The sequence below is a fragment of the Alteromonas sp. AWJ4_199 genome (assembly GCF_056159165.1).
Genome location: NZ_JBSWUR010000001.1, coordinates 2,595,221 through 2,652,891 on the forward strand (window position 1 = coordinate 2,595,221; position 57,671 = coordinate 2,652,891).

Here is a 57,671-nt window from a genome sequence, read left to right on the forward strand (position 1 = left end):
GGGCCATATTGACGGGCAAATAAGAATTGCTCTTCAAAGCGGCCGTAACCACGCTCGGTTTCGTCGTTGATGTTTACACCTTCTAGGAACACAGTTAGGTGCTCATTTACATCGTAGTTGATGCTGGCATCAACTTGACCAAATGTGTCGAACTGGGTAGCTGGGTTATCAGATGAACCTTGCGCTTGACCAATGCCAACAACATAGTCTGAACGCCATGCGTAAGTAACTTTAACAGATAGACCTTCCTTCTCGTAAAACACTTGGAAGTTAGCTGAATCACTGATACCTACTAGCGGGTTTTGCTGTTCTAGGTTGTACGGGTCGTACTCTACGTCACCGTCAACAAGCGTTGCGTTAGCGCCAAAACCAAAGCCCGTTTCACCAAACGTATGCTGAACAGCAAGCTCGATGCCTTCTACGGTTTTTGATTCATTAAGGTTACGAGGCTTCACTACGTTCCATTCAATGAGCGGGTCGTCTGAGTTAGGCTCTACTACACCTTCTTCATTCGCATAACCGGCCGACAAGAAGTAGTCGTAAATGTTGCTGTCAGTAGCTTGGATACCTTCTGCTTGAAGCGCTGAAACCGCTTCTTGCCATCTTGGTCCTAGATAGATGTCGTTCAGACCGTCGAAAGTTTCAAGTGCACCTTGCGTATCGATGTAGTTTTTAACAGACTTTCTGAATAGGCCGACTGACGCATAGCTCGCTTCGTCGTAGTACCACTCGAAAGATAAGTCTAAGTTAGTTGACTCGTAAGGCTTAAGATCGGTACTGCCTTCAGAAACCGTGCGCGAACCAATTTTAGGGCTTCCGCTAAATGAACGACCGCCTTGTAAAAAGCCGATAGGTGCGCGAGTAATTGATTTACCCCAAGAGAAACGGGCAACAATGTCGTCAGTAACATCAACTTTCACGTCGAACATAGGAAGCAGTACATCGTACTTACCTGTGAAGTCTTGCTCTTCAACACCGTCTTGGAAAACAGTGATCCACTCACCAGCTGCAACCCAGTTTACTTGAATAGGTACGCGAACTTCAGCAGTGCTAGGTACTTCTGTTTCTTCGTAGCGAAGACCAGCGTTAATTTGAACGTAGTAATCGCTAACGTCAAAGTCCCACTCGGTCTGTACGTAAATTGAGTCGGTTGTCTCTTCTACATTGCTTACTGAAGGTGCGCCGCTGAAGTACGGGTCGATAGAGTACGCGTTGCTTTCGCCCACAACGTCGGCAGTGATGAATTGAAGCTGACGCGCAATGGCTTCATCAAAGTCAAAGGTGTAATAATAGCCTGGGTTCATGCTCGCACCACCACCATCAAAAGCGTCTAGGAAGCCTGAGGTGTCGTTGCGAACGAACATGCTGTCTGGGAAAATTTCAGTGAACGATGGGCTAAAGCCAGGTCCGCCGCGTAGTCCGCTCCATGCGGTAAAGCCAGTCAAAGACTGTTCTGTGCGAGCTACACCGAAATCGATTTTGACAAGCGGGATATCCCACGCTGAGTTATACCAAGTACCGTCTAACTGCAGCTGTTCAATGTCAGAGCGTCCTGGTGAATAGATGAACTGACTGAAGTTAGAGTCAATTTCACCCGGCAAAATTTCATTAGTGCCGTTATTCCAGTTAACGAAGACCTGAGGGATTTCACCTTCACGGTAGTCATAAATTTTAGATTCTAACTGGTTTGAACCAAGAATGATCTGTCCAGCGCTACCTAACCCTTCGTCATAACCATTGTCGGTTTTGTTGTAAGAATCATGATAATCCAAACGGAAGTGCCAATCGTCATTGACCATCCAGTCTAAGTTTACACCCAGTGATCGTGCATCAACGCGGGTAGTGTTGCGGCTTGCGGTAAACGAGCCGTCATCGCCACTGATGTCTGCATAAACAGCCGTACCATTTTCATCAAGCTCGTAAGCATTGATGTTAGCACCAAAATTGTTCCAAATACCCCAACCTACACTGTTAGTGCCGGTGGTTGCGCGAGACGCTGTGTAGTCGATAGTCGCGGTAAACTCGTCAACAGGACGAAACTGGAAAGTAACCTGCCCATTTGAGCGTTCGCGCTGTACATCATTAATGCTGTAGTTCATGTCTTTCGGGAAGAAAGCCGCATTTGTAATATTAGTACGGTTATCAACAACGTCGCTTGGATCTAGCTCAGGCAGTGCATCATTCTCTTGAAGTACCCAACCTTGAATATTTGCCGACTGCTGCTGGAAATCACGCTCTTGGTGCGAAAAAGATACGCCGAAGCCGAACATGTCATCGGCGAAAGTATTTGTGTAAACACCCGCAATTTCAGGGGTTACATCGTCACCTTCTTCGTTCGACGTATCGTAAATACCTTTCACTGAAATAGTAGCGTTTTGCCCCGACTGGGCTAGCGGCTTCATGGTAATGATGTTTACCGTAGCACCTAAGCCACCACTCGGGTTTTCTGCACGAGCCGTTTTTTGAAGTTCTAGCGTGCTTACGCCTTCAGATGAAAGGTTAGCGAGGTCAAAAGAACGGGTAAAACCAGTACCAGGCATTTGACGGCCGTTTAGGGTTACCAAGTTGAACTCAGGACCAAAACCACGAACGGTAATTTGGCTACCTTCACCGTTATTTCGGCTGATGGTGACACCGGTAATGCGTTGCAGTGCTTCCGCTAGGTTTGTATCAGGAAATTTACCTAGCTCTTCAGCTGATATGGCGTCTACTACACCACTTGAGCTGCGCTTTAAATCCATTGAACGGATCATGCTGCCGCGAATACCACTAACTTGAATAACTTCTACTTCACCTTCTGCAGGTATTGCTGCTTCTGCTTCTTGAGCATATGCGGGTAGTACAAGTGAAGAGCCCATCAACAAAGCCATTGATGTGGCAAGTTGGGTCTTTTTAAAAGATGTGTTTTTCATAATTGCCCTACTAATTCTTATCAATTTCGTATGTTGCCCAAGCTCCGCTTAGGCAACATATGCTTTGCTATTGCGCTGCAATTTCAACGTTATCGACGCGGTACACTGCGCCTTCACCAGAGCCCCATGCAGGGAACATCATGATGACGTTGATTGCACTGATATCCAGACCTAAGTCGTACAGCGTTTGAAGAGGGAAGGTATAGGTTTGCCATTCGCCTTCAACCGGGTCTACACCTTCAAGGCTAGCTGAAATGGGTAGTTCTACTGCTGATGACACGTCGATAGACTCAATCTTGAATAACCAAGGCGCTGAAGCATCATTAGGCATAGCGCTTACTTTCATTTCAAATCGCACAGCACCATCAGTTAGTAGTGCTGACGCATCGTAAGAGTGACCGTCATCAGCAATGATGCCCATAACAGTTGGCGTTGCTCCAATACGGAACTCAGCTACTGTACCGTGCTCTGCATCATCAATTTCTTCTGTAGGTGTTGAGCCACCGCAGCAATCCCAAATACGCCATTGGTCTGCCGCAGTGTCTGCAAACAAGGTAATGCCAGACGCTGAAGGCGCTTCTTGACCACTGTCAGGGTGGTATATTTTTACGTTATCTAAGCGGTATACTGCACCTTCGCCAGAACCCCAAGCTGGGAACACCATGATTACGTCAATGGCGCTAACGTCTAAACCACGGGCCTGCAAATCTGAAATAGGAAAAGTGTATGTCTGCCACTCGCCTTCAACAGGAGCCTGACCTTCAACGCTATCCGCTAATGGAAGCTCTACAGCGGTTGCTGCATCGTTTGACTCAACTTTAAAGAGCCATGTTGAATCTGGATTGTTTGGAGCGCTTACTACTCTCATATCGAATTGCAGTAGTCCACCGTCCGTTAATGCTGTTGCATCAAACGGCGTATCACCACCACCAGCGGCAGAGCGAGTTATAAAGCCCATTACGGTAGGTTCAGCGCCAATGCGGAATTCCGCAGTTAAACCGTGCTCTTCATCGTCCATTTCTTCAGTTGGCGTAGAGCCACCACAGCAGTCCCACATAGGCCAATCAGGGTTTTGGCCATCTTCGAAGATAGTGAGTTCTGGGTAGGTAACACCACCTTCTTGTGAAATTTCAACGTTTGTCATGCGATAAACTGCGCCATTTCCAGTATCCCAGGCAGGAAACACCATAATGACATCAATAGCGCTGGTATCTAAGCCTGCTTCAGCAAGCGCACTTAGTGGGAATTCATAAGACTCCCACACGCCTTGTTCTGGGGTATCGCCCTCAGTATCTGCTGGGCCCACGTAACCACTCATCAACGGCAGTTCAGCCGCGGTAGAGCCTTCAGAGCTTTCAATTTTAAATAGCCAGTTTGTGGTGGCATTGTTTGGAAGCGATGCTACCTTCAGATCAAATTTAACGCTGCCGGTTTCTTCTATTGGAGATGCATCAAAAGGAGAGGCTTCACCTTCAGGGTCAGTAATAAATTGTCCACGGCTAATAAAACCCATTACAGTAGGTGCTTCGTTTATTGTAAATTCATAAACTTGGCCTTGTTCTGCATCTTCAACTAGCGCTGGTGTAGTGCCGCCACAGCAATCCCACGCTGGCCAGTTTGGGTTAGGTGTACCATCAAAAATCGTTAGATTTTGTGGAATACCGGTAGAAGGGGGCGACGGGATGGGAGCAGCGCCTTCAACCAAAGCATCGTCTACACTGTCGTAGCCGGGGCGAACCGTTTCACAACCTTTACCTGTTTCTGGGTCAGAGGCACACTCGTAAACGCGTACGTAGTCAATTTCGAACGTTTGACCGTCTACGAATGCATCTGCATCTATACCCGTCTCGTTAACGGCTTCAGGCCAATTCCCACCTACAGCAAAGTTAAGGATCATGTAAAAATCTTGATCGTAAGGGGCGTTATTCCATTGGGTTTCAAGTTCACCGGTAATTTGGTCGAAGTACTCAGTGTACCAACCGCGGTGGGAAAGACCTGTTGCATCACCATTTGCGTTATAGCGCACCTCAGAGCGACGCTGGGTGGCATACAAGTAGCCGTCCATGTACCAGCGAATTTCACCTTCCTGCCACTCTATAGCGTAGGTATGGAAGTCATCAGCTGGGTTCGCGCCATCAGGAAGAGAATATGCTTGACCAGAGCTATCATTGTTCGGCCATTCTTGACCATAGTGAAGGGTGCCGTAAATATGGTTTTCTGGGTTACCTTCTGCGTCTGCTGCTTTCAGGTTTACCGCTTCCATAATGTCGATTTCACCAGAGCGCGGCCAGCCGCCATATACTGAATCAGTAGGCATCATCCAAAATGCTGGCCAGCTACCTTGACCTTCTGGTAGCTTAGCGCGCATTTCAAAACGGCCGTATTTGAAATCGGCTTTATACTGAGTAATTAATCGGGCTGACGTATACGGTTTTGGGGCACCTTCTTCGGCAGGAAGCGCAACAATTTTCAGGCTACCGTCAGACACAAATGAATTGTCTTCACTGTCTGTGTAGCATTGGGCTTCATTGTTACCGCCACCGTCACAGTTTACTTCATGGGTCCAGTTATCATCGTTAATACTGGTTCCATCGAACTCGTCGCTCCAAACAAGCTCCCAGTCGGTAACGGGAACCGTTGCGTCAACAACGTCGATATCTGTAGAGGTTGTTGCTCCACCTCCACAGCCAAATAGGGTTGTGACTGAGATCGCGGCAGCTATCCGCGAGAGTTGAGATGCTTTTTTCGTCATTGTTTTCAGCCCTGATCAAAAGAAATTGGGTTTTTATGTTGTGGCAAATGCCACGTAAAAAGCTTGTGTAAGCGCTTACAAAATGGGTCAAATAAAAATGGCTGTTTGAAAGCGCTTACATTACATTAAGCCACTGACACGTAAAGATCAATACTGTTCTCAAAAAATTAACATTTAGTAGAATAGGTATATATCGTCAATAAATATAAAAACAATCTTAATATCAATGATTTATATTATTTTTGATATTTCTTTGAAAAAGTTTAATTTGGCGTTTCACTCGTCATTTACAAATTAAAAGGCACTGTTGTTAATAAGGTGTTTTGAGCATTTCGCTCGCAACAAATAGTGCTTCACGATAAGCTTTCTCTATAGCACAAAAAGAGTATAGCCCATGCATAATCATCATCATGTCGACACTACTTCTTCTAAAGAAGACTCCACTCGTATCGGATGGGCATTTTGGCTGAACTTTACCTTTACCATTATTGAGTTTATCGGCGGTTGGCTCACTAACAGTGTGGCTATAATGGCAGACGCTGTTCATGATCTAGGCGATTCCCTCTCAATTGGATTAGCCTGGTACTTGAGTAAACTAGGTCACAAAGCCTCCACCGAAAAGTATACCTATGGCTTCAAAAGGCTAAGTTTAATGGGAGCCATGATTAACGGTCTCATTTTAGTACTTGGTTCAATTTGGGTAATGTCTGAGGCCATCCCCCGTCTCTATAACCCAGAGATGCCTGTGACGGAAGGCATGATAGGGCTCGCGATATTGGGTATTCTGGTAAATGGCCTCGCGGCCTATAAACTTCATGGCGGCCATTCAATGAATGAGAAAGTGCTTAACTGGCACTTAATTGAAGATGCGATGGGTTGGGTGGCGGTGCTTATTGTGGCCATTGTACTTCATTTTGTAGATTGGCCCATTCTCGACCCAATATTATCGATTGGTTTTACCCTCTTTATATTAATAAACGTAGTGAGATACGTTGTGCAGACAATGTCATTGTTCTTACAAGGTGTGCCTGATGAATTTACGCGAAAGGCTATTAGCCAAGCGTTGCTGTCTATGGAGCATGTTGAAGAAGTTCATCATTTACATTTTTGGTCTTTAGATGGTGAACAACATGTACTCACCGCTCATGTCGTTATTAATTGTGCAATCGACAATGACAAGTTACGCCAGTTAAAAACACAGGTGCATGAACGTCTTTCGCCATTTGCACTTGCACATACAACCGTAGAGTTTGAACTACCAGGGGAGCCATGCCGTGATGAAAATGATCATTTGCATGCCCATTCTCATCATCATAAACACGACGAGCTAAATTAACGCGCAATATATGTAGGGACAGGAAGGCGTTAGCTAATTACGTTTCTGCTGCCTAAGCGCTTGAACAATCGCACTCAAAAAAGAGGGGCGTATATACGCCCCTTTAAACACACACGCTTTGAAGGTTTAGAATTGTGCTTTGAAGGCTACGCCATAGTAACGGTCTGCGTCGCGAGGAATTTGATAACGAAAGTTATCGCCGCTATACGTTGTTGCATAGCTTTCATCAAGTAAGTTTTTAGCAATCAAAGATACGCGGAATGCATCGTCTTTGAATGAGAAACTTACGCTTGCGTTAAGCATGCTGTAGTCAGGTAGCAATGAGTGAGGATTGAATCCTCCAACATTTCCCGGTAAGTCAGAGTACTGTTCGTCGGTGTAAATATACGAAGCGTTATAGTAAACATCGAAACCGTGCTCTGTTTCCATAAAGTATTCAGCTGAAAGTGAATATTTTAAATCAGGAGAGAATGGTACATCGTCACCTGAACGTGTATCGCATCTCGGTGGCTCATCGCCATTCACTATAGTCTCAATCGGACAATTAAACTCATCAATTTCTGCTTTTGTGTATGCAGCACCACCGATTAAAGTAAGGTTGTCGGTTGCGTTCCACATCATATCAAGCTCGATACCTTGCGTGGTAACATCCCCGGCATTAGTAAGACGGGTAATACATGCACCGTCTGAACAGTCGAAGTTATTCGCTTGGAAACCTTCAATGTCGGTGCTAAACAACGCAACGTTTAACAATAGGTCGCGACTTGCGTACTTGTAGCCTACCTCGAAAGCGTCAGATTCTTCAGCGCCAATAGGTCGACCATCGTTGACTGGATTAAAGTTATAGTAAACGTTGAAACCAGGGCCTTTGTAGCCTTGAGAGTAGGTGGCATATACCATCTGATTTTGGTCAAGATCGTATTGAAGACCAACACGGCCGGATAGATTGGTTTCATCTACCACGCCTTCGGCATCTGTATTTTCGGTAGCAGGGCGCACACCAACACCACGACGTCCATATTCATCGTTGCTGATGCGGCGATGCTTGTAAGACACTTCATCGTCGGTATAGCGAAGGCCGAAGATAAGGCGCATATCATCGCTTAAATCGTAAGTACCATCGCCATATACTGCCCAGTTATTAAACTCAGTGCTCATAAACGCTGTGGCAGAAACAATATCGTTCGCATTGCACGACACACCTAATGAATCTGCATAGGCGTCGAGGTCTGAAAGCGCGTTAGTTAGGTCGTCTCCAGACAGGTTATTCTGCGCATAGAATGTCAGTGCTTGGTCAAGTTGAAGGTTATTGTTTTGGCAACTTGCATCGCGAGTGAAGTTACGCTCTGAATCCATGTTCCAATAGAACATACCCGCCAGGAAGTTAAACGGGCCTGCTAGGTTTGAAGCAACACGGAATTCTTGAGAAAACTGACTCCATTCCTGCTCACCCACATCGTGCAGTTGGAAAGGCACGCCGAACACTGGCTGGTCGCTGTCGCCAGCAATTGAGGTAAAGTCACCTTCGCGGAATTCAGTGTTTTCCCATGAGCGCTGGGCTGTGATTGAGGTGAAAGTATAGTCGCCGACAGTTTTATCAACTTGCACAGAGAAAGCTGAGTGGTCGTCGATGGTGCGAGACTCAAAATCGTGGTCGATTTGACGCTGTTCTAAATCAATGCCGTCAGCAATAGTTGCACTGCTAGGTGCTGCTTCTGATTCTGGATTACGACCGCTTGATACGCCTTCTAAATCGGCACAACAGTCGTCATCAGCACTGTAAAATTCGCTAATAAACTTAACTTTTAAGTCGTTGGTTGGTTCGTAGAGGACTACCGCACGCGCACCTTCGCGATCATAGCCGTTTACCGTTTCGTTGTTATAAACATTATCGATGTAGCCGTCGAATTTACCTTGGAACACGGTCAGGCTAGCTGAAAGGTCGTCTGTTAAACCACCGCTCACCGTGCCTTTTAAACGATACTCGTTATCTTGGTAGAATTCGGTAGAAAGGCTACCGGTTAGTTCCTGCGAAGGGTCTTTAGTGGTAATGTTGACTACGCCGGCTGATGCATTTTTACCAAAAAGGGTGCCTTGTGGGCCGCGCAGCACTTCGATACGGTCAACGTCATATAAATCGGCAAAAGCCTGTCCTGAGCGGCCTAGTACCACACCATCTACCACTGTCGCCACACTTGGCTCGGCGGCGATACTAAATGAAATTGTGCCAATACCACGAACGGTTAGTGCAGAGTTACGGGTTGTTGTACCTTTGCGGAAACTTACTGATGGAACAAGCGCTTGAAGATTTTCAACATTGTTTGCGAAAGCCGATTCTATCTGGTCACCGCGTAATACGGATACTGCTACAGGGACGTCGCTAATACTCTGTACACGTTTCTGTGAGGTAACGACAATTTGCTCGAATGACTTGTCGTCTTTAGCTGTTTTAGTTTGTTCGGTCTCTGCATCTTGCGCATAGCCATTTGCGTGAAGCAGCAAGCCAGATGTCATAGCAAGGGTTACCGCCTTACTAATGATCGATCTTTTTGTATTCATGTTGTTCTCCAGGGTATTTCGCTTATCTCGCTCTAACTAACAATGGCCAACACTTTTTTTATATATCAACCGTTGTACGTAGACGGTGTTTGGTTTTTTATTTTTTTAGCTACACAAGGGGCATCATTTAAAATGGCGCACTATGTGATTTATCATTACCAGCCTTTATAAAAGATATCTTTCGTCTGATGTCTTATATAAGAGTGATTAAGTTAAACAATTGTTAAGTCGTTTGCAAACGTTATGTTAATTTTTTTGTGTTTTTTCTATACAGAAGCGTTTAGTTTAAGCCGGCTGGGAAGCAAGGCGCTTTAGGCCTTGCTCGTATTTTACTCGCCACCATTTAAGGCTAATGCCTATGGCAGCGAAACAGCTTGCCCACAAGCCAACTAGAGCCGGTATAAAGATGTTACTGATTCCGCCTACAAAGCCCACTGGGGAGAACATCAAATACAAGGTAGCAATAAGACCAACCAGCACAATCGCGCAGGGGATAGCGTAGCGCCATGGGGTCATATTAACTTCGGCCTTCGGCGTAAAGTGCCATGGTGTAGCCATTGGATAGAGCTTACCTATGGTTAACATAATGGTCAGTTCTATAGCGAATAAAATGGCATAAATATGAATGAAGTTAATATCGACTTCCCATACAAACTTAAGCAGTCCATAGGCAATTACGTGGAAGATAATCGCGACTTTTGCCGCCAGCGCAGGAACGCGTTTTGTAAATAAGCCAACAAGCACAATAGTGATAACGGGAATATTGTAAAAGCCGGTAAATATGCGAATGATTTGCCACAATCCTTCAGGGGCAAACATAAGCAGCGGCGCCGTGATAAAAGAGAGCACAGCAATAACAATACTGGTGATCTTGGCAACGCGAATAAGCTTTTCGTCGCTCACTTTGTCTTTTTTGAAGGGTTTGTATACGTCTAAGCAAAATAGGGTGGCAGCACTGTTAAGCAGTGAATTAAAAGAGCTAAACACCGCACCAAGCAATACTGCTAAAAAGAAACCCGACAAATACTGTGGGAGTACATCTTTAACCAAATGGGGGTAGGCGAGGTCGATGGTTTGAAGATTTTCGTCTTGATATAAGTGATAAGCAATAACGCCAGGTAGCATCATCATAAAGGGCACAAGCACTTTAAAGTAGCCAGAGAACAGCACGCCTTTTTGACCTTCAACCAAGTTTTTAGCCCCCAAGGTTCGCTGAATAACGTATTGGTTTGTACCCCAGTAAAACAGGTTAGCTAATATCATACCTGTAAAAATAGTACCGAAAGGGACAGGATCGTCAGCGCCGCCTATAGCGTTGAGCTTTTCGGTTTCTGTGGTAGCAATAGTAGATAGACCTTGGCTAAAGCTGCCGTCGCCCAAGGCCACCAAGCCAAGAACGGGAACCAATAAACCCACAATTAAAAGGCCAACTCCATTAATCGTGTCTGATACGGCTACCGCTTTTAAACCACCGAAAATGGCATAGAGAGCGCCAATCGTACCGACTATGACGATAGTAAGTACCAGTCCCATCTCATAGCTTACATTGAAAAGCCCGGGTACATCAAAAAGCCTAAGCACGGCAATAGAGCCAGAGTAAAGCACCGATGGAATGGTAACTAACGAATACCCCACCATAAACAGTACTACGGTCATTCTACGCACACTGTCGTCGAAGCGGTCTCGTAAAAACTCAGGTAGGGTGGAGAAAGCGCCCGCTAAGTAACGAGGCAGGAAAATAAGCGCCATAATAATGGTAGAGATACCTGCGGTTACTTCCCACGCCATTGCGCTAAGGTTATAGCCGAAGGCAGAGCCGTTTAAGCCAATAAGCTGCTCTGCAGAGAGGTTGGTAAGGATCATGGACCCGGCTATAAAGGTGCCGGTCAGCCCTCTTCCTGCGAGGAAGTAACCATCTTGCGTGTTAACTTCCCCTTTGGTTTTCATGTAAGAGATAGCGGCAACGATTGCCATAAATGCCATACATGACAGTAGGGTAAGGGTAATATCCATGAACTACTCCTAAGCGCTATGCTGGCCAGTGCGAAATATTCGACATATCCATATCGGTATGCTGAACATCTGGGCCCATTACAATGCGACTGCCTTTTTGAATGAATACAGCAACGTCATTAAGTGCCAATATCTCTTCTATGTATTGTTCACCCTGTACCACTTCATCGGTACCAAAGCGCACCCACTCGCCTTTAGGTAAGTAGTATTTAATTTTGCCGCCAGGCACGACACAAGGCACAACCAGCAAGTCATCACCACACATAAACTGTTGCTCAAAAGCGTGAGATAGCGGCTGGTCAGGAAAGGCTAACGCCATGGCCCGCTGAACGGGCAGCCCCGTAATAGATGCTTTTTCTGCGGTTTCTTTTAAATAAGGTATAAGCTTGTAGCGCAGCTTTAATGCGTCAAACACGGCATCTGATGCTTCATCACCATATGACCAGGGTTCACGAGGGCCAATACCATGCAATCGCATGTGGGCGCTAAATACTGATGCTTGCGCCCATCGTACATAGAGCTCTGCATCTCGGGTATCTTTGTAAAAACCGCCGATATCCGTGGCAAAAAAAGGTCCGCCTGACATACCCCAAGACAAACTGCCACGAATACTTGCCGCTAGGCCGTGCCAATCGGCTTGCGGGTCGCCGCCCCACTGTGATGGATAGCGCTGGCTTCCTGTCCAAGCAGAACGGCTAAATAAGAACGGGCCAGTTTTGCAGTAAGCCGCAGCTGCCTCATAAACGCAGCGGTTATAAAGCATACTGTAAACATTGTGCAGGCGGTTGCCTGAATCACCACTGTACGACAGCATATTGTCGTCTTCTAGCTGCTCGCCAAAGTCGGCCTTGATCATGTCTACGCCAAGGTCAAAAAGAGGTTTATGCGAGGTTTTCCAAAACTCGTAAGCTTCAGGGTGGGTAAAGTCTAAAATGCCGGAGTCTGGCAGGGGCGTAAGCACTTCCCCAAATGGGCTCAAGTCCCATTCATAGCGATACGCTTCGCCAGTGCGCTTATCCTTTATCAGCCAGCCTTTTTCTGCAGCTTTTTTATAAAGAGGGTTTTTCACTGAGATCATGGGATATTCCCATACACAGATCTTAAAACCTAAGGCTTTGAGCTCATCAATAACCGGCTGTGGGTCTTCGTAGCGCTTAGGGTCCCACTCAAAGGCAAAGCGGGTATCAGTGTCTTGCCATGCGCGACCGTCAAGGGTAATAACATCGCAAGGCATATTCTTTTCGCGCACTTCTCGGGCAACGGCAAGTAACTCGTCGGCATCTTTATAATACGCTTTAGACAGGATTACGCCTAAGCTCCATGTAGGCGGCGTTGGCGCAAAGCCAGTTAACTCGCTGTAGGTTTGAAGGCTTTTAGCTGGCGAGTCTTGATGAAACAAGAACATGTCGAGTACGCCATCTTCAACTAAACACACATACGCTCGCTGTGACCAAAGTGCGTAGCCGACTCCATGGGTGACTGGTGCTGGAGTGTGCAAAAATAAATTCCAGCCTTCAGGACTCCATGCGTAAGGTGTGTTTTTATAAGACTTTTCGGCGTTTACGCCTAAAGCGTCGTGGTTGTATGAGCGAATTAGCTGGCCGCGTTTATCAAGCTTGCCCCATTTCTCTCCAAGACCGTAAACCGCCTCATCATAACCAAGCTCCAGGCTCACTAACCATCCGCTGTCTGTTTTAGCAAAGGGCGGTAAACGATGCTGGCGCACAAAGTGGCCGTCGGTGGCGCTTTGCTGAACTAAAACGTCATCTTTATACAGCTTGAAATGAAGAGGAGCGGCAAAAATTTCTAATCGATAATCACCTGCTGCCAAGGTACTGTGAGACTTGTCACCGGAAAGTACCAATGTTTGCTTATCGGGTACTCGTGTAAGCATTTCAAAGTCATCAGTTGCATTTGCATCACTTTGAATGCGTAAGCCAAACTGACTGATACTTAGGCTCAACTCGCCATGTTGAGTGGGGACAACAAGTGTTTTATCGTCAGACAAAAAGGGCTGCTCAGTGATGTCAGCAGCTTCAATATCGTTCCAATCTGGTTCAGTTACACAAAAAGCGTTACTCATTTCTACATTACCCTTAGTGTCTTATATAAGACATAAGTTAATGAAATGTAACTTGGGTGTCAATCTGCAATTAGCAAATTATGAAGATTTAGATCGAGGTATGTTCTTTGCTGTCTTGCGCTTGTAGCTCATTAAGTTCAATTCTCTGTAATCAAAATTTGCGCTAAAAGGGTTTAAAAGCTTATGTTTTTCACAATTAGCGTGACGCCACTTAGTGCAAGCATGGTTAACGCTAGTAACCTTACCGAAGATGTTGAAACTCGCGCAGCGAGCACGCGGCCTAATCGTGTAAATACAAGAATGACTGGCACTGCGAGTAGTGCAGAAATCATAACGTCTATTGAAGGGAGTGTACCAAAAGGTACTATAGCAAGACGTATTAATGCGGTTACGCTAAATACGGCCAACAAAGTAAAGCGTATTTCATTGATTGGCCAGGCTTGTCTGTAACACTGAAAAACCACAGGCGGACCGAACGTAGAGAAAAGCCCGCCTAACATTCCTCCAAGACCGCCCGCAACAGTAAAACCAAAGGCACTACCAGACGGCTGCCCACGTTTTCTTTTAACCAGTAAAAGCCCGCAGCAGCTTAAAATAGCGAAGCCCAGCAATAGGTTTAACCAGGTTGCCATGCCTATTGATAAGTATTCTAGCAGCGTGTAGCCAACTGCCATAAAAGGGATTCCGCTAATGAGTAAGATTTTAAATGCACGCGTGTTAATCTGTTCACGATTTCTGGCAACTAGACTTACTGAGTTAAAAAGGCTTAAAAAGCTTACCATGAATGTAGTTGCGGTAAGCGGCATAATACCGAACAAGGTAAAGCTAGACACTACCATTAACCCAAAGCCAAACCCGCTTAATGTTTGCAGGAGCGTCGCAAGACCTAAAAGGGCGAACATGGGGAGTAGTGTTTCCAAGAGCATGTATGTTATTCCTACGATGTATGTGATTTAAGTCAAAAATGCGCTATAAATCTTGTGTATGATATAAAAACAATAATTAAGCGTTTAGGTTAGGGTTCATGTCTTCATCTCAGTTCGATCACAAACTCAGCGGTCCGAGTCTCGCTTTTCAGCCTCTATACCAACAGGTCGCTGAATACATTAAGCAACTTATTGTGGAGCGTCGATGGCAACCTGGTGAGATGTTGCCTAGTGAGTTTAAACTTGCAGACGAGTTCAAAGTGAGCCAAGGAACCGTTCGCAAAGCATTAACACTGCTTACTGACACAAAAATTGTAACCCGCAGACAAGGGGTGGGTACATTCGTTTCTGAACATACCGCTCAAGATGCGTTATTTCGTTTCTTTCCCCTGCAAGCTGACGGCAAGGGCGCTGATTTACCTAAAGCAGAACTCATCAGTAAAGAGCTGGTTGAACCAAGTGAAACAGTCCAAGCTGCACTTGCTTTAACGGCAAAAGACAAAACGATAAAGCTTAAACGCAGACGCATACTCGAAAACGAATTTTGTATGCTAGAAACCATATTCTTGCCTTTCAAAATGTTTCCCGAAATTCACCTGCGCGAAGATATTCCGCATACCTTGTATCACTTTTATCAAACTGATTATAACCAAACCGTGTTTAAAACCCGTGACAGCATTAAAGCCGTTCTTGCATCAAAAAGTGATGCGAAAAGCTTGGGTATTGAAAAAGGAACACCGCTACTTTTGGTCACTCGTGTCACAGAATCTATTGATGGCAAGTTAATAGAGTATCGAGAGAGTAAATGCAGAACCGACCATTATCACTATCAAGTTGAACTTGATTGACATGCTTCATTTCTAGTCGGCTCTATGCCATTTCTATCGCCCACACTGCTGACCCTTTCCTAAAAAGCGGACATAGATAAACGTCCGCTTAAAATATCCGCCACTAAATTAGGGTACAAACGTTATTCAATCCCACCATTAGAAGCCAAACTCGATCTTTTAATTTAGCTTGTTAACACTTTGTTGACATAAGAGTGCCTGTGTAATAACTTATGTCTTATACAAGACTAAAGTTTGAAGCTGAAGTTATACAAGAGCATAGTGTTAAAGTAAAACTAATTAGCTTAATGCAACAAATTCTAAGGTGAATGAAGCAATGAATAAGATACCTGAGGTAGGTTTTGGCTTTTGGAAAGTAGATACCGCCATTTGTGCTGAAACAACATACCAAGCAATTAAAGCTGGATATCGCCATCTAGACTGCGCAGCAGACTATGGTAACGAAAAAGAAGTAGGTGAAGGCATAAAGCGCGCTATTGATGAAGGTTTATGTACCAGAGAAGAGTTGTGGGTAACCTCGAAGCTCTGGAACACCTTTCACGCCCCTGAGCATGTAGAGCTAGCGCTTGAAAAAACGCTATCTGATTTACAGCTAGACTACCTGGATTTATACCTTATCCATTTCCCGATCGCGCAAAAGTTCGTGCCAATCGAAACACGGTATCCGCCAGAGTGGTTTTACGACCCTGATGCAGCTGAACCAAAGATGGAGCTTGCTCCTGTGCCGCTTCACAAAACATGGGAAGCCATGGAAGCGCTCGCAGATAGCGGTAAAGCAAAACAAATTGGTGTGTGTAATTACAACACAGGGTTGCTTAACGACCTAATGAGCTATGCGCGCATTAAGCCAGCTATGCTACAGATTGAATCTCATCCGTACCTTACCCAAGAACGTTTAATTCGTTTAGCAAAAGACTACGGTTTAAATGTTACCGCGTTCTCGCCTTTAGGTGCGCTTTCTTACTTAGAGCTTGAAATGGCTGACCAGACTGAATCAGTACTTCAGCAGGACGTAGTGAAAGCTGCTGCAAAAGCCCACGGTAAAACGCCAGCGCAAATTGTATTGCGTTGGGGTATTCAGCGCGGCAACGCGATTATTCCGAAAACGTCAAAAGTAGAACGCATGAAAGAGAACTTGGCGCTTTTCGATTTCTCATTAAGTGAAAGTGAAATGCAGGCTATTTCTGCATTAAACATGAATCGTCGATTTAACGATCCGGGTCACTTCTGCGAAGCAGCCTTTAATCGTTTCCACCCCATTTACGACTAGGAGTAAACTATGAAAAACGTCAATGACAGCTCTGCGGTAGCGTATGCACGCGTACCTACTCAGCACAACTACAACGGCGGCGTGTTCCCTGAAATAGTCGTGAACAATGAAAGCTGTTCCACTGTAGAAGAAACGGTTGCGTTTGTTAAAGCGAATCAGGCAGAACTAGAGGCAAAACTTGCTAAATCAGGTGCGCTGCTTTTTAGAGGGTTCCCTCTTGATTCAGCAGAGACCTTTGACGTTTTTTCAGCAGGCTTCGGCTATCCTAACTTTACTTATCAAGAGTCGCTGTCTAACGCGGTGCGTATTAACTATACCGAGCGTGTATTTACTGCTAACGAAGCACCTAAAGATGTAGAAATTTTTCTTCATCACGAAATGGCTCAAACCCCTATTTCTCCAAGTAAGCTTTTCTTTTTTTGTAAAACTGCAGCAGATGAGGGCGGAGCTACGCCGCTGTGTCGTTCAGACAAATTGTTTGAAGCATTGAAGGCAGAGAACCCTGAATTGGCAAGTGATTTCAAAGAGAAAGGTCTGAAGTACACCACCACCATGCCAGCGGCTGATGACGCTAACTCTGGTCAGGGCCGTAGCTGGAAAAGCACGTTAAGTGTTGAAACCGTAGAAGAGGGTGAAGCTAAGCTTAAAGAACTAGGTTACAGCTGGGAGTGGATGGAAGATGGTAGCTTAAAAGCTATTACGCCTGTACTTCCAGCAGTCATTGAGTTAGCTGACGGTTCTGAAGTGTTCTACAACCAGCTTATTGCAGCTTACATGGGCTGGAAAGGCGTTCGCGAGAACCCATCTTCAGCAATTACGTTTGGTGACGGCAGCGCTATCCCGAAAGAAGGGCTAGAGCGCATTGCTGAGCTTTCTGAAGACTTCACGTTTGATTTAGAGTGGCAAGACGGGGACGTGGCAATTGTCGATAACTATCGCGCCATGCACGGCCGTCGCCCCTACTCTGGCGATCGCAAGCGTGTAGTGCTTGTGGCATTGGTTGCTTCAGAGCGTTAATGCAATGAATGACATAGCAGTAAAATGTAAAAGCATTTGGCCTGGGCTGGGTATTGCTACCATCACGGGCATGGCGGCGTTGTTTTTAAGTGAGCACTACAATGCCCCTGCTATGTTGTTCGCTTTACTGTTAGGCATGGCGGTTTCGTTTCTATACCAAAACGATACGCCATGTGCTTGCGGTATCGACTTTACCGCAAGTACATTGCTTCGCGCAGGTGTCGTTTTACTTGGGTTAAGAATAGCCCTTGGTGACTTAGCGGTGCTAGGTTGGCAAACGGCACTCATGCTCGCTGGCGCCATTTTTACTACCATTGTTTTGGGCGTAGTCTTGGCAAAAGCGTTAGGGCTTCAAAAGCGCTTTGGTGCACTAACCGGCGGCTCCGTCGCTATTTGCGGTGCATCTGCTGCGTTAGCCATCTCTACCATACTGCCAAAGGGCGATAACCACGAGCGAGATACATTACTTACCGTTATTGGTGTAACGGCTATGTCCACTATCGCCATGGTGCTTTACCCCATAATTGCGGGTCAATTGGGTATGACTGACACTGAAGCTGGTATTTTTCTTGGCGGCACAATTCACGACGTGGCACAGGTGGTAGGGGCTGGTTACTCGGTGTCAGAAAGTGCGGGTGATATGGCGACTCTTACCAAATTGGTGCGCGTTGCCATGCTCATGCCGGTGGTACTGATTATGATGCTTGTGATAAAAAGATTCTACAAAGCCAGTACTCAAGCAGAAGGCGGTGAAGTACCTAAAATGCCTCTGTTCCTCATCGGTTTTATTGCATTAATGTTGCTCAATAGTTTTGTGGCGTTACCTGAATTTGCGATTGAAGCAGGCACGCAAGTTTCTCGTTTCTTTTTAGTTGTTTCCATTACTGCTATCGGCATGAAATCAAACTTGGGCAAGCTTGCCGAAGTGGGCGTGCTTCCCATAGTCATGATAGTGGTTGAGACCCTGTGGATTGCACTGCTTATTCTTGGCTTTCTTTACGCCATGTAAAGGCCGTTCATCATTTTGCAGCATGTTTTAAATACAAAGTCGTTTGTACTGATAAGGTGGTCTAAGTGAAAAAGCAAGGTCTTCACGAACTTTATGCCAAAGACCCTGTAAAAGCCGATGAGCAGGTCTTTCAAAGAACCAGTGATAAGCTAACCCGCCGAGGCTTTATCAAAGGTTTGAAATCACTGTCTTTGCTACTCGGTGCGGAAGTGGTGTACGGACAATTTATGCCAGCGGGTCTTATTCCCGCTGCATATGCCCAAGCTGACACACCTTTTTCAATAAAAGGTAAAGATGGGTTAACCGTACTTAATGACAGACCATTAAATGCAGAAACTCCTGCACACTTGTTAGATGACGCAGTGACACCCGCTTCGCGTTTTTTCGTGAGAAATAACGGTATTCCCCCGCAAGCACCAGATGCAAATAGCTGGACGCTAACTATTGAAGGGGAGTCTGCAGCACAGTCAAAAACCTTTACCCTTGAAGAGCTAAAAACTCAATTTAAGCATTATACCTATCAGTTAACGCTCGAGTGTGGTGGAAACGGGCGTGCCGAGTTCTCACCGGCCGCTACCGGTAACCAGTGGACAACGGGCGCGGTAGGCTGCCCACGCTGGACGGGGGTAAGGCTAAAAGATGTTTTAAAGGCCGTGGGTGTTAATGATGATGCGGTTTACATTGGTTATTACGGTGACGATCAGCACTTAAGCCGAACACCGGGCAAGGCGGCGATTTCGCGAGGCGTGCCCATTGACAAAGCGATGGAAGATGAGTCGTTAATCGCATGGGCTATGAATGATGAACCACTTCCCTTAATGAACGGCTATCCGCTGCGATTGGTATTTGGTGGCTGGCCTGCATCAACGTCAGGGAAATGGCTTAAGAAAATAGTAATTCGAGACCGCGTGCACGACGGCGCGAAAATGCTAGGAAAAGCCTATCGGGTTCCATGTAAACCTGTTGCGCCTGGCGCTGAAGTTGCCGACGAAGACATGTGTATTATTGAAGCTATGCCAGTTAAGTCGCTTATTACCTTTCCAAAGTCTGGCAGCGACCACTCTCTTAAAGAAAAGCTAACCGTTCGGGGACATGCATGGAGTGGTGAGGGCAAAATTGCCAAGGTGTTTACCTCTATCGATTTTGGCCAAACCTGGAATCTTGCTCAGCTGAACGTACCGGCAAACAGACACGCATGGCAGCAGTTTAGTACTCAGATAAACTTCCCTCAGCAGGGCTATTACGAGGTATGGGCTAAAGCACAAGATGAGCATGGAAAGTCTCAGCCTATGGTGCTACCTGGATGGAATCCAAAAGGGTATTTGAACAATGCCTGTCACCGTATCGCTGTGCGTGTGGTGTAGGTATATGAGTACGAGATTTTATGTATGTTAAGTGGGGCAATTGATATGGCTAGCATAACGGTTCGATTTATTGCCCTAGTAGGAGTCCTTCATCTACCCGTTGCAGCGGCCGATATTGAGACGAATAATACGAACAGCATGACAAGTTCATCAAAAGAGCATGTGCTGCATGACGTCGATCCCCAGTCAGGTCTTATAAAAGCAGAAGGCTTCAACTTAGTGTTAGCCCATTGCAGTGCCTGTCACTCGACTTCTCTTATTACTCAGAATGCCATGAGCCGTGAAAGGTGGCTTGAGACTATTCGCTGGATGCAAGAAACGCAGAAACTGTGGTCACTGGGTGAGGCAGAACCAACGATATTAGATTATCTATCAACGTGGTATGGCCCTAAAAAAAGCGCTCGTCGTGCGCCTCTACCACCTCATTTACTGCCAGCTAACTAAAAGCAGAGATAATAGTTTAATTTATCCCCTCAGTTTTATAATTTTCTGCCGATAATCAAACAATAACGCTACTTCAGACTAATGGCTAAGACGATATAACCTCTGTTAGTCTGAACAAAATAACTCTATAAAAATTATTGGTAACTAAACATGTTTGTATCACGCAGCAAATTCGAAGAAAAAGAAGCGCAAGTTCAGCTATTAGAAAAGCGACTTCAAGAAACGTTAGACAGGGTGTCTTTGCTTGAAGCCGAAAATGCAGAGCTGACTACCGCTTTAGAGATTGCCAAGCACGAAGAAGTTTCATCTGCCAATGCTACTGTAGTTAAATGTTTAGTAGGTTCACTGTCACAGGTTGAGGGTGTCCGTGAGACGGTTTTAGGTTCTTATGAACGAATTAATGCGGAAAGTCAGTCGATTGTTGATATAAATGATTTGTTTAGCGAATCGGCCTCTACATTAAGTAAGATTGTATCTGACATGAGCGGCCTGAATGTTCAGATGGGAAGTATGAGCGAGCGCATTTCTGGACTGTCTACGACAGCTGACAATATCAATAAGTTTGTAACCACTATTACCAGTATTTCTGATCAAACTAACTTGCTTGCGTTGAATGCAGCGATTGAAGCCGCCCGTGCTGGTGATGCTGGACGAGGCTTTAGTGTGGTAGCTGACGAGGTAAGAGCGCTGGCAACTGAGACAAATAAATCTGCAACAGAAGTATCAGAGCTTGTAAACGGCATTATCCAATCAACATCGAAAGCGGTGTCGGGTGTTAATGAACTGCGTAGTAACAATGAAGAGTTAGAAGCTGGCATTAACCAGCTGAATAATAGTTACGAGACTATGGTGCAACATTGCGACAGCATGAAGACCACCATCAGCGAAGGCGCAATGACTACGTTCATTCAAACTGTAAAGTTAGATCACGTTGTGTGGAAAGCAGGGATCTACGAAGTGCTCTGTGGCTTTAGTAACAAATCAGTCGCTGACTTTAGTGATCACGCGAGTTGTCGTTTAGGGCAATGGTATAGTGAAAATGCAACCAATCCTATCGGTCAGACGACAGCCTTTAGAGAGATTGAAGCGCCACATGCAAAAGTACATAGAAGTGGTGTTGAAGCTATCAGAGCAAAACAAGCAGGCAATAATGCAGAGGCAGATGCTAAACTGATAGAAATGGAACAGGCGAGCGAGCGTGTAATGATGCTTCTTGACCGATTAGCTAGTTAGGCTATTTTGTGCTGAAGTATTAGTATAAGGCGTGCGCATTAGCACGCGGCACGCACATTGGAGGGCTTTAAGGTGAGTGAAACATCGTATTCCACCGAAAACGAACGTATTCGTGCGCTTGAGGCCCGTGTTAATTCGCTAGAGCGACAGCTTAAACGCCAAAAAGTTGCACGCAAAAACGCTGAATCTTTCCTAGAAACCTACTCCCAAGACGCCTATCTTGCTAATCAAGCATTACGCAAAGCACTCAAAGACTCTAAACAAAGAGAGCGCGAGCTTCTTTACCTCAACCGTACGGCCTCACAACTTACACAAGCGACATCCGGGGAAAGTTACATATTTTCGGCGCTTGAATCTGCCGTAGAATTTAGCGGTGCGTTTTGTGGCAAAGCCTTTACCGTTAAAGATGGTGAACTAATTATTGGCAATGATGATAGTGTGCTGGTTCAGGGGAAAGGCTGGACAACGTCCCCCGCGTTAGCGCAATTTATCAAGCAGGAAACGCCACTAGATTTACGAGAAAGCTATTCCCATTGGTGTGTTAGTGCAGTAATACAGCCGGAAAAAGATACAGAGTCTCGCTTACTTCACTTTATGCATGAAATGTCGCGGGGGGAATATACGTGGCTAGTATTATTGACCAAAGACGATAATTTGGAAGAAGAAACGCTTTACGTATTAGATACCACGAAGCATTACCTCAATATCACGTCTCGATACCAAAATAAGAAAAGTGAACTAAATACTAGGCAAGTAGAACTGAGTAACGTGAAAAAGGACCGGGATTTCCTTGAAGAAAGATTAGTCAGTGCTGATAAAATGGCTATGCTAGGTCAGCTAGCCGCAGGTATCGCTCATGAAATTAATAACCCTATTGGTTATGTGCGAAGTAATACTGTCGTTGCAAAAGATATTTTTAACGACTATCAGCGTGCGCTTGAGGAAATAGGTAGTCTTTGTAAAAAAGCAGGTGGTGAAGTTGCCGCGCATTTTATGGCGCTTGAAAAGCGTTTTTCCCTTAAAGACAGTGCGACCGAAATTGCGGAAATGTTTGATGAGTCTCATGAAGGTATTGAGCGTATAATCGAAATTGTGAAAGCGTTAAGAAGCTTTTCTTATCCAGGCTCGGGCAAGCACTCTGAAATTAGCGCTATCGAAGCCATGAATACAGCGATTAAGCTCACCAATAATTTGCATCGTTATCGCAATACGGTGCGCTTTGAAGTACCAGAGGAAGATGCCTTCTTTAACGGTAACTCAGGGCAAATTCAGCAGGTACTTGTAAACTTCTTAACCAATGCGATATATGCCACGCCGGAAGGGAAAGGCATAACACTAAAAATACAGAAGGAGGGTGGCAGTGTCTGTCTTATCGTTGAAGATGAAGGTATGGGCATGTCAAAAGAAACGCTTAGTAAAGTGTTCACTCCGTTTTTTACTACCAAACCGCCAGGTGAGGGCACAGGGCTGGGTATGTCAATTTCCATGACCATTGTCGAGGAGCATAATGGCAGGATAGATATTGTCAGTGTTGAAGGCAGAGGCACAAAAGTGTCAGTCGTACTGCCATTATCCTAAAGTATGAATGCTTTTATAACTGTTTGATAAAATTAAAATTTCTCTAATTTTTTTCTTGAACTAGACAGCAGCTGTTTATGTTCTAGTCTTATGAGAAAGCAAAGGTTTTATGCTCTACGGATGAGTACTTTGCAAAATGGAGAAAGTATTTAATGAGAAATAACCAGCCTGTTACCCAAAAAGAGTATAAGTTTCCATCCCACCACCGCCTTATTTCATCTACCGATAAGCGTGGGGTTATCCAACACTGCAATAGTGAGTTTGTGGAAGCGAGTGGTTTTACCCGCGAAGAATTAATAGGAAAAAACCATAATTTGATTCGTCACCCCGATATGCCAGCGCCCGTGTTTAAAGAAATGTGGCGTACTTTAGAGTCTGGGCAAAGCTGGCTGGGACTAGTAAAAAACAGAAGGAAGAATGGCGATCACTACTGGGTTTCGGCATTCGTGACTCCCGTTTATGAAGGTAAAACAATTGTGGGGTACGAATCTGTTCGAGTGCCGGCGTTAAATGACGAAATAGCACGCGCATCTAGTGTTTACGCCAGAATGCAGGAAGGAAAATCTGCGGTATCACCGATGTCGCGACTGGGGCAAGGCCTCATGCACATGGCGCCAGCAATACTGTTAAGCGCCCTACTTGTTTTAGTACTCGCGTTTACCCATGGTTGGACAGCGGCAGGCATTGCGCTGCTTGGAGCTATAGTTTTAATGATTGCTCAAGAAGCCAAGACAAGAAAAGACTGGGGCGCGCTGCTTTCTCTTAGCCCAGAAAGCTACGCTAATGAAACGGTGGCACAAACCTACTTCCCAGACCCCCCTCACATAAGCCAAGCCAAACTTGCACTGGGGTGCGAACTTGCCAGAAATCGCACGGCGTTAACCCGAATTAAAGATGCATCAGCGGGGCTCGAATCGATAGCTAACACCACGCATCAACAAGCGGAAAGCACCAGTGCCGCGGTTGTTCAGCAAAACCAAGCTACTCAGCAAATAGCCTCCGCGGTTACACAAATGAGCCAAGCTATCCAAGAAGTTGCTGAGCGGGTTGAAGGTAATGCCAAAAGTGCAAAAATAGCAGCGGCCAACGTAGAAACAGGTAACCAAAAAGCAGAAGAAGCCATGCAGGCCATTGTTGCTTTACGCGAAGCTGTTGAGTCAATTTCGACAACAGTAACTGAACTCGCTCAGTCAACCAGCGATATAGGTGAAGCGGCCAACATTATATCCACCATCGCAGAGCAAACTAACCTGTTGGCGCTTAACGCTGCGATTGAAGCTGCAAGGGCTGGCGAACAAGGAAGAGGTTTTGCGGTTGTTGCTGATGAAGTTCGTACCTTAGCTTCGAAAACTCGCGAATCGACCGACAAAATCCACAACATTATTACAGAATTGGCTGAGCGTTCTGACCGCGCTGTTAGGGTATCGACGGAAGGGCTAGCTTCAGCAGAGCACGGCAGCGCTATAGTAGAAGAAACCCGAGGTGCATTGTTTGAAATTAACAATGCAGTGAAAGGTATCGCGGATGCCACGGTAGAGATGTCTTCAGCGGTAGAAGAACAAAGCACGGTGGCAGAGCATATTAACCAGCAGTTAGTAGAAGTCGCTGACGGCGCGTCTGAAACCCAGCGTTCATCTGAGGCATCGCTAGCAGCGAGCCACGATTTACGCGCTACGGTAAATCAAGTTCATGAGCTTATTTTGCGCTTCAGTACAGACAAGCGGGTAGGAGAGTAACACTCTCCTACGCGTTGGTTTTGTCTAGTTTGTATTCAGTCCAGCATGTAAGCCGCGTTTATAGGCAGCAACGGCTGGGAAAAGAGAAACTAAGTAGGTGCACCCTAATATAAGCAAAATGATAATAACGCTGCTTTGCCCAAACAGTGGACTACTCAAAAACAGTCCATAAGTGCTGCTTAACCAAGGCTTTAGTACGCTCATAAGCCCAGCCACCAAGCCTAAGCTTAGTACGGCACTCAACATAGTAAGCAGCATAGCTTCAATTTGAATTAGCAGTAGTAGAGTAAATGGTCCGGCGCCAATAGTGCGTAAAACAGCGATTTCTTGATAACGTTCACGCATAGTTGCAAGTAGCATAGTCGCTAACCCAATTAGCGCGCAAATGACGATAAGACCGGAAAGACCAAGCAATAGCGACTCTACATTTCCCATAATTTGCCAAAGCTCAGCGAGTGCCATACCCGGCAGAATAGCCATTAACGGCTCTTTTTTACTTTGATTAATTTGATACTGCAACTGCAGCGCAGTTACCCGATGTTTAAGCCCCAGCATCACCACAGATACAGACTCAGGCGTAAACGCTTCGCTATTGTAAGCAGCATGTTCATCGGTATGCTTGTCATGCTCATGCTCATGCTCATGCTCATGCTCATGCTCATGCTCATGCTCGTGCTCATGCTCGCTCACCTTGTCAGCAGATTTACGGCCTAACATTGAGGTGGGTGAATGCTTGGGCCCTGTGTGGGCCTCTTCAAGGCCCTGCAAAGTGACATAAACAGCCTTATCCACGGGGGTGCCTGTTTTATCTAAGATTCCGGAAATAGTAAAAGGGTGATCGTCATGATTATTGAATGAAACACTGCCTAAGCCGTGAGAAATAATAATTTTATCTCCTACTTTATATCCCAATGATTCGGCTATATCAGCACCAATTACCGTAGATAGTGGCTGAGTAAATGTCGCTCCATCAGATAGCTGTAGTGACTGCATGTCCCCGTATTTAAAGTGGTCGAAAAAGCTGTTGGTCGTACCTACCACCCTAAAACCTCGGTGAGTATCACCTAAAGATAGTGGAATGAGCCACGATACCTGCTTGTTAGATTGAAGCGCCGCAATACTTTTATATTCAATACCTTTAGTGGGGGTGCCTATATTAAACACTGACGACAATAGTAGATTAAGCTGACCGCTCGGTGCACCAACAATAAGGTCGACGCCGGACACTGTGCGCGTAAAGCTGGTTTTCACTTGGCTTCGAATAATGTCCACGCACAAAAGTAAACTTATGCTGATAGTAATGCTTAGAAGCGTGAGAATTGCCGTGGCTTTTCTGCGCTTTAAACTTTCAATAGCAATGGTACTTAGCATTATGTACGCTCCTGTACTTGCTCGATGCCACCGAGTGAAGACACTGCATGGTTTGTACTTGGGCTCAATTCACTCATACTACAATGACGGTCAAAGTAGCTCTCCATGGCTTTATCATGACTAACGAAAATCATGGTGCTCTCACCTGCTACATCTTTTAACAGCGACATAAAGCTATCTCGCGCGTCGCTATCTAACGCCGAAGTTGGCTCATCGACAATCAATAACTCTGGGTCATTAATGAGTGCTCGGGCTATTGCTACACGCTGCTGTTGGCCAATACTCAAGGCATCGGCTTTAGCATGCAGTACCCGTGAAGGGAGTTGTAGCTTGTCGAGTAAATGACGAAGCTTTGCGTCTGATGCTGCCTTGCTAACGTTTGTACTTGCAAAATACACCGCCGCATTAATATTCTGTGCCACAGAAAGGTAGGGAATAAGATTAAATTGTTGAAAGACGACGCCGATATTGCGCGCCCTAAACTTGTCTCGCTGGCGGTTTGATAAGGAAGAGAATGGCTGCGATAACAAAGTTATGTCACCTTGGGTGGGTGCCAACGTTCCACACAGCAAATTGAGCAATGTGCTCTTTCCGCTACCCGAAGGCCCTGAAAGAAAAACGTGTTCACCTTGCGAAACTTGCCACGCTTTAATGTCAACGATGGGAGGACTTTCTTTGGTGTACGAAAACTGTAAATTGCTAACTTCAATCGCTGTGTTGCGCCCTTTATTCACTGCGTTGTGCTCTTCAGACACTGAGCTGCGCCCTTCTGACACTGCGTTGCGCTGGGAGTGAGTGCTATTGTTTTTATTAATGGTATTCACGCTAAGCCCGACCTGTATTTACGTCTTATGTTCACATTAGCAAAAGCGACACATCTGTTCACCTAGTTAAAAACCAGAGAAAATACATTGCCGCGTTGAGGTAATGTTATCAAATAACATTTTTGCGTATAGCTATGCTATCAGATGCCATCAGCCTAAAGCGGCAATTGCTCTTATTAATTGCTCATCATAACGACGCAAAAGAGAGGTGCGCCTAAATTATCAGCCGTTAGCTTGTAGCTTTACCACTTCTGCGCTTTCATCTTCTAATACGCTTTCTGCGGTAGCGCCTTTGAAAATCTTACTGATTTTATCTTTGTTTTTAGACAGCATGATGGTGAGCTCTTCCACTACGCTATCGTCTAGCTTAATGCCCTTCGCATGAATGTAGTCAGCAAGGTTATCTGCTGCATCGAGCATTTTGTCATACTGATCGGCTTCTTTTTTGTCGGTAGTTACCAATTTTTCTACCCCTTTGTGCGTAACAACATACTGTGTGGTAATGGCCATGGTAGGTCCCCTGTTTATTAAAGACACAAAAACTGTACAGTATTTTACTGTATAAATAAACAGTATTTTGGTTAAATGTCTGAGCGTAGTGTTTGGGGAAAGGGCAAATGATTGTTCTAAAGGTGATTAATGCTTGTGCAATTAGTAACTACTGCGTATAATGCGCGCCCTTACAGCCATCCCAATTCGTTCCTTGTCTCCATACAGTCGGCTGTACTGTCGAGGCTACAACCGTAAGGAGCTATAATGCGTCATTACGAAATCGTATTTATGGTTCACCCTGATCAGAGTGAACAAGTACCTGGTATGATCGAGCGTTATACCACAATCCTAAAGCAAGACGGTGGTCAGATTCATCGTTTAGAAGATTGGGGCCGTCGTCAACTGGCTTACCCAATTGAAAAGCTGCACAAAGCCCACTACGTACTAATCAATGCTGAAGCGTCTGCAGAAGCTGTTGATGAATTGGAAAATGCTTTCCGTTTCAACGACGTGATCCTACGTAATATGGTTATGCGCACTAAGACTGCTGTGACTGAGCCTTCTCCAATGATGAAAGAAGAGCCTCGTCGTGAGCGTCGTGACGATTCTGCTCCTCGCCAAGATCGCGCGGAAAAGAAAACTGAAACCACTGAAGACAACGCTTAAGGAGATCACCCATGGCTCGTTTTTTCAGACGTCGTAAGTTCTGCCGTTTCACTGCAGAAGGTGTGACTGAGATTGATTACAAAGATATCGCTACTCTTAAGAACTACATCACTGAGAGCGGTAAAATTGTCCCTAGCCGTATTACTGGTACAAGCGCAAAATATCAGCGTCAGCTGTCTTCTGCGATCAAGCGCGCACGTTTCCTTGCGTTGCTTCCGTACACTGATTCACACAAGTAATTTGGCGAATATAAGGGTTAGCTAAGATGAATATCATCCTACTAGATAAAATCGCCAACCTTGGCGGCCTGGGCGACCAAGTGACTGTTAAGTCTGGTTACGCTCGTAACTTCCTTTTCCCACAGGGTAAAGCGGTTCCTGCAACTAAAGACAACGTTGAAAAGTTCGAAGCACGTCGTGCTGAACTTGAAGCGAAAATTGCTGAGCAACTAGCTGCTGCTAACGCACGCGGTGAGAAAATTGCTGAGCTTGCTGAAGTTACAATCGCAGCTCCTGCTGGTGACGAAGGTAAACTGTTTGGTTCTGTTGGTACTCGTGACATCGCTGATGCAATCACTGCAGCTGGCGTTGAAGTACAAAAAGCAGAAGTTAAACTACCTACTGGTACTCTTCGTGAGACTGGTGAGTATGACATCGACTTACAACTTCACTCTGACGTTATCACTTCAATCAAAGTGATCATCATTGCTGAAGCGTAATCGCTGACGTATTTGAAAAAAGCCGCTCCTAGAGCGGCTTTTTTTTGCTCTAAATTTTTGTCCGATATTTAAGAACAATACCAATCCGCATAGATGATTGCCCACCCAGAAGGCCCTGGTAAGTTTCCTAGCAAAGCGTGGGAATGCAGGAATGGCCGTTGCTTTTTAAATTCCCAGAGTGAAGCTTGCCAGACCTTCCCGAAGGGCGAGTTTAAAATATCCGTACCCTCACTTGACGTCGCGACGCCTAATTAACGATGGGTGTAAGTAAATATGTCCAGGGCCGACAAATGGCGTATTTTTGAGGTCTACTCATCTGCGATAAATAACGTTTTTTAAACGGTATTTAAACAAAATGTTAATAATCGCTGAAATTCTTAGTGTCATGGCTTTAAACTTTTTCTGTCATTCCCGCGACCTATAGTAAACCAAACAATAAAAAGCATAAGTGCCATATTATGGACATCACTAAGCAAGCAATAAAAAACGCGACTGGGGTAGGTATAGGAATAACACTGCTGGTATTTTTAGGTCTATATAGCCTGTTTAATTTACCGGTACAGCTGTTTCCTGACATTGAAAGACCGAATATTAACATCCAGACCTCGTGGCGCGCTGCGTCGCCCCAAGAAATTGAGTCGGAGATCATTGAACCTCAAGAGGAAGTGCTGCAAGGCATCCCTGGCCTTGAGTCGATGAATGCATGGGCAAACCAAGGTAATGCGTGGATTAATCTAGAGTTTGGTTTAGATACGGACATGCAGAAAACGCTCATTGAAGTGATTAGCCGCATGAATCGCGTACCGCCACTACCTCGCGATGCCTTGTCCCCTAACATAATGCTTGCTGGAAGTGGGGGAGACGCCCCCGCTTTGACCTACTTTTTTCTTCAGCGCCTTCCGGGCAATCCAAACGAAATTAATACCTATGTAACCTTTTTTACCGATGTCATTAAACCTCAGCTTGAATCTATCCCGGGCGTTGCAAGGGCGCGTATGGAAAGCGGGGTTGGCGGCGTTGAGGAGTTTCAAATTGTTTTCGACCCGTTTAAAGCGGCGCAGTTAGGCATTGACCTAACGGCAGTTGCCAACGAGTTGGGGCGTGCGAATGATATTTCAGGCGGCTTTGTCGATGTGGGCAGAAGACGCTATACCCTGCGTTTCGAAGGTCGCTACGAGCCTACGCAAATGGGTGAAATGATCCTTGAATGGCGAGGCGGCAGCCCTATCACTCTAAATGACATTGCCGAAATTAAAATCACCCGCGCTGACGGTGCAAACTACAGTGTGCAAAACGGCAATCCGGCTATATCTATTCGCGTAGACAGACAAAACAACGCCAATGTTTTAGCTACCTTAGAAGCCGTAAAAGCAAAAGTTGCACAAATAAACGAACAGGACTTGGCCCCTGAACAGTTAGTAATGGCGCAAAGCTTTGATGCCTCAGTGTTTATCTATAGAGCGGTGCAGCTAGTTACCAGCAATTTATTTATAGGCGTGCTGCTTGCCATTGCCGTGCTTTGGCTCTTTATGCGCCAGCTGCGGGCTACGCTCATTGTGGCATTGGCCATTCCTATCTCACTACTTAGCACTTTTGTGGTGCTTCAACTTACCGGTCGTTCGCTCAATATCATTTCACTGGCAGGACTCGCCTTCGCGGTAGGTATGGTGCTAGATGCCGCTATCGTCGTGCTGGAAAATATTGTAAGAACACGCAAGAGCGCCGAAGCCGAAATCGATAATAAAGACCCAAATTCACAAACGCACATGGAGGATTGTGCCCATCGAGGAACGAAAGAAGTGTTTGGTGCCCTCATGGCGTCAACGGCTACCACCGTCGCTATTTTTATTCCCGTCATGTTTTTGGAAGATGTTGAAGGGCAATTGTTTGCTGACCTCGCTCTTACCATTGCCATTGCAGTGTGTATGTCGCTAGTGGTTGCGGTAACGGTATTGCCTGTCGTTGCCGCTAGATACCTCAATGGCAACATGCCAGCTGATAGCTTACAGCGGGTATGGGCGAAGATAACCCGCGCTATTATGTCGCTATCAAGTACGCCGCTTCGCCGCCTTGTATTAGTCATAACACTCATGGGCGTGCCTATTACAGGTAGTGTTTTGCTTATGCCTTCCATGGATTATTTGCCGCCCGTAAAACGCGATGCCGTTGACGCCTTCTTGAGTTTGCCTGCGGGTGCCAGTGAAAACTTTATTAGTGAAGAAGTGATGCCAATTATCGTTGAGCGACTGCAGCCTTATATGGACGGAGAAAAGCAGCCAGCGCTGAAAAACTACTACATTATTACGTGGCCAAATGGCGGAAATTTGGGTGTGCGCGCTAAAGATCAGTCTAAGGTCAAAGTGTTAGAAGCCATTGTTCGCGATGAAATTTTAGAGGATTTGCCCGATACACAAACCTTTTCACAACAAGGCAATTTGTTCGGCGGCTTTGGAAACGGTCGGTCAATCGACATTCATCTTCAAGGTACCGACCAAGCCATGCTCGGCATCGCTGCGCAAGCAGGTTTAGATAAATTGAGAGAAGTTTTCCCTAACGCTAATGCGCGTTCGAATCCTCCTCTAGAGCAAGCCGAACCAGAGCTTCGCTTTTACCCTAATGACAGCCGAATGATGGAAGTCGGGTTAAATCGGGGCAGTATGGGGAACCTGGTACGTGCCATGGGTGATGGTATGTATGTGGGGGAGTATTTCGATGGCACCAAACGCATGAATATTATCTTCCGCTCAGCACCTTGGTTTACACCCGAAGACTTAAATAGCACGCCAGTCATGACGCCGTCAGGCGAGGTGGTGCAATTAGGCGAACTGGTAGGTATTGAAAGAGCCGTAGGACCAAGCCGTATTCAGCGCATTGATGGTCGAAGAACCCTTACGCTAAACGTAAATCCGCCAGAGGGGATGAGTTTAGAAGAAGCCATGAAAGTGATTACCTCTGAGGTTGAGCCCGCCATTATGGCCATGATGCCTACCGATGGCGCTATTAATTATGGTGGTAGCGCGGATAGCCTAAAAGGCGCTATTGCCTCGATGGCTGATAACTTTCTTTTTGCCATGGTGTTGCTATTGCTGTTAATGGCGGGGTTGTTTAAATCGTTAAAAGACAGCGTGCTGGTAGTACTTTCTATTCCGCTAGCCACGGTGGGCGGGGTGATTGCTATTCGTATCATGAACATCTTTACCTTCCAGCCCATGGACCTGTTAACCATGATTGGCTTCATTATTTTGCTAGGGCTTGTGGTGAACAATGCCATTTTACTCGTGCATCAGACTCGTATAGGAGAGCAAGAAGGGCTGACCCGTGATGACGCGGTAGAGCAAGCCATCAAACTACGTTTACGGCCTATCTTTATGAGCACGCTGACTTCAATCTTTGGCATGCTGCCCCTGCTGTTACTACCGGGTGCAGGCAGCGTTATTTACCGAGGTCTTGCGGCTGTTATTGTGGGAGGAATGACGGTGAGTACCATATTCACCTTGCTATTACTGCCTACCTTGCTGCGCATGACGGCTTCAACGTCATCTGTAAATATACTCAAACCCCTGGCCGAGCGCATAGAGAGCACTGGCGCTTCGCCGACTACCTCATCCACCGTAAAACAAAACAAATACAACGATCATGTTTAAGGAAAAGACAACCATGAAAGCTATGACTTCTACTCTCGCCCTTAGTTTGTTTACCTTATTTGCAAGCAGTGTATCGTTGAGCGCACAAGCACAGGATAGCAATCAACCACCGCCGGTGCTGGTACAAATAGATGAAGCCAGAGAGCAAGCGATTTCACAACTAACCTGGGTTCCTGGAACGGTACTAAGCGTTATCGATGCAAACCTTGCCTCTGAGGTAGACGGTCGCATCACTTGGATGGCAGATGTAGGTGATGTGGTTGAAGCAGGGGAGCCTTTAGTTAAAGTCGACGATACTCGCTTAAGCATTACCCGCAATCAAAATGCCTCAAATATTGCCAGATGGCAGTCGCAGGTTGAACTGTTTACTAAACGTCTCGCGAGGTACAAAAACCTTCAGGCCAGTCAAAACACGTCCAGAGGTGAGTTAGAGGAAGTGGAAGCTGACTTAGAGAATGCTAAGCAGGAGTTAGCGCAAGCCAAATTGGATTTAGAATTCACCGAGTATCAGATAGCACAAAGCAGTATTCGTGCTCCCTTTACGGCTTTGGTGGTTGAAAGGCTGCAGTCGCCGGGCGAATACACTGGGGTAGGGCAAACCCTGCTTCGCGTGGTAAACCCTGATAGCGTTGAAGTTCAGGTGCGCGCCCCCCTTAACGTATTACCCTATATTGCTAACGGCATGAGCGTAAGTGTTCACAATAACGTGAACCAAGTAGAAGAATCTATTCGTGCCATTGTACCGGTAGGCAACAGTACATCGCGCATGATGGAGCTACGAATTGCCATCAACCCCGGTGACTTTCCTATAGGCAGTGCAGTGCGCGTGGCCTTACCTAGCAGCGATACTCATGATGGTGTCACCATACCCCGCGACGCTTTGGTACTAAGAAAATCAGGTACTTTTATTTATCAGCTAAATGAAAATAACGAAGCTGAGCAAGTAAAGGTGACAACAGGAGTGGGCATGGGCGATAGAATTGAAGTGTTTGGTGATGTGAACCCGAAGCGTTCTGTTGTTGTGAGGGGGGCAGAGCGTTTACGTGCGGGCCAGAAAGTGCGCTACAACGATGAGCGTGAGTCTTTGACGGCGAAAAATTGAGGAAGTGTAACAATTGTAAAAGTGCTATCCATTTAGGTAAAACTTAATGAGAATGTTTCTTATTTGTAATTGTTGATTGTCAAATGGAGTTACCCTTGAAAAAGTTAGTCTTAGCTGGTGCAGTGTGCACGCTATCCAGCCCAGTAATATTCGCGCAATCCTTAGAAAACCAAAACGAAGAAGCCAAGTCTATAGAGCGAGTTGCTGTGGTAGGCGCAGCAACTAACTTAAGCATTACTGCGGAAGATATTGACCAGTTTCAGGCAAATGACTTAGCGGATATTTTTAGAGAGTCGCCGTCGGTCAGCGTTGGCGGTTCAGTGGGTGTAGCACAAAAAATCTTTATTCGCGGGCTAGAAGACGCGTACTTGAATGTAACCGTAGATGGCGCGCAGCAAACCTCAACGCTGTTTCACCACATTGGTCGCGTTACTTTAGACCCTGATCTTTTAAAGCAAATTGATGTGCAGGCTGGTGCCGGTGAAGCAACCAGCGGCCCAGGTGCTATCGGCGGTTCAATTCGCTTCAAGACCAAAGATGCACAGGATTTATTAAAAGAAGACGAACAATTTGGTGGTCGAGTAAAAGCGAGTTATTTCTCAAACGATGGTACCCGATATAGTGGTAGCCTTTATGGAAAGCTAAGCGACACTTGGGGCTTACTAGGTTATTACAGCACGGTAGATAGAGATAACTTTGAAGACGGTGACGGCAATGAAGTACTAGGTACTGCCGCAGATCAAGATCTCATGTTCCTTAAAGCCAGTGGCTACATTGCGGATAATCAATACCTTTCAATAAGTGCAGAGCAGCGCGATGAAGAGGGTGAGTTTTCGGCAAGACCTAACTGGGTAGTACTAGAAGGTGCCCCGCTTTATCCTAGTGAAGCAGAGCGTGATACCTATGTTGCGAACTATCGTTTTGACCATAGTGCGATGGTGTTTTTAGAAGCCACAGCATATCAAACTTCATCGTCATTCCGTGGCGGTCGCTTTGACTTCTTATCTGATATCGATACCTATGGGTTTGATATTAGAAATACGAGCGACGTTACTAACCATGTATTTACCTATGGTATCGATTATCGCAAAGACGAAGTTGAGAGCGGCCCTGGAATGGGCCCTGTTCAAAATGCAGAAGAAGGTAGTGTCTTAGGTATCTATGCTCAGGCTCATAGCAACATTACGCCAGAGTTGTTGTTAAGTTATGGCGTTCGTTATGACGATTTTGACTTCCAGCAAGAAATTCTTATTGATGACTATTACGGCACACCAGTTACCGATGAGCCATCTGGGCTAGACGATGATGAGCTCAGCTTTAACGTAGGTCTTGAGTATCAGCTTACCGAAGCTTGGACCCTTGGTCTTGGCTACGCAGAAGCGGCGCGCGGCAAGCAAATTGGTGATGGCTTCACCCTAGATGAGTACTTATACGATGGCAAAGACGTTCCTGTTGTTGCTAGCGACGTGGTGCCTGAAACTGTTACCAATATCGAAGCGTCAATTGAATACAGCGCCAATAATCTAAACGCGCGTCTTAGCGCTTATGAGTCTACCATTGACGATGTGCTATTTAGCGGTTATCAAGGTAACTCGGTATTTAATAATATCGGCGACCTAGAATCATCTGGCGTAGAGTTTAACCTTGCGTATCGCTGGGACTCTGTTGACCTGTACTTTGGGTTTTCAAGCGTAGACGTTGAGCTGATGCCTCGTGAAGGCCTGTACAGCGTACCGTATAACAGCATCGATATTAACGGGTACGAGTTTGTGGGCTTAGGTAATAGCCGCGGCGATACCTGGGTGCTTGGTGCAGATTATACTGTTACGGCTGACATCAGCATTGGCTTCAACATTACTATGGTTGATGATATCAATATAGATACCCTTCATCAGGCCCTAGAAAATGGCTGGACTGATTCGCTTTATTCACTTAACAAAGCAGACTACACCCTAGTGGATATTTATGGCGAATGGGAAGTAACAAATGACCTTAGTCTCAACCTTGCTGTTACTAACCTGTTTGATGAAGCCTATATCGACCATTCAAGTGTGGGTGATTACAGCGAAGTGTTCCCTAGCGTTGTTGGCCCTCAAGAGGCGGGGCGTGATATTCGTTTGTCAGTGACTTACGATTTCTAAGTAACGCCTTTAGATGAACTTTTCCACGTTTAAAAGGTGGGTCTTTTGGACCCACCTATTTGCTGGCTTATTGGCCAGCGTTGTCGTTTTTATCATGGCTTTTACTGGGGTATTGCTAACTTATGAGCGCCAGTTTAAAGAGCTAAGTGAAATGGCTTATGCGCAAACCATTGATATTGAAAAGTCGGTGATCTCGACCGACCAAGTTGTATCACTACTTCGCAAAAAGCATCCTAACGAAGCGCATATCTTCGTTCGATGGGTAAATAGAGAAGGAGCAGCCATTCCGGCGTGGGCGGGTGAGCATAGTTATCTTATTCACCCCTATACCGGAGACATATTAAGAGAGGGAGAAGGGATTGTTGAAGAAGTATTTCACTTCATCACTGACCTCCATCGATACCTCTTAATGGAAGGCGATTACAAATTAATTGGCAAAACCATAACGGCATATAGCAATCTTATTTTTATTTTTTTGCTGTTATCGGGTGTCATCATCTGGTTGCCGAAACACATATCGAAAAAGTCCTTAATGCAGCAAATGTGGTTGCGGCAAAAATACACAAACAAACAACATCGACGCCGACATTGGCATTTTGTTTTTGGTATGTGGTCAGTGCCTTTTTTACTTGTGATTGGAACGACGGCTACGCTGTTTTATTTTGAATGGGCTAACAAGGCACTGTATGGCATGTATGGTGAACAAGTACCTGCTCGTGAAAAGAAGGCAATGCCCGAAACGCTAGACGCCGACGTTGTCAGTTACCACACGTTATTTAATAAAGCGCGGCAACATGCCAATGAGCATGGCTATCAGGATTGGTACTCCATGTGGATGGAAATTGGTAAAAGTGAGGGCGTTGCACGATTTTATATTGATAAGAGTATCGGGCACCGTCAAGAGCTAGCATATTCTCTGTATTTCGACACGGGAACAGGTGACATCGCTAGGACACTGTACAAAACCGATTGGCCCAAAGGGAGTCAGGCTTGGGGTACTTCTCGGTTTCTACATACCGGAGAATACTTTGGCTTTGTAGGCCAGACTATAGCAGGATTGGTTAGCTTGCTTTGCTGTATCTTAGTTTATACCGGCACACTGCTTGGTGTGAAAAGGCTTCTCAATTTGCGAAAGCCGCATCAGAAAACTTAGGCAGGGTGATGGTGACCATCAGTCCTGTCTGCTTTGTTGCGCTTGCATCTTTATTTAGATAAGCGTTATTGATCTGCTCATCGCCTTTACTTGCGCGATTGCATGCTGATATGTCGCCGCCGACCGCGGCAATTTGGCGTTTCGCCAGTGCAAGCCCAAGACCAAAGCCAGAGCGCTTTGCGGCATGGACGTAGTTTTTGGCTGCCCGTGCCTTGTCTACCCTGAAAAAAGGTTCGAATATGGCGTCTAGCATTGATTCAGGGACGCCGGTGCCTTCGTCTTTAACCGTGATAACATAGTTATTGTTATCGCTGGTCAGCGTTAAACTCACTTTGCTTTGCTCAGGGGTATGACGCAAAGCATTACGAATAATATTCTCTAATGCCTGCCCCAAAGCAAGCTGACTGCTTTTTTCTATACTCGCACATTCCGGCGTGCTCACACATAAGGTTCTATCTGGGTATTCAAAGCGGGCATCTTCACAAATAACGTTGATAAGCTCTACAAGGTCAAAATCATCGCTATTTAATTGAGGCGATTCTGTATTTAGCCAGGCAAAGGTTAGGGTATCTTCAACAAGCTCTCTCATCGTACTTGCTTCATAGCGCAGGCGTGAAAGGGCTTGTTCACGATTAATGTCTTGCTCTACAAAGTCTATCGCCATATCAATGCGGGCAAGAGGCGTGCGAAGCTCGTGAGAAAGGTCTGCAAGCAAACTTCTTTGGTTATAAATGAGACTGCTCGTTCTTTGCGCCATTTTATCGAAGGTTTGAGCAAGTGTAGTCAGTTCATCATTTCGCTCGGGCATCGTAGCCATTGCACGGGCTTCTAAGTTACCGTTAGCAAAGTCTTTTGTTGCCCTTTCTAGCTGCTTAAGCGGTGTCATAACATGTCGATAAAGCATAAAACTCAATAGACTTAGTATGACTAAAGGTAATGCAATTTGTAATGATAGACGGGTGGCGAGTAATAACGAGCCTGGGCGCATCCGCTGTGGAAGCTGAATCAAAAAGTGCGTGTTGTTGTCTACAAAAGGCACTTCCATTACAGGGTTTTCAGAGAAATACAAATGTATTTTCCATTCAGGGCTCCGCCCAATTTGAAACCTATCAGCAAACTCATCTAACATCTTGGTATCTGCGAATGTTGTCATTTCAGAGTTAAGCACAGCAAGCCAGGTGTTCTCTTTCGCTCTTATCTCTTTTAAGAAAACGGCTAACCCTTCTTCTCCCTTTTCCAGATAGATTTTTTCGGCTTCCTTCCCGTAGGCGTAAAGGGTTTCTTGATGAGTCTTATCTAAAAAGCTCATGCTAGTTTCGGTGTGATTAGTAAGCCAAGCAATGGCCCAAAATAGCAAAACAGTGCCAACAGCGATGAATGCACATAGCCGCCAAAGCAATTTATTTTTCACGAGAAGCGATATCCTTGACCATGAACCGTGGCAAGGCGCTCAGGGGGCATACCCGTTTCAACTAACTTTTTGCGTACTCTAGAAAGGTGCATATCTAGGCTTCGGTCATATCGAGAAAAGGGTTTATTGAGCACACTGTGGTAAAGAAATGCTTTGCTCAAGGTTTCGCCCTTGTTTTCTACAAGCATCCAAAGAAGCTTAAATTGTATGGGGGTGAATTCGAGCACTTTAGCGTGATATTTAGTTACTTGTTGAATGCGATTTAGGTAAAGCACATCAACTAATATTTCTGACTTTTGCGTACCCGAACTATTCATCGCTTTGCTACGCCTTAGTATTGCGTCGATGCGAAGCATCATTTCTGTAAAATTGAAGGGCTTAGGTAAGTAGTCATCTGCGCCTTTGCGGTAGCCTTCAATTCGCTCTTGCTCGGCACCAGATGCTGTAATCATCATTACAGGTGTTTGTTTAATTTGCCTGAGTTGATGCAGCAATGAGAGACCATTTAACGACGGAAGGCGAATGTCGAGTAACACAAGATCAAAGTTTTCCTCGAGCGCAGCGTGCAATCCGGCATGACCATCGTTTTCATGGCGAGTGTCAAATCCTCGAGCCTGCAGTAGCTGAGTAATTTGTTCACTTAACGTCGCGTCATCTTCAATAATGAGTATTCGGGTTTTACACATAACGGCTTAAGAAATAAATTTTATTTTATATTAATAATAATAATTATCATTTGCAACTTCTCGGTTTTGCTCTATTCAACTTTTTATCTTGTTACAAATTTACTGTTAAGCGATTGTTTTCTTGTCTTACAATGGTGGCTATCGTGATGCTGTGTTCTAGCGCAAGCTTTTCAAAAGCGGCTTTCTTATAAGGGAGTTAATGGAATATAGATATAGCGACAGATTTAAGCCTTTATCTGCAAGAGTTGAATTACAAGGACGGAATACTAAAAATGATGAGCTGTTTAGATAAGCTAACAAAGCAGAGGACGTTTTTAGCGACTGTTGCAGCCACTGTTTTAATTTCAATTAATGTGACAGGGTGCGCAATGCCGAATAAGGTTACTCAGGTTGATAGTGACGAAGCGGTAATTAAGTACTCAGATACACCGGGCTTCGAGGATAGATTTAGCAATATTTACGGCCGTTTTAAGACTTACCCCGTCACCTGTACTGATGATTGCTACCCAGCGTCTGCAGATATCGAATGTGAAAGTGACATGCAAAATTGTCAGTTTGTTGGCAACAACCCGCCAGTGAACTTAAACACCGGCTTTACCGTTACCTGGTTAGGGCACGCAAGCTTTTTACTCAATACCGCAGGTGGCGAGCAAATACTTATCGACCCCGTGTTTGGGCAGTTTGATTGGCCCGTTAACTGGGCGTTTCGATTGGCGGAGGGGTTCAGCCGCAAAGAACCCGCTAAGGTAGATGAAGACAAACTCACACAAACCGATGCAGTGGTCTATTCCCATATTCATTACGATCATTTTAATAAGGCCGATATTGCCGAATTAGGGACAAAGCCAGAATATCTTGTTCCGTTAGGTTTCGCAGCGCATTTTCCTAATAGAGGCTATACGGTTAATGAAATGGCGTGGTACACCAGCAAAAACGTAGGCAAAACCTCTGTTCACTTCGTGCCAGCTCATCACTTCAGTAACCGAATTTGGGTGCCGTATTTATATGAGGACGACAATGCAACATTATGGGGCGGCTGGGTCTTTGAACATGAAGGTAACACCTTATTTTTTGCGGGGGATACAGGGTACTCACCTCACTTCAAAGATATTAAAGCTCGCTTTGGTGATATTGATGTTTGCCTGTTACCCATAGCGTCTTATTTCAGCGAAACCTCACCTAAATGGTATCGCAAGGTACATACAACGCCAGAAGATGCCATCGTTGCGGCCCAAGACCTAGGCTGTAAAGCCGTAGTGCCCTGGGGCTATGGAAATGCGAGCTGGATGATGGGTGACAAAACCTCACATTCTGCGCTATTTCGACTGATGAAAATGAAAAAGCAACTAGAACCCGCTATGCCTTGGGTTATTTTGAATGAAGGTGAACAGGCGTCTTTTTAATTTAAGCTACGGATAAATGGCCTATTTATTCGCAATCTTACCAGCAATCTTTTGGCATTTTCCGCGCCACTCATCATCAAGCGGTTCCAGCTTAGCTAGCTTTTCAGCCAATGCTTTGTCGGCTTTCGTGTGTGCGCACTGCATTAGGGTGTGAACATTGACTGTATCGTCTTCACGATGCAGTAGTGTCACTTCGTCGCCAACGTTAATGGTGCCGATTTTAATAACTCGGTAGTACCAGCCAGTAATGCCTCGCTCTCCAACAAATCTATCTAAGTTGGGGATGCCAAAGCGGTGAGAAATTTTATTGCAAGGCGCACGCGGTGCACTTACTTGCAACTCTACCTCGCCGAACTTCCAAATGTCTCCGATATAAACGGTGGCATCGTCCATGCCTTCAACACTGATGTTTTCGCCAATACTGCCTAGCGAGAATTCGCCTTCAGGAAAGTGTTTTCTTAATGTTAGATAGTTGGTCGGATTGAATTGATGAAGCACTTTTTCTGGCCCACCGTGAAGACGTTTGTTGGCTTGTTCGTCTTCATCGGTTCTGTCCATGTGCACGGTTAACGCATCGACGGAGGCTTTAACAATACTACTTGGTGCCCCACGAGGACCAAGCGGTTGAGGTTTTCCAGCAAACAAAGCATTAACAGTAAAGGTGGCAGACATGGCAACTCCAAAAAATTATTTTTGTGTATTTAAACCTTTCTACTATAGGGTACGACTAACCTTATAACACTAATAATGCTAATCAGCATCACAAATAACAAAGAGAAAATAATGGAGCACACACAACAACGTGTTGTACACGCCAATGTGGTGTTTGGTAACAAAGGCGAACACGAGCTTATATCTAAAGCGAAAGAGGGCGACAAACAGGCGTTTAGGTCTCTTTACGACGAACATATTGGCAGAGTCTACGCACTGTGTTATCGGCTTACTGGTGAAAAAGGCATGGCAGAGGATGCGTCTCAGGAAGTCTTTATTCAGCTGTGGAAAAAGCTTGATAATTTCGATGGGCAAAGCCAGTTTTCTACGTGGCTACATAGTGTAACGGCAAACATTACCATTTCCTACATGCGCAAACAGAAAGGCTGGGTGCAGCGCATGTTTAACTTGGAAAATAGCGGCATTAACGAAATGCCAGCGCAAGAGAACAGCACCGATGTGGATTTGGAAGCATTGATTATTCGCCTACCAGAGCGTGCCAGAATGGTTTTTGTACTTCACGCACTTGAAGGATACCGACACGAAGACATTGCCAACATGTTGAATATGGCAGTGGGCTCAAGCAAAGCGCAATTTTTCCGTGCTAAGCAATTATTGAAAGATTTTATGGGAGTCGATGATGAGTGATTTTGATGACAAGCTTGCTCAGCATGTGTCTGGGTTATCGAAGGAGAAACATCCAGAACGGGATCTATGGCGTGGAATTGAGCTAGGCATAGCGTCTCAACAGAGCGATGCTTCAAATGAAGAGAGCTCACGTTCTACGGTAACTTCAAGACAATGGATGGCTATAGCTGCCAGTGTTTGTTTGGTCACTGTCTTGTGGTTTGCTGCTCCCTTTGCGTTCAAAAGCGATGAAAGTCGAAGCAGTGGATACGCGTTAATTGACGCAATGAGCAGCCAACAGCAGCAGCAAGTTAACAGCCTGCTAGCAAGTTATGAAAGTACACCTGCGCTAACCCAAGACTGGCAGGAGCAGCTGAAAGAATTAGATGATGCCGCGGATGTTATTAAAGCGGCGTTAAAAGACGATCCAGACAACTCAGCATTAATAAAGATGCTGCATCATGTATATCAACAGCAAATTGCCTTAATTGAGCGAGTGCACGCGCCCAAGTGGCAGCAAATTTAATAAGGGCTTTAAAATGACTAAAAATATGAAAAACACAATATCGGATAAGTTAACGCACACGTTCAGCACATCGAACAGGGTTAAAGCTGTGCTAACTACGACATTATTAAGCATTGCTACTGCCGCCTTTGCGGGTGAAAAAGTTGATAAAACCATTGATACCTCATCCTCTCCTAAAGTTGATATTGAACATATCGATGGAAAGGCTGACATCCGAGTGTGGGATAAAGCTCAGGTACGGGTAACAGGAGAGCTTGGTGATCAAACCGAAGAATTTATTTTCGAAAAGCGCGGCGATGTTATTGTTATTCACGTGGAGGTAGAGCACCACTCAAAGAGTTGGTATCAGAAGAGTCGAGATGGTGACGACCTGATAATTTACGTGCCATCGGCAAGCGACCTTCATTACACCGCAGTTAACGCGGATGTGAAAGCTAAAGGAATAACAAAAGCGGTAGATGTAGAAGTTGTTAACGGCAATGTCACGCTGGAAAACATTGGTGAGCGCGTAGAGGTTGAATCTGTGAATGGCGATATCTTATTAAAGAACGTCAGAGGCCGTTTAGAAGCCGGCACGGTTAACGGCGATATAGAAGCAACGCACGAAGGTACCACGCCTGTGAGTTTTACAGCGGTAAATGGAAAGCTTGATATAGCATCGAGCAGCCCTGACTTATCTGTTGAAACTGTGAATGGACGTATTGATCTATCGTTGCAAAATATTGATAGCCTGCAGATAAATACCGTTAACGGCCGTACTTTCGCTAAATTGGGGCTGAATTCGAATGGCAGTATTAAAGCCAATTCGGTTGGTGGTGCGATGGAATTTGTTTTCCAAGATGATGTGTCAGCCCAGTTTGATATTGAGACACACGCAGGTGGAAATATTGTGAATAATATTAGCGATGAAAAAGCCCAAAAACCGAAGTATGGCCCGGGTAGCTGGCTACGCTTTATCCACAACGGTGGCGCTGCAAATGTAGATATCTCTACGGTACACGGTCGGGTTGAAATAGACCAAAACTGAATAAGCTATAGGCAACCCAATTGAAACTTTAGGTTGAAAAAATGAATTTAGTCCACATTTATTAATCATCAATGAAGTGATTGTTGAAAAGCTGCGAGTAAACGCAGCTTTTTTCTTTGGTCGCTGAATGTTGGTATTTGGGCGTTTAGTGAGAACCATAAAAAAGGTTTAAGGCTCTATAGTCAAGTGACTTCAAGTGAATTTTATATAGGGCTTCTACGTTACACTACTTATTTTTAATGAATTTTATATGTGGAGAGTCAATTGAGTATTATTGGACACGTCAAAAGGTTTTGGCGGTTTCATAGCCTAGTTATTGGTGCGTTTGGGATATGTGCGCTAACCTTAGGTTGTGCTGTTCAAGAGCCCGCTTATTATGAAGGGACTTGGGTTGTTACTAAGGCTTATAATGTGGGCATAACTGCTCACTCAACAGCTGAATCAGAGCAGTTTCTCGGGCGCTCTGTAACCTATGAAAAAGAGAAGGCGAAACTTGACCAAGCCTTTTGCGAGTCGCCTGTGTATACATCTGAAGAGATGAGTGGAAGTGACTTTCACGCTACTTTTGGGACATCACCTTCTTCATTAGACTTTAGTGATGACAAGATCACCCAAGTTAATTTGGATTGTTCAGATAGCGAGGCAATCATTGGGTCGACACTGATTTTTCAGGAAAATATCAATACTTACACCTTGGTAGATGGTACGTTTTTGAAGCTAGAAAAAGCGCTATAGCCTAAGCGGTCTTTTTAGGCTCTCGTAATAAAAGACCTGCTTCCTTTGTTGTGACATGTGCGTTAAAAGCGCATAATATCCAACTGGTTTTTGTGCATCAGAATAGGCTTTACTTGTGGCGTCTGCGTCTAACAACGATAAAAATGTTGATAAATTGAAGGTTCCCCCTCATAGCATTGAGGCCGAGCAGTCTGTTTTAGGCAGCATGCTTATCGACCCTGAAAGTTGGGATAAGGTCGCGGAACTCGTTACCGATAACGACTTTTATAATCGTTCACATCAAATAATCTTCCGTGCTATCACGCGATTGCTCAATAGCAGTCAGCCGATAGATCTTATTACCGTATCCGAAGAGCTTGAGAAGCACGATGAACTCGAAGATGCGGGTGGTTTTGCTTATCTCGGCGAGTTAGCAAAAAATACCCCGAGTTCTGCAAATGTCGTCTCTTATGCGCAAATTATCAGCGAACGCGCTATAACACGGGAGCTAATCGGTGTAGCCCATGAAATTGCTGAAGTAGGCTACAACCCTGAAGGCCGAGACAGTGCAGACATTCTTGATCTTGCGGAAAGTAAAGTATTCGAAATCGCCGAGCGAAGAACTGGTGAAAACGAGGGGCCTCGTGATGTCGAATCTATTCTAGGTAAGACCATCGACCGTCTAGAAGAGCTGGTAAAAACTAATAAAGAAGTAACGGGTGTTACAACGGGCTTTACCGATCTAGATAAAATGACCAGTGGTATGCAGCCTTCTGATCTTATCATTGTGGCGGCGCGTCCATCGATGGGTAAAACTACCTTTGCCATGAACTTGATTGAAAACGCCATGATGGCAGAAGAAAAGCCAGTGCTAGTCTTCAGTCTAGAGATGCCTTCTGAACAAATCATGATGCGTATGTTGGCATCGTTAAGTCGCGTAGACCAAACTAAAATCCGTACTGCACAGCTAGATGATGAGGACTGGGCACGTATATCCAACACCATGGCTATGCTCAAAGACAAAGACAGCTTATTTGTTGATGACTCTTCCGGTCTAACACCAATGGACGTGCGAAGCCGAGCCCGTAAGCTTGCACGGGAGCGCGGCGGGATTAGCCTTATCATGGTGGATTACCTTCAGCTAATGCGAGTACCGTCGCTAAGCGATAACCGTACATTAGAAATTGCCGAAATATCACGGTCATTAAAAGCGCTGGCTAAAGAACTTGAAGTACCTGTAGTTGCACTGTCGCAGCTTAACCGTACGCTTGAGCAACGTGCCGATAAACGCCCCGTTAACTCTGACCTTCGTGAGTCTGGTTCAATCGAGCAGGATGCCGACCTTATTATGTTTATTTATCGTGATGAGGTTTATCACGAAAACAGTGAATATAAAGGCATTGCAGAGATCATTATTGGTAAACAACGTAACGGTCCAATCGGTACCTGCCGACTTACCTTCCAGGGCCAGTTTTCTCGTTTTGATAACTACGCAGGCCCAGCCATCGCAGATGAGTACTAACGCCCTATCTTTGGTCGAGTTAATTGTCTAAGTAATTTCCAAGCTGTGGTTGAATAGCGTGCTGCATTCGTTTCTGCAAAACGCTATTTAGGACGGGTCGATAGATACAAAAAAGGCGCCTTTCGGCGCCTTCTTCAATTCATATAATATGAATTACTTTTCTTCAGCTACTTTCACTGTGTCTTTAACTGTCACTGAAATGCGACGGTTAACACGGTGTGCTTCAGCATTATTGCCTTCGTCTAGAAGCTGAGTTTCGCCGTAACCGATAGTCTCTAGGCGAGAGCTGTCGATACCGTACATGTCTACCATTACTTCTTTGAAGTTAGCAGCACGACGCTTAGAAAGGTCCATGTTGTACGCTTCAGAACCTGGTGCAGAAGTATGGCCTTCTACTACCGCAGTTGTTGAAGGATACTGCTTCATGAACTCAGCAAATTCAGAGATTTCTGGATCTTTAGGCATTTTAACAACAGCACTTTCGTTGTCGAATAGAACGCGTAGCGTAATTTCTACCGTCTCTTCGTCAAACACTGTACAGCCTTTAGCGTCAACTTTAACGCCTGCTGGAGTATCAGGGCACATGTCTTTGCTGTCTACAACGCCGTCATTGTCGGCATCTTTAAGTGCACAACCAGTAGCATCTACTTTAGTGCCAGCTGGAGTGTTAGGACACTGATCAACGCTGTTTAGAACGCCGTCGTTGTCGTTATCAACGCTGCAACCAGTCGCATCAACGCGAACGCCAGCTGGAGTCATTGGGCACTGGTCTTTACCATCTACAACACCGTCGTTGTCGCTGTCTTTAGGAGCAGCAGGTGTAGATTTGCCAAATGGTACAGCGATACCTAGCTTAATGCTGTAATCGTTGTAGTCTTCACCAAAGTCGTGGTATGCCGCGATTTCAGTAACAAGCTTAACGCTTTCATGAAGGTCCCAGTGTTTACCGATACCGATGTTACCTAGCGTAGTTGACTCACCCACAGCTTGGCGCTTAACACCACCAAACACGAACCATGCATCGTTAGGCATGAAATAAAGTGCGTCAACACCAACCATCTCGCCGCTGTCGTCACCGCCGCCAGCATAATCAAGGTCTAGCGCTGTAAATTCAACACGAGCAGCCCAGCTTTGAGTGAAACGGAAACCGTATTCAAAAGATACACCACGGCCGTCGTCGTATAACTCGCCTTCAGTAAGGTCTAGCGGGCGTGAGTCATCAGTGTTGTAGTACATGCCAGAAAGGCCGAACCAGTTTTTATACTCTGGCTCAGAAGAGTCTTGAGCAAATGCACTAGTAGATGAAAGTACAGCAAGAGATAGCGCTGCCATTTTAAAGTGTTGTTTCATAGTCACATCCTGTTTAACGTTGAGTGATTATCGATTTTTGATAATTTTGTGTTGTGCTTAGCAAATAATGCCAGCACAAATTGTGCCATTTATAATATGGGTTAGGCTGCTATCCCTTGTAATGTGGCAATAATTGTTCGTCTTCCACCATGATCTCGGTGTTCACCGAGCATGATACCCTGCCACGTACCAAGTGCAAGTTTGCCTTGTTGGACAGGAATGGTAAGTTGACAGCCTAGTATACTCGATTTTAAGTGAGCAGGCATATCATCTTTACCTTCATAAGTATGCCTGAAAAAAGAAAGTTCTTCTTTTACACTATGGTTGAAGAAAGCTTCCATATCGTGCCTCACCGTAGGGTCGGCATTTTCGTTTATCGTTAAGCTTGCGCTGGTATGTTGAAGCCATAGGTGTAGCAGCCCAACTTCAACATGGCGAATATTCGGTAGCGCAGATTCCACTTGGTCGGTTATTAGGTGAAATCCTCTGGGGTAACTGTCGAGTGTAATTTTTTCAGAGTGCCAGAAATTATTTGTCAAAACAGATTTCCAAATGCGCTAATCCCTCATCACACATAAAGGGGAGAATAATTTTAGCGCCATCAACCTGATGGCTGATAGTGTGTTGCTTTCCCGACACAACGATAGGTGTCGCCATTCCAAACTCGAACCCGCGTTCTGCAAGATCTCGTTTTGCGTTTCCGCAAATCATATTGGTAACTTCACCAACCATATCACCCACTTCAGCATCGAGTTTTTCAGGGCGCTCTCCAACCATTCGCTCCATAATTGTAAGGGCAAGTGATTCATCAAACGTGATAGACATAGAACCGCGAACATCTGGACCTACCATGCCTATCAAACCAGAAACGTCACCTTTCGCGATATCACTCTGTTTGCGTTTGGGCTTGCCCGGTGTCAACTTTGTTTGTGCCATCGTTTCTAGCACGTTTAGCAGGCCGGCAATAAAAGGGTTCACAAAATCAGCATTCATGTACACTCTCCTGGTCAGTGTGCTCTTCGGTTTGTTGGCAGTCGGCACATAATCCATGGGCCTCGATCGTTTGTTTTGAGACTTTAAAGCCGTGCTGTTTGGCCTGATTATCGAGAGTATCTTGAAGACCTTCAGATTGAATTTCAGCAACATCTCCACAGCTGTCACAAATTAAGAACTGAACGGGGTGGTTACATCCGAAATGGTAACAAGCTACGAACGCATTGGTAGACTCTAAGCGATGAATGAAACCAAAATCGAGAAGAAAATCTAAAGCGCGATACACGGTGGCAGGTTTTGCACTGGACTCCGTTTCTTTTAATGAGTCGAGTAGTTCATAAGCACCCATGGGGCCGTGCTTTGATACAAGAATCTCGTACACCTTTTCTCTAAGCGGTGTAAATCTAGCGCCGCGCTGTTCACAATACGCGCGTGCCTTATGGATAAGTGTGGTTTTGTTCATTGATGATAACCGTAAACTCGACTTTCATTGTTATATTAAAGCGCTACTTCTGGATCACGTTTGTTTGTGTGAACGTGAGCAATTAACTCATCTTCCAAGGCAAAACGCTCTTCTAATGTTTCTCCAAGCTTGGCTAAGGCAGAATCAAAGCCTGCAGCCTGCTCTGGCGTCACTGCTTGCGCAAACGTATCATTGAATTCCAGTGCGGCGTCAGTGGTTTTTGTCAATTCAGGGTAAAGCTTGTCCCGCAGTGCCGAACCCTCACTGTCACCCTCAACTAAAATATCGAAAACTTCGAAGTGACCAGCAGAGAGATAATCGAGTAAAGCACCACAAAAGTTTGCGATTTCATCGGCATCGGGTAAACACTCGCTCTGACTGTTAATGCCGGCAAGTTCACAGTACGAGACTAGTAAAGCTTGTCTGTCTAAAAGCCAACGGTCTATGACCTGACTTTTGCCACCCCATTTAGATTTTACGCTTTCCAACTGTTGCAACATTGTATGTGCTACCCGTTTAGCGACAATAAGTTTCAGTATAACACCGTGCACTAGCGACACAAATTTTGCACGAAAAAGTTTGCAGTAAAAACATGGTGCTAAGGCAGACTAACACGCAGTGGACGGGTTATTTGTCTTGAATTTACAAATTTTGGTCAGAATGTACAGTAACCTTTATCAGCCCTAGTGTATTATGAAGTACAGAAGCGTAGGAGTAACATGAGATGATGATAAAGTTAGATGAAGGGAAGTTGTCCTCCCAGCAGGCGATGTGGGTGGTTTTTAGTCGTGGAAAAGTTCTAGTACAAGAATCATCTGAGTCTATTCCCGTTGCTTATCTGAGTGAAATTCCTTTCCTAGCGTCATATGTTAACGAAATACATCAACTCCCGCCGTTAAACGAAACAGCACACAGAGAATTACCTGTCTTTGTTGTAGATTTAGGCGCTGAACACATAGATGAACCCGGTTGGGAAAAAGTATCGCTTAGACAACTTTTGTTTGCAGAATACGACATTGCTTTTTCTGTTATTGGTAGAGCTTGGCAATACATTCACTTTTTACGAACACACCAGTTTTGTGGCCAGTGCGGTGCGAAAACCGAGCGTGTAGATTGGGAGATGGCTATGCAGTGTTACCGCTGTCAGCATCGCACCTATCCAAGGGTGTCCCCATGTATTATCGTTTCTATTCACAACAATGAAAAAATACTATTAGCAAAAGGGGTTCGCCACAAGGAGTCTAATATGTATTCGACCCTTGCCGGCTTTGTTGAAAGCGGGGAGAGTTTAGAGCAAGCCGTCCATCGAGAAGTATTTGAAGAGGTTGGTGTAAAAGTTAAAAACTTGCGTTACTACAACAGCCAGCCTTGGCCGTTTCCTCACTCACTTATGGTAGGTTTTATTGCTGAGTATGATGGCGGAGAAATTCGTTGCCAAGAAAACGAGATAGATGACGCACAGTGGTTCGAAGTGGATGCACTGCCGACTATTCCGCCTAAAGTGTCTATCGCTGGGCAGCTAATCGAGAAAACAGTGTCTCTCATCGGAGACAAATAAAAAACCCTGCCGAAGCAGGGTTTCAATACATTTAGCACGGTCCCATAAAGGGCTTCTTTTATTTAACGGTTATAGTAATAGCAAACACTCACTTTAAGTGCAAGTTACTTTTTAAACAATGTGCAAGGAATGTTCGTCTTTAATTATCGACACTACGTCGATTTGTCATTAAAACATCGACTTTTTAATTCAGGTTTTAGCACACCTTGTTCAGAATGCTGGTATACTTCGCGGTTCAAATATAGACAGTTATTTAGGTGAGTTATATGTCGCAAAATTTCCCCAGTGTTGATAAGCCCGCGTTGAAGAATGATCGTTACTTACGTGCATTACTTAAGCAGCCGGTTGATATGACACCTGTATGGATGATGCGACAAGCAGGACGTTACCTTCCAGAGTATAAAGCGACCCGTGCAGTAGCAGGCGACTTTATGTCGTTATGCAAAAATGCAGAGCTTGCCTGTGAAGTAACGCTGCAGCCTTTACGCCGCTTTCCTCTCGATGCCGCTATTCTTTTCTCTGATATTTTGACTATCCCAGATGCAATGGGGCTTGGTCTTTACTTTGAAACAGGAGAAGGTCCTCGTTTTAAAAATCCGATTACATGCAAAGCGGATGTAGATAAAATTGGCCTGCCGGATCCAGAAGGTGAGCTGCAGTATGTAATGAATGCTGTTCGCACCATTCGCCGAGAGCTAAAAGGTGAAGTACCATTAATTGGCTTTTCTGGAAGCCCTTGGACACTAGCTACCTATATGATCGAAGGTGGTTCAAGTAAGGCCTTTACCAAAATTAAAAAAATGGCATTCGCGGAGCCAGCCACGCTGCACGCATTGTTAGCCAAATTAGCCGACTCTGTAACTGAGTACCTCAATGCTCAAATCGCAGCGGGCGCGCAGTCAGTCATGGTATTCGATACTTGGGGCGGTGTATTGTCTCCTCGTGACTATAAAGAGTTTTCACTTCAATACATGGAGCGCATTGTTAGTGGGCTGACCCGTGAAAATGAAGGTCGTAAAGTGCCTGTTACCTTGTTCACGAAAAACGGTGGTATGTGGCTTGAGTCGATTGCGGCAACAGGTTGTGACGCAGTAGGTTTAGATTGGACTATCGATATTAAAGAAGCCCGTGCACGTATTGGCGATAAAGTAGCGCTTCAAGGCAACATGGACCCTTCTATGTTATACGCTCAGCCGCAAAGAATTGAGCAAGAAGTGGCGTCTATTTTAGAAGGCTACGGCGAAGGAAGCGGTCACGTATTTAATTTAGGCCACGGAATTCATTTAGACGTACCACCTGAAAACGCCGGCGTGTTTGTTAACGCGGTGCACGACCTTAGTAAGCAATATCACAAGTAAGCGACTTCAATAAAGGAAGTGGAATGAAAACGTGGCTTGTGTTGTTGCTGATAGCGTTTGCATTGGTAGCGGGGTATAAATTCTCTGGCTATCAACACCAACTCAGTGAATCCAATGCAGAGAAAGAGCGACTAACCAGTGTGTTAGCGCGCTCTCGCGCCACGGAAACCAGTGAACTTAAAGTCATTAAGCCTGCCGCAAAGCTAGCAAAAAGCGAAACGCCGCGCACTGATATAGACGATAATGAACTAGTCAGCATGCAAGCCGCTGAAAGCGCTCATTCAATACTCCCCGACCCGTTTTATAAGAAAACAGAAGGTTCACTAAATACCTTTTTCGCTTTACCTTCCAACAAAGAACGCTTCATGTTGGAGTCGGTAAAGTGTGGGAATGGGCTATGTGAAATAACAGGTGAGTACGATGGTTCTGAAACTGAGCTATCTTTGGTGATTGCAGCCTTAGAGAAAGAACCATGGTGGCAGTTTGGTTCGCCGACCATTACTACAAAGGAAGTGCAGCGCGGTCTGAGCCTAAATGTGTCTTTTGTTGCCTCATATTTGCCAAGCGCTAAAGTACAAAATGGTACAAGTGCCCGAGTACAAAATAAAAATAGTGCTCAGCCCGACTCGAATAATCAGATTGGAGCGGCCCGCATAGCATCAGCAGGATAACGTTAAAATTTAGGTTTAATGCTGCTTTTATAAGTAAATCTTATGCGTCTCGGGGTAAACCTTTTTCAACAATGCGTATCAGCCGAGCTTGTTGTCTGCTGTCACCACTCGCAGTTTGTTGTTTGTCTTGCTGTTGCGCGATAGCCCAATCAATGTGCCTGTCTACCTGGTCACTCACGCATCCCCGCCTTTCTTTTAAGAGCTGAATAGAGTCTTCGTTAAAGGGCGCATTGCCCAAGGCTACGGCAATGTTGCGCTGCCACTTTTCAAATCCGATACGCCTGATAGGTGAGCCTTCGGTATTGCGCAAAAAGGTTTCTTCAGACCAACAAAACAAATCATTAAGGCTTTGACCGTGCAGTACTTGTCTAGGGTGAAAGTCTTCTTCACTAGTGATATCGGCGAAACGATTCCAAGGGCAGACTAACTGGCAGTCGTCACAGCCATAAATACGATTACCCATCATTGGCCGTAATTCTTCGGGTATGTCTTTATCCGATTCAATGGTGAGGTAGGAAATACAGCGGCGAGCGTCTACTTTATATGGCGCTACAATCGCGTTTGTTGGGCAGATGGTTAAGCACGCTGTGCAGCTTCCGCAACCTTCTTCAACAGGTGTATCTACCGGCAGCGGTAAATTAATAAAAAGTTCACCTAGGAAGAACCAAGAGCCGGCGTCTCTATTAAGTGTAAGGCTATGCTTACCAGTCCAGCCAATACCCGCTTTTTCGGCAATGGCGTGTTCCAGCACAGGTGCCGAGTCGACAAACGGGCGATATTGGGTATGCGCAAGGGAGGCGGTAATTTTTTCGCCTAGTTGCTTTAAGCGCTTACGTAAAACTTTGTGATAGTCACGACCCAATGCATAGCGGCTGATGTATCCTATTTCTGGCTTTTTTAAATGCTTGGCAAACGAGGCGTCAGGAGGTAAGTAGTTCATGCGAACGCTGATAACCCGCAATGTCCCCGGGACCAACTCATCAGGCCGGGCACGCTTCATCCCATGACTTTCCATAAAGGCCATGTCACCGTGATACCCATTGTCTAACCATTCCTGTAGGTGTGCCTCGTGCTGATGCAGATCAATATCGCTGATGCCAACCTGCTGAAAGCCTAGCGCTGTACCCCAAGCCTTGATATTGTTGGTTAATTCAACAAGGTCGATAGAACTAAATTCGGACATGTGCTCATGCTAGATACTCAATTAACGTCAAGTTTATCATACAAATTATTTCGGGCCGATCAGGTTAGGGAAAATGAGGGACAAGCCGCCGCGGATTCGGGCTGCGATATGTTCACGTTAATGCAACGAGCTGGTGATGTGGTATTTAAGCAGTGTCTTGAGCTTATGCCAAACTCAGACGTTTACTTAGTGCTGGTGGGCCAAGGTAACAATGCGGGTGACGGCTACATTGCAGCAATAAACGCAAAACTTGCGGGTAAACAAGTGCATTTATGTGCGGTTGAGCCTGAACGTACGCTGGAAGGTGATGCTGGCAAAGCACAGCAGCGCTGGCTTGATTCAGGAGGCAGTATCAATGGGTTTGACGCTGCGCTCCTCGAGAAGTCTGACGTAGTGATTGATGCGCTTCTTGGTACAGGTATTAATAGCTATATTCGCAATGAGTTTGCAGACATCATTGATGCGGTGAATACGTCATCAACACCGGTAGTAAGCGTTGATGTGCCGTCAGGGCTTGATGCAAATACAGGACAGAGCCTGGGGCGATGTGTTCAGGCTGATATCACCGTTACTTTTGTGGGCATTAAGCCGGGGCTTGTTACTGGTGCGGGTAAACAATCGTGCGGTAAGTTAGTGTATGCGGACTTGGGTATCGGCAAAGCGTTCCAAGCATTAGCTAAAGCGAGCGCGACCATGCTAAATATCGACCACTTTAAAGGTATGGGGCCACGGGAGATTAACAGTCATAAAGGGACTTACGGTCGACTATTGTGCATTGGCGGTAACCGCGGAACAGCAGGTGCCATTCGACTCGCCAGTGAAGCCGCACTTCGAAGCGGTGCGGGCATGGTACGCGTGTATACCCATGAGTCGTCGGTCGTTCAGGTCAGTGCAGGCAGACCTGAACTTATGGTCACCGACTTTAATTTGGAAGATGCATTAGCTTGGGCAACCTGTGTGGTTATTGGACCGGGTCTTGGGCAAGATGAATGGGCAGAAAGCGCATTTGAAACCACCATGAAGCACTGTCAAAGCCAAAATAAGCCTGTGGTCATTGATGCTGACGCGCTGAATCTGTTGTGTCAGCAGTCAACCGCGTACACCTTGTCTGACAGTATTTTAACCCCTCACGCAGGCGAGGCTGCGCGTTTACTCGGTGTTTCTATTGATGATGTAGAAAGCGACCGTTTTAACTACGCAAGGCAGTGCTCACAGCGATACCATGCGGTCTGTGTACTAAAAGGGGCGGGCACGCTTATCGACAATGAAAAGAAAACCTGGGTTTGCCGTCACGGTAATCCAGGTATGGCTACCGCAGGAAGCGGTGATGTATTAAGCGGAATATTGGGCGCGTTGCTCGCGCAAGGTGTAGAAACAGACATTGCAGCAAAATATGGTGTGGTACTTCATGCAAAGGCCGGTGATGATATTGCCCAACTGTATGGTCAACGTGGTATGATAGCGAGCGATTTGTTCGACGCAGTACGTGCGCTTATCAACCACTAAATAGGTTGGTTTTGTCTTAAACGGGCAGGCATCTACTGTGTTTCTTTGTATTACTGTGGAATATTGTTGATGTCTTACCCGCATACCTCTTTTTTTGCTAATGAAGTAGATGATACTGCGCAGCTTGCCAGAGATTTAGCGCAGGCCGTTTCGAGTCAACTCCCTACCGATGCTGTTATTTATTTAAACGGCGACTTAGGTGCAGGGAAAACGACATTTAGCCGATATTTCATTCAATCTTTAGGTCATTCAGGTAGCGTTAAAAGTCCAACCTATACATTGGTTGAACCTTATGAGTTGGACGGCGTCAATATCTATCACTTCGACCTGTATCGCTTAGCCGACCCAGAAGAGTTAGAGTTCATGGGAATTCGCGATTACTTTGGTTCGGGCGCTATCGCGCTTATTGAATGGTCGGAAAAAGGGGGCGAATACTTGGCATCCCCAGACTTAGTGATTAGTATAAATATTACGCCATCGGGTAGGCAGTTTAATTTGGAAGCAAAAAGTGCCCACGGTGCGAAATTGCTTCAGCAATGCAAGCGCGTTTAGCGCAAATGCGAAATGAAAGAAAAACTGAATAAATAGCCGCTCCGGAGTTGACGAGAGCAGCATAACAATAACAGAAAGGCTAATTATGGTGCGCAGTATAGTTTCGGTATTATTATTGTGTTTCGTCGTGCAATTCGCACACGGCGCGCAAAATAACATCGACGGGGTTAGGATATGGCCGTCGCCGGACAATACGCGCGTTGTTTTCGATATGAAATCAGCGCCAGAGTTCACCTATTTTATGCTTAAAAATCCTGTTCGCTTGGTTATCGACATCAAGAATACCAGCGATTCTGCAAAGCTTTCAGGCGTAAAGAATAGCGGTGATTTGATCAAAAAACTGCGCTATTCAACCCCTCAAAGTAAGTCATCGGCTAGGATAGTTGTTGAACTTAACAGAGATACAAAGCCCTCATTGTTTGCCGTAACGCCTAATGGCTCTCTAGGTCACAGGCTTGTGGTTGACCTACCTGATAGTGCGCCTAAAACATCTACTACAATGTCGGCATCGACATCAACGGGATCAGTGGTGATTGACGATACAAGTAGCGCCCGTGATAGAGATATTATCGTTGCCATTGATGCCGGACACGGAGGACACGACCCAGGCTCGGTTGGGCCTGCAGGGACGTATGAAAAGCACATCACGCTGAGCATAGCCAAAAAGCTTGAAAGCAAAATCAATCGAGAACCCGGTATGCGTGCCATAATGACACGCGGCGGTGACTATTATATTTCTCCCAATCGTCGTCCTGAAATTGCCAGAGAGAAAAAAGCCGACTTACTTATCTCTATTCACGCCGATGCGTTTAGTCAGCCACAGCCGCGAGGTGGCTCGGTATGGGTGCTCTCAACACGCAGGGCCGACACTGAACTAGGTCGCTGGTTAGAAAAATCAGAGCGTCATTCTGAGCTGTTAGGCGGTGCCGCTGAAGTGATCAATGATAAGTCCAGCGAACGATACCTTACTGAAACCATACTGGGCTTATCTATGGATCACAGCATGGCGACCAGCCATGATTTAGGTAATAAAGTGGTAGAAGAGTTGAAGCAAGTGACCAGCCTCCATAAAAGAAAGCCACAAGCTGCTAGTTTTGCTGTGTTAACCGCGCCAGACATCCCGTCAATATTAGTTGAAGTTGGTTTTATATCGAATCCGCAAGAAGAGAAAAACCTAAATTGGTCGAAATATCGCGAGCGCTTGGCAAATGCAATGTTCAAGGCAACCAAGCGCTACTTCAAGCAAATACCGCCTGATGGTACACTGTGGGCTCAAGAAAAAGCGAACAACAGGACGCACAAAGTCAGAAGCGGTGAATCGCTTTCACTATTGGCGCAGCGCTATAATGTGAAAGTGAGCAGCATTAAAGCTGCTAACGATCTTTCGAGTGATGTTGTTCGCGTTGGACAGGTATTAAATATTCCGAGAACATAAACCATGGTTTGGATTTACCGGATATTGCCAGTGCCTCCATGCGCTTACATATAACCTCATTACGAATTCATATAGTGAATACTATACATTGAATATCATAGGGTAGCCCTTTGCCTATACAGCTTTTATCTCCCCAACTCGCTAACCAAATTGCCGCTGGTGAAGTGGTTGAGCGCCCCGCGTCTGTGGTTAAAGAGTTATTAGAAAACAGCCTTGATGCTGGTGCCACTAAAATAGAAATCGATATCGAAAAAGGTGGTCATAAACGCATTCGAATAAAAGACAATGGGTCAGGCATTGTCAAAAGCGAACTACAGCTGGCATTGAGTCGCCATGCAACCAGCAAAATCACCACTCTGGATGACTTGGAACAAATTCTATCCCTAGGCTTTCGTGGCGAAGCGCTGGCAAGTATTAGCTCGGTAAGCCGATTAACACTGACATCGCGCACTGAATCTCAAGGTGAGGCGTGGCAGGCCTACTGTGAGGGTAGGGAAATGGCGGTAAATATCCAGCCAGCGGCTCACCCTGTTGGCACCACAATTGACGTGGCAGATCTGTTTTACAACACGCCAGCAAGACGTAAGTTTTTACGCACTGAAAAAACCGAATTTCAGCATATTGAAGAAATTATAAAACGCATAGCACTGAGCTATCCCAAGGTTTCATTTGTTTTAAAACACAACGATAAAGTAGCAAAGCGCTTTATCGCCGACAAGGAAGGCAGTTTAGCCACCCGAATTGGCGCTGTGGTTGGACAAAAGTTTGTTCAAAACGCCGTACA

Annotated in this window: 48 protein-coding genes (2 of these 48 running past the window's edge); 30 read left to right on the forward strand and 18 right to left on the reverse strand. The window is 45.4% G+C overall.

The genetic code is table 11. From position 1 onward, the window contains the following. Positions 1–2,912 carry the 5' portion of a TonB-dependent receptor gene (locus tag ACXAER_RS11400; protein ID WP_474829320.1) on the reverse strand. It extends 34 nt beyond the left edge of the window, so 2,912 of the gene's 2,946 nt are visible here — the first part of the coding sequence; the start codon lies at positions 2,910–2,912; its stop codon lies beyond the left edge, outside the window. Positions 2,913–2,979: 67 nt separating this feature from the next. Next, positions 2,980–5,664, reverse strand: coding sequence for a family 16 glycosylhydrolase (locus tag ACXAER_RS11405; protein WP_474829322.1), 2,685 nt, complete (start codon positions 5,662–5,664; stop codon positions 2,980–2,982). Between the two features lie 394 nt (positions 5,665–6,058). Here ACXAER_RS11405 and ACXAER_RS11410 point away from each other — a divergent pair, with 394 nt between their 5' ends. Next, complete coding sequence (locus ACXAER_RS11410) at positions 6,059–7,000, forward strand: cation diffusion facilitator family transporter (RefSeq protein WP_474829324.1); 942 nt, start codon at positions 6,059–6,061, stop codon at positions 6,998–7,000. A gap of 126 nt (positions 7,001–7,126) precedes the next feature. Here ACXAER_RS11410 and ACXAER_RS11415 read toward each other — a convergent pair whose 3' ends face one another. From ACXAER_RS11415 to ACXAER_RS11430, 4 genes are all read right to left on the reverse strand, one after another. Further along, positions 7,127–9,559, reverse strand: coding sequence for a TonB-dependent receptor (locus tag ACXAER_RS11415; protein WP_474829326.1), 2,433 nt, complete (start codon positions 9,557–9,559; stop codon positions 7,127–7,129). A gap of 285 nt (positions 9,560–9,844) precedes the next feature. Then, the gene (locus ACXAER_RS11420; RefSeq protein WP_474829328.1) at positions 9,845–11,572 is read right to left on the reverse strand and encodes a solute:sodium symporter family transporter; all 1,728 of its coding nucleotides are present in this window, start codon (positions 11,570–11,572) and stop codon (positions 9,845–9,847) included. 16 nt (positions 11,573–11,588) lie between these two features. Next, positions 11,589–13,655, reverse strand: a complete 2,067-nt coding sequence (locus ACXAER_RS11425) for a glycoside hydrolase family 31 protein (protein WP_474829330.1) — start codon at positions 13,653–13,655, stop codon at positions 11,589–11,591. A gap of 173 nt (positions 13,656–13,828) precedes the next feature. Then, positions 13,829–14,581: a TSUP family transporter gene (locus tag ACXAER_RS11430; protein WP_474829332.1), complete on the reverse strand. Its 753-nt coding sequence runs from the start codon at positions 14,579–14,581 to the stop codon at positions 13,829–13,831. Between the two features lie 98 nt (positions 14,582–14,679). On the opposite strand from ACXAER_RS11430, the gene ACXAER_RS11435 reads away from it, so the two are divergent. The 9 genes from ACXAER_RS11435 (at position 14,680) to ACXAER_RS11475 (ending at position 25,080) form a co-directional block, all read left to right on the forward strand. Further along, positions 14,680–15,429 carry a GntR family transcriptional regulator gene (locus ACXAER_RS11435; protein WP_474829334.1) on the forward strand — a complete coding sequence of 250 codons (750 nt, stop codon included), beginning with the start codon at positions 14,680–14,682 and terminating at the stop codon, positions 15,427–15,429. A 316-nt stretch (positions 15,430–15,745) separates the two neighbouring features. Then, positions 15,746–16,699, forward strand: coding sequence for an aldo/keto reductase (locus ACXAER_RS11440; protein ID WP_081366557.1), 954 nt, complete (start codon positions 15,746–15,748; stop codon positions 16,697–16,699). Positions 16,700–16,708: 9 nt separating this feature from the next. Then, positions 16,709–17,716, forward strand: coding sequence for a TauD/TfdA family dioxygenase (locus tag ACXAER_RS11445; protein ID WP_474829337.1), 1,008 nt, complete (start codon positions 16,709–16,711; stop codon positions 17,714–17,716). Positions 17,717–17,720: 4 nt separating this feature from the next. Beyond that, on the forward strand, positions 17,721–18,725 hold the full coding sequence (locus ACXAER_RS11450) for a YeiH family protein (RefSeq protein ID WP_474829339.1): 1,005 nt from the start codon (positions 17,721–17,723) through the stop codon (positions 18,723–18,725). Positions 18,726–18,790: 65 nt separating this feature from the next. After that, entirely contained in the window at positions 18,791–20,089 is a 1,299-nt protein-coding gene (locus ACXAER_RS11455) for a sulfite oxidase (RefSeq protein WP_474829341.1), read from the forward strand. A 45-nt stretch (positions 20,090–20,134) separates the two neighbouring features. Beyond that, entirely contained in the window at positions 20,135–20,533 is a 399-nt protein-coding gene (locus tag ACXAER_RS11460) for a hypothetical protein (protein ID WP_474829343.1), read from the forward strand. A 150-nt stretch (positions 20,534–20,683) separates the two neighbouring features. Further along, entirely contained in the window at positions 20,684–21,766 is a 1,083-nt protein-coding gene (locus ACXAER_RS11465; protein WP_474829345.1) for a methyl-accepting chemotaxis protein, read from the forward strand. A gap of 72 nt (positions 21,767–21,838) precedes the next feature. After that, the gene (locus tag ACXAER_RS11470; RefSeq protein ID WP_474829347.1) at positions 21,839–23,344 is read left to right on the forward strand and encodes a sensor histidine kinase; all 1,506 of its coding nucleotides are present in this window, start codon (positions 21,839–21,841) and stop codon (positions 23,342–23,344) included. A 152-nt stretch (positions 23,345–23,496) separates the two neighbouring features. Beyond that, entirely contained in the window at positions 23,497–25,080 is a 1,584-nt protein-coding gene (locus tag ACXAER_RS11475) for a methyl-accepting chemotaxis protein (protein WP_474829348.1), read from the forward strand. A 24-nt stretch (positions 25,081–25,104) separates the two neighbouring features. Here the strand turns inward: ACXAER_RS11475 and ACXAER_RS11480 are convergent, their stop codons facing one another. The 3 genes from ACXAER_RS11480 to ACXAER_RS11490 form a co-directional block, all read right to left on the reverse strand. Further along, positions 25,105–26,451, reverse strand: coding sequence for an ABC transporter permease (locus ACXAER_RS11480; protein WP_474829350.1), 1,347 nt, complete (start codon positions 26,449–26,451; stop codon positions 25,105–25,107). Then, positions 26,451–27,275: an ABC transporter ATP-binding protein gene (locus ACXAER_RS11485; RefSeq protein ID WP_474829352.1), complete on the reverse strand. Its 825-nt coding sequence runs from the start codon at positions 27,273–27,275 to the stop codon at positions 26,451–26,453. Before ACXAER_RS11485 ends, ACXAER_RS11480 begins: the two co-directional genes overlap by 1 nt. 222 nt (positions 27,276–27,497) lie before the next feature. Continuing rightward, positions 27,498–27,785 carry a YebG family protein gene (locus ACXAER_RS11490; RefSeq protein ID WP_014951121.1) on the reverse strand — a complete coding sequence of 96 codons (288 nt, stop codon included), beginning with the start codon at positions 27,783–27,785 and terminating at the stop codon, positions 27,498–27,500. Between the two features lie 246 nt (positions 27,786–28,031). On the opposite strand from ACXAER_RS11490, the gene rpsF reads away from it, so the two are divergent. The 7 genes from rpsF (at position 28,032) to ACXAER_RS11525 (ending at position 37,191) form a co-directional block, all read left to right on the forward strand. Then, positions 28,032–28,433: a 30S ribosomal protein S6 gene (gene rpsF / locus ACXAER_RS11495; protein WP_014951120.1), complete on the forward strand. Its 402-nt coding sequence runs from the start codon at positions 28,032–28,034 to the stop codon at positions 28,431–28,433. 11 nt (positions 28,434–28,444) lie between these two features. Then, entirely contained in the window at positions 28,445–28,672 is a 228-nt protein-coding gene (gene rpsR, locus ACXAER_RS11500; RefSeq protein WP_012519954.1) for a 30S ribosomal protein S18, read from the forward strand. A gap of 26 nt (positions 28,673–28,698) precedes the next feature. Continuing rightward, the gene (gene rplI / locus ACXAER_RS11505) at positions 28,699–29,151 is read left to right on the forward strand and encodes a 50S ribosomal protein L9 (protein ID WP_202262762.1); all 453 of its coding nucleotides are present in this window, start codon (positions 28,699–28,701) and stop codon (positions 29,149–29,151) included. Positions 29,152–29,609: 458 nt separating this feature from the next. Further along, a complete protein-coding gene (locus tag ACXAER_RS11510) occupies positions 29,610–32,795 on the forward strand; it encodes an efflux RND transporter permease subunit (protein WP_474829355.1) in 3,186 nt (1,061 codons plus the stop codon). A 13-nt stretch (positions 32,796–32,808) separates the two neighbouring features. After that, positions 32,809–33,897: an efflux RND transporter periplasmic adaptor subunit gene (locus ACXAER_RS11515; RefSeq protein WP_474829357.1), complete on the forward strand. Its 1,089-nt coding sequence runs from the start codon at positions 32,809–32,811 to the stop codon at positions 33,895–33,897. Between the two features lie 95 nt (positions 33,898–33,992). Continuing rightward, positions 33,993–36,038: a TonB-dependent receptor gene (locus ACXAER_RS11520; protein ID WP_474829359.1), complete on the forward strand. Its 2,046-nt coding sequence runs from the start codon at positions 33,993–33,995 to the stop codon at positions 36,036–36,038. Between the two features lie 13 nt (positions 36,039–36,051). After that, positions 36,052–37,191: a PepSY-associated TM helix domain-containing protein gene (locus ACXAER_RS11525; protein WP_474829361.1), complete on the forward strand. Its 1,140-nt coding sequence runs from the start codon at positions 36,052–36,054 to the stop codon at positions 37,189–37,191. On the opposite strand, the gene ACXAER_RS11530 is transcribed toward ACXAER_RS11525, so the two are convergent. Further along, positions 37,160–38,602: a sensor histidine kinase gene (locus tag ACXAER_RS11530; RefSeq protein ID WP_474829363.1), complete on the reverse strand. Its 1,443-nt coding sequence runs from the start codon at positions 38,600–38,602 to the stop codon at positions 37,160–37,162. The two genes, ACXAER_RS11525 and ACXAER_RS11530, sit on opposite strands and share 32 nt — an antisense overlap. Then, positions 38,599–39,288, reverse strand: a complete 690-nt coding sequence (locus tag ACXAER_RS11535; RefSeq protein ID WP_474829365.1) for a response regulator transcription factor — start codon at positions 39,286–39,288, stop codon at positions 38,599–38,601. The genes ACXAER_RS11530 and ACXAER_RS11535 overlap by 4 nt, the downstream gene beginning before the upstream one ends. 272 nt (positions 39,289–39,560) lie before the next feature. Between ACXAER_RS11535 and ACXAER_RS11540 the strand changes: the two genes are divergently transcribed. Next, the gene (locus ACXAER_RS11540; protein ID WP_474829367.1) at positions 39,561–40,691 is read left to right on the forward strand and encodes an MBL fold metallo-hydrolase; all 1,131 of its coding nucleotides are present in this window, start codon (positions 39,561–39,563) and stop codon (positions 40,689–40,691) included. Between the two features lie 21 nt (positions 40,692–40,712). On the opposite strand, the gene ACXAER_RS11545 is transcribed toward ACXAER_RS11540, so the two are convergent. Next, positions 40,713–41,363, reverse strand: a complete 651-nt coding sequence (locus ACXAER_RS11545; protein WP_474829369.1) for an MOSC domain-containing protein — start codon at positions 41,361–41,363, stop codon at positions 40,713–40,715. A gap of 111 nt (positions 41,364–41,474) precedes the next feature. Here ACXAER_RS11545 and ACXAER_RS11550 point away from each other — a divergent pair, with 111 nt between their 5' ends. The 5 genes from ACXAER_RS11550 to dnaB all read left to right on the forward strand — a co-directional run bounded on the left by ACXAER_RS11550 (position 41,475) and on the right by dnaB (position 45,818). Continuing rightward, positions 41,475–42,050 (forward strand): RNA polymerase sigma factor, encoded by a 576-nt coding sequence (locus ACXAER_RS11550; RefSeq protein ID WP_474829371.1) that lies wholly within the window; start codon positions 41,475–41,477, stop codon positions 42,048–42,050. After that, entirely contained in the window at positions 42,043–42,555 is a 513-nt protein-coding gene (locus ACXAER_RS11555) for a hypothetical protein (protein WP_474829373.1), read from the forward strand. Before ACXAER_RS11550 ends, ACXAER_RS11555 begins: the two co-directional genes overlap by 8 nt. Positions 42,556–42,568: 13 nt before the next feature. Beyond that, positions 42,569–43,582 (forward strand): DUF4097 family beta strand repeat-containing protein, encoded by a 1,014-nt coding sequence (locus ACXAER_RS11560; RefSeq protein WP_474829375.1) that lies wholly within the window; start codon positions 42,569–42,571, stop codon positions 43,580–43,582. Between the two features lie 264 nt (positions 43,583–43,846). Beyond that, entirely contained in the window at positions 43,847–44,317 is a 471-nt protein-coding gene (locus ACXAER_RS11565) for a hypothetical protein (RefSeq protein WP_474829376.1), read from the forward strand. Between the two features lie 115 nt (positions 44,318–44,432). Beyond that, positions 44,433–45,818: a replicative DNA helicase gene (gene dnaB, locus ACXAER_RS11570; protein ID WP_179984856.1), complete on the forward strand. Its 1,386-nt coding sequence runs from the start codon at positions 44,433–44,435 to the stop codon at positions 45,816–45,818. A gap of 153 nt (positions 45,819–45,971) precedes the next feature. Here the strand turns inward: dnaB and ACXAER_RS11575 are convergent, their stop codons facing one another. The 5 genes from ACXAER_RS11575 to rsd form a co-directional block, all read right to left on the reverse strand. After that, positions 45,972–47,168, reverse strand: a complete 1,197-nt coding sequence (locus ACXAER_RS11575; protein WP_474829379.1) for an OmpA family protein — start codon at positions 47,166–47,168, stop codon at positions 45,972–45,974. A gap of 101 nt (positions 47,169–47,269) precedes the next feature. Beyond that, positions 47,270–47,707, reverse strand: a complete 438-nt coding sequence (locus ACXAER_RS11580; protein ID WP_269918476.1) for a secondary thiamine-phosphate synthase enzyme YjbQ — start codon at positions 47,705–47,707, stop codon at positions 47,270–47,272. Beyond that, positions 47,697–48,161 (reverse strand): chemotaxis protein CheX, encoded by a 465-nt coding sequence (locus tag ACXAER_RS11585; protein WP_118491578.1) that lies wholly within the window; start codon positions 48,159–48,161, stop codon positions 47,697–47,699. Before ACXAER_RS11585 ends, ACXAER_RS11580 begins: the two co-directional genes overlap by 11 nt. Beyond that, the gene (locus tag ACXAER_RS11590; protein WP_474804052.1) at positions 48,151–48,624 is read right to left on the reverse strand and encodes a transcriptional repressor; all 474 of its coding nucleotides are present in this window, start codon (positions 48,622–48,624) and stop codon (positions 48,151–48,153) included. Before ACXAER_RS11590 ends, ACXAER_RS11585 begins: the two co-directional genes overlap by 11 nt. Before the next feature lie 35 nt (positions 48,625–48,659). Further along, positions 48,660–49,124: a sigma D regulator gene (gene rsd, locus ACXAER_RS11595; protein WP_474829382.1), complete on the reverse strand. Its 465-nt coding sequence runs from the start codon at positions 49,122–49,124 to the stop codon at positions 48,660–48,662. 224 nt (positions 49,125–49,348) lie between these two features. Between rsd and nudC the strand changes: the two genes are divergently transcribed. The 3 genes from nudC (at position 49,349) to ACXAER_RS11610 (ending at position 52,211) form a co-directional block, all read left to right on the forward strand. Next, a complete protein-coding gene (gene nudC, locus ACXAER_RS11600) occupies positions 49,349–50,182 on the forward strand; it encodes an NAD(+) diphosphatase (protein ID WP_474829384.1) in 834 nt (277 codons plus the stop codon). Between the two features lie 266 nt (positions 50,183–50,448). Further along, positions 50,449–51,540, forward strand: coding sequence for a uroporphyrinogen decarboxylase (gene hemE, locus ACXAER_RS11605; RefSeq protein ID WP_179984851.1), 1,092 nt, complete (start codon positions 50,449–50,451; stop codon positions 51,538–51,540). Positions 51,541–51,563: 23 nt separating this feature from the next. Continuing rightward, entirely contained in the window at positions 51,564–52,211 is a 648-nt protein-coding gene (locus tag ACXAER_RS11610; RefSeq protein ID WP_474829387.1) for a hypothetical protein, read from the forward strand. A 40-nt stretch (positions 52,212–52,251) separates the two neighbouring features. On the opposite strand, the gene queG is transcribed toward ACXAER_RS11610, so the two are convergent. Continuing rightward, positions 52,252–53,394, reverse strand: coding sequence for a tRNA epoxyqueuosine(34) reductase QueG (gene queG / locus ACXAER_RS11615; protein ID WP_474829389.1), 1,143 nt, complete (start codon positions 53,392–53,394; stop codon positions 52,252–52,254). Positions 53,395–53,400: 6 nt separating this feature from the next. On the opposite strand from queG, the gene ACXAER_RS11620 reads away from it, so the two are divergent. From ACXAER_RS11620 to mutL, 4 genes are all read left to right on the forward strand, one after another. Continuing rightward, positions 53,401–54,900: a bifunctional ADP-dependent NAD(P)H-hydrate dehydratase/NAD(P)H-hydrate epimerase gene (locus tag ACXAER_RS11620; protein WP_039221788.1), complete on the forward strand. Its 1,500-nt coding sequence runs from the start codon at positions 53,401–53,403 to the stop codon at positions 54,898–54,900. Between the two features lie 69 nt (positions 54,901–54,969). Next, positions 54,970–55,452: a tRNA (adenosine(37)-N6)-threonylcarbamoyltransferase complex ATPase subunit type 1 TsaE gene (tsaE, locus tag ACXAER_RS11625; protein WP_014951096.1), complete on the forward strand. Its 483-nt coding sequence runs from the start codon at positions 54,970–54,972 to the stop codon at positions 55,450–55,452. A gap of 85 nt (positions 55,453–55,537) precedes the next feature. Further along, positions 55,538–56,887 carry an N-acetylmuramoyl-L-alanine amidase gene (locus ACXAER_RS11630; RefSeq protein WP_474829392.1) on the forward strand — a complete coding sequence of 450 codons (1,350 nt, stop codon included), beginning with the start codon at positions 55,538–55,540 and terminating at the stop codon, positions 56,885–56,887. A gap of 110 nt (positions 56,888–56,997) precedes the next feature. After that, on the forward strand, positions 56,998–57,671 hold the 5' end (the start) of the coding sequence (gene mutL / locus ACXAER_RS11635) for a DNA mismatch repair endonuclease MutL (protein WP_474829394.1). It continues 1,192 nt past the right edge of the window; the window shows 674 of its 1,866 coding nt (coding positions 1–674); the start codon lies at positions 56,998–57,000; the stop codon falls past the right edge of the window.

Excerpts from the sequence above, each read along its gene's own strand:
- ACXAER_RS11405 (WP_474829322.1), bottom strand. The coding sequence starts at position 5,664 with ATGACGAAAAAAGCATCTCAACTCTCGCGGATAGCTGCCGCGATCTCA.
- ACXAER_RS11475 (WP_474829348.1), top strand. The coding sequence starts at position 23,497 with ATGAGAAATAACCAGCCTGTTACCCAAAAAGAGTATAAGTTTCCATCC.
- ACXAER_RS11435 (WP_474829334.1), top strand. The coding sequence starts at position 14,680 with ATGTCTTCATCTCAGTTCGATCACAAACTCAGCGGTCCGAGTCTCGCT.
- ACXAER_RS11425 (WP_474829330.1), bottom strand. The coding sequence starts at position 13,655 with ATGAGTAACGCTTTTTGTGTAACTGAACCAGATTGGAACGATATTGAA.
- ACXAER_RS11610 (WP_474829387.1), top strand. The coding sequence starts at position 51,564 with ATGAAAACGTGGCTTGTGTTGTTGCTGATAGCGTTTGCATTGGTAGCG.
- ACXAER_RS11585 (WP_118491578.1), bottom strand. The coding sequence starts at position 48,161 with ATGAATGCTGATTTTGTGAACCCTTTTATTGCCGGCCTGCTAAACGTG.
- ACXAER_RS11490 (WP_014951121.1), bottom strand. The coding sequence starts at position 27,785 with ATGGCCATTACCACACAGTATGTTGTTACGCACAAAGGGGTAGAAAAA.
- ACXAER_RS11445 (WP_474829337.1), top strand. The coding sequence starts at position 16,709 with ATGAAAAACGTCAATGACAGCTCTGCGGTAGCGTATGCACGCGTACCT.
- tsaE (WP_014951096.1), top strand. The coding sequence starts at position 54,970 with ATGTCTTACCCGCATACCTCTTTTTTTGCTAATGAAGTAGATGATACT.
- ACXAER_RS11465 (WP_474829345.1), top strand. The coding sequence starts at position 20,684 with ATGTTTGTATCACGCAGCAAATTCGAAGAAAAAGAAGCGCAAGTTCAG.
- rpsR (WP_012519954.1), top strand. The coding sequence starts at position 28,445 with ATGGCTCGTTTTTTCAGACGTCGTAAGTTCTGCCGTTTCACTGCAGAA.
- ACXAER_RS11550 (WP_474829371.1), top strand. The coding sequence starts at position 41,475 with ATGGAGCACACACAACAACGTGTTGTACACGCCAATGTGGTGTTTGGT.
- ACXAER_RS11555 (WP_474829373.1), top strand. The coding sequence starts at position 42,043 with ATGAGTGATTTTGATGACAAGCTTGCTCAGCATGTGTCTGGGTTATCG.
- ACXAER_RS11525 (WP_474829361.1), top strand. The coding sequence starts at position 36,052 with ATGAACTTTTCCACGTTTAAAAGGTGGGTCTTTTGGACCCACCTATTT.
- ACXAER_RS11415 (WP_474829326.1), bottom strand. The coding sequence starts at position 9,559 with ATGAATACAAAAAGATCGATCATTAGTAAGGCGGTAACCCTTGCTATG.
- ACXAER_RS11630 (WP_474829392.1), top strand. The coding sequence starts at position 55,538 with ATGGTGCGCAGTATAGTTTCGGTATTATTATTGTGTTTCGTCGTGCAA.
- rpsF (WP_014951120.1), top strand. The coding sequence starts at position 28,032 with ATGCGTCATTACGAAATCGTATTTATGGTTCACCCTGATCAGAGTGAA.
- ACXAER_RS11620 (WP_039221788.1), top strand. The coding sequence starts at position 53,401 with ATGCTAGATACTCAATTAACGTCAAGTTTATCATACAAATTATTTCGG.
- ACXAER_RS11450 (WP_474829339.1), top strand. The coding sequence starts at position 17,721 with ATGAATGACATAGCAGTAAAATGTAAAAGCATTTGGCCTGGGCTGGGT.
- ACXAER_RS11540 (WP_474829367.1), top strand. The coding sequence starts at position 39,561 with ATGATGAGCTGTTTAGATAAGCTAACAAAGCAGAGGACGTTTTTAGCG.
- ACXAER_RS11410 (WP_474829324.1), top strand. The coding sequence starts at position 6,059 with ATGCATAATCATCATCATGTCGACACTACTTCTTCTAAAGAAGACTCC.
- ACXAER_RS11460 (WP_474829343.1), top strand. The coding sequence starts at position 20,135 with ATGGCTAGCATAACGGTTCGATTTATTGCCCTAGTAGGAGTCCTTCAT.
- ACXAER_RS11545 (WP_474829369.1), bottom strand. The coding sequence starts at position 41,363 with ATGTCTGCCACCTTTACTGTTAATGCTTTGTTTGCTGGAAAACCTCAA.
- ACXAER_RS11535 (WP_474829365.1), bottom strand. The coding sequence starts at position 39,288 with ATGTGTAAAACCCGAATACTCATTATTGAAGATGACGCGACGTTAAGT.
- hemE (WP_179984851.1), top strand. The coding sequence starts at position 50,449 with ATGTCGCAAAATTTCCCCAGTGTTGATAAGCCCGCGTTGAAGAATGAT.
- queG (WP_474829389.1), bottom strand. The coding sequence starts at position 53,394 with ATGTCCGAATTTAGTTCTATCGACCTTGTTGAATTAACCAACAATATC.
- ACXAER_RS11510 (WP_474829355.1), top strand. The coding sequence starts at position 29,610 with ATGGACATCACTAAGCAAGCAATAAAAAACGCGACTGGGGTAGGTATA.
- ACXAER_RS11590 (WP_474804052.1), bottom strand. The coding sequence starts at position 48,624 with ATGAACAAAACCACACTTATCCATAAGGCACGCGCGTATTGTGAACAG.
- ACXAER_RS11480 (WP_474829350.1), bottom strand. The coding sequence starts at position 26,451 with ATGCTAAGTACCATTGCTATTGAAAGTTTAAAGCGCAGAAAAGCCACG.
- nudC (WP_474829384.1), top strand. The coding sequence starts at position 49,349 with ATGATGATAAAGTTAGATGAAGGGAAGTTGTCCTCCCAGCAGGCGATG.
- rsd (WP_474829382.1), bottom strand. The coding sequence starts at position 49,124 with ATGTTGCAACAGTTGGAAAGCGTAAAATCTAAATGGGGTGGCAAAAGT.
- ACXAER_RS11515 (WP_474829357.1), top strand. The coding sequence starts at position 32,809 with ATGAAAGCTATGACTTCTACTCTCGCCCTTAGTTTGTTTACCTTATTT.
- ACXAER_RS11575 (WP_474829379.1), bottom strand. The coding sequence starts at position 47,168 with ATGAAACAACACTTTAAAATGGCAGCGCTATCTCTTGCTGTACTTTCA.
- ACXAER_RS11560 (WP_474829375.1), top strand. The coding sequence starts at position 42,569 with ATGACTAAAAATATGAAAAACACAATATCGGATAAGTTAACGCACACG.
- ACXAER_RS11440 (WP_081366557.1), top strand. The coding sequence starts at position 15,746 with ATGAATAAGATACCTGAGGTAGGTTTTGGCTTTTGGAAAGTAGATACC.
- ACXAER_RS11420 (WP_474829328.1), bottom strand. The coding sequence starts at position 11,572 with ATGGATATTACCCTTACCCTACTGTCATGTATGGCATTTATGGCAATC.
- ACXAER_RS11430 (WP_474829332.1), bottom strand. The coding sequence starts at position 14,581 with ATGCTCTTGGAAACACTACTCCCCATGTTCGCCCTTTTAGGTCTTGCG.
- rplI (WP_202262762.1), top strand. The coding sequence starts at position 28,699 with ATGAATATCATCCTACTAGATAAAATCGCCAACCTTGGCGGCCTGGGC.